General features: G+C 70.0%; 55 protein-coding genes and 2 tRNA genes (2 of these 57 only partly in view). 36 read left to right on the plus strand and 21 right to left on the minus strand.

The features are described from left to right. Positions 1-1057, minus strand: the 5' portion of a protein-coding gene (locus BBA86_RS02960) for a stealth conserved region 3 domain-containing protein (RefSeq protein ID WP_065570216.1). Its footprint begins 512 nt before the window's first position; 1057 of the gene's 1569 nt are visible here — the first part of the coding sequence; the start codon lies at positions 1055-1057; its stop codon lies off the left edge, out of view. Between the two features lie 93 nt (positions 1058-1150). Between BBA86_RS02960 and BBA86_RS02965 the strand changes: the two genes are divergently transcribed. From BBA86_RS02965 to BBA86_RS02985, 5 genes are read left to right on the plus strand one after another with little or no spacing between them, the layout of a single operon-like run. Further along, on the plus strand, positions 1151-2224 hold the full coding sequence (locus BBA86_RS02965) for an aldo/keto reductase (RefSeq protein WP_065570217.1): 1074 nt from the start codon (positions 1151-1153) through the stop codon (positions 2222-2224). Then, on the plus strand, positions 2221-3147 hold the full coding sequence (locus BBA86_RS02970; RefSeq protein WP_083199618.1) for a 4-(cytidine 5'-diphospho)-2-C-methyl-D-erythritol kinase: 927 nt from the start codon (positions 2221-2223) through the stop codon (positions 3145-3147). Before BBA86_RS02965 ends, BBA86_RS02970 begins: the two co-directional genes overlap by 4 nt. 38 nt (positions 3148-3185) lie before the next feature. Further along, complete coding sequence (locus BBA86_RS02975) at positions 3186-4496, plus strand: GNAT family N-acetyltransferase (protein ID WP_065570218.1); 1311 nt, start codon at positions 3186-3188, stop codon at positions 4494-4496. Positions 4497-4498: 2 nt separating this feature from the next. Further along, on the plus strand, positions 4499-4810 hold the full coding sequence (locus BBA86_RS02980; RefSeq protein WP_065570219.1) for a hypothetical protein: 312 nt from the start codon (positions 4499-4501) through the stop codon (positions 4808-4810). Between the two features lie 10 nt (positions 4811-4820). After that, complete coding sequence (locus BBA86_RS02985) at positions 4821-6629, plus strand: ABC-F family ATP-binding cassette domain-containing protein (RefSeq protein WP_065570220.1); 1809 nt, start codon at positions 4821-4823, stop codon at positions 6627-6629. Here BBA86_RS02985 and BBA86_RS02990 read toward each other — a convergent pair whose 3' ends face one another. Both BBA86_RS02990 and BBA86_RS02995 read right to left on the minus strand, forming a co-directional pair. After that, complete coding sequence (locus BBA86_RS02990) at positions 6630-7550, minus strand: pseudouridine synthase (RefSeq protein WP_189318410.1); 921 nt, start codon at positions 7548-7550, stop codon at positions 6630-6632. It lies immediately after the preceding gene. 7 nt (positions 7551-7557) lie between these two features. After that, the gene (locus BBA86_RS02995) at positions 7558-8055 is read right to left on the minus strand and encodes a MarR family winged helix-turn-helix transcriptional regulator (RefSeq protein ID WP_065570221.1); all 498 of its coding nucleotides are present in this window, start codon (positions 8053-8055) and stop codon (positions 7558-7560) included. An 81-nt stretch (positions 8056-8136) separates the two neighbouring features. Here BBA86_RS02995 and BBA86_RS03000 point away from each other — a divergent pair. The 6 genes from BBA86_RS03000 (at position 8137) to BBA86_RS03025 (ending at position 13720) form a co-directional block, all read left to right on the plus strand. Beyond that, positions 8137-8208 (plus strand) — tRNA-Gln (locus BBA86_RS03000). A gap of 1 nt (position 8209) precedes the next feature. Beyond that, positions 8210-9682, plus strand: coding sequence for a bifunctional UDP-N-acetylglucosamine diphosphorylase/glucosamine-1-phosphate N-acetyltransferase GlmU (glmU, locus tag BBA86_RS03005; protein ID WP_065570222.1), 1473 nt, complete (start codon positions 8210-8212; stop codon positions 9680-9682). After that, complete coding sequence (locus BBA86_RS03010; protein ID WP_065570223.1) at positions 9654-10691, plus strand: ribose-phosphate diphosphokinase; 1038 nt, start codon at positions 9654-9656, stop codon at positions 10689-10691. The genes glmU and BBA86_RS03010 overlap by 29 nt, the downstream gene beginning before the upstream one ends. Before the next feature lie 139 nt (positions 10692-10830). Next, positions 10831-11307, plus strand: coding sequence for an FMN-binding protein (locus BBA86_RS03015; protein WP_065570224.1), 477 nt, complete (start codon positions 10831-10833; stop codon positions 11305-11307). Beyond that, positions 11304-12170, plus strand: coding sequence for an FAD:protein FMN transferase (locus tag BBA86_RS03020; RefSeq protein WP_065570225.1), 867 nt, complete (start codon positions 11304-11306; stop codon positions 12168-12170). Before BBA86_RS03015 ends, BBA86_RS03020 begins: the two co-directional genes overlap by 4 nt. Beyond that, complete coding sequence (locus BBA86_RS03025; protein ID WP_065570226.1) at positions 12167-13720, plus strand: FAD-dependent oxidoreductase; 1554 nt, start codon at positions 12167-12169, stop codon at positions 13718-13720. The genes BBA86_RS03020 and BBA86_RS03025 overlap by 4 nt, the downstream gene beginning before the upstream one ends. 78 nt (positions 13721-13798) lie before the next feature. Here the strand turns inward: BBA86_RS03025 and BBA86_RS03030 are convergent, their stop codons facing one another. From BBA86_RS03030 to gndA, 4 genes are all read right to left on the minus strand, one after another. Next, complete coding sequence (locus BBA86_RS03030; RefSeq protein ID WP_065570227.1) at positions 13799-15292, minus strand: sensor histidine kinase; 1494 nt, start codon at positions 15290-15292, stop codon at positions 13799-13801. Continuing rightward, the gene (locus BBA86_RS03035; protein WP_065570228.1) at positions 15289-16014 is read right to left on the minus strand and encodes a response regulator transcription factor; all 726 of its coding nucleotides are present in this window, start codon (positions 16012-16014) and stop codon (positions 15289-15291) included. Before BBA86_RS03035 ends, BBA86_RS03030 begins: the two co-directional genes overlap by 4 nt. A gap of 50 nt (positions 16015-16064) precedes the next feature. After that, positions 16065-16463, minus strand: a complete 399-nt coding sequence (locus tag BBA86_RS03040) for a VanZ family protein (protein WP_083199620.1) — start codon at positions 16461-16463, stop codon at positions 16065-16067. Between the two features lie 80 nt (positions 16464-16543). Beyond that, positions 16544-18133, minus strand: a complete 1590-nt coding sequence (gene gndA, locus BBA86_RS03045) for an NADP-dependent phosphogluconate dehydrogenase (RefSeq protein ID WP_065570229.1) — start codon at positions 18131-18133, stop codon at positions 16544-16546. A gap of 487 nt (positions 18134-18620) precedes the next feature. Here gndA and BBA86_RS03050 point away from each other — a divergent pair, with 487 nt between their 5' ends. From BBA86_RS03050 to mfd, 3 genes are all read left to right on the plus strand, one after another. Then, a complete protein-coding gene (locus BBA86_RS03050) occupies positions 18621-19253 on the plus strand; it encodes a 50S ribosomal protein L25/general stress protein Ctc (protein ID WP_065570230.1) in 633 nt (210 codons plus the stop codon). Between the two features lie 66 nt (positions 19254-19319). Continuing rightward, complete coding sequence (gene pth, locus BBA86_RS03055) at positions 19320-19904, plus strand: aminoacyl-tRNA hydrolase (RefSeq protein ID WP_065570231.1); 585 nt, start codon at positions 19320-19322, stop codon at positions 19902-19904. 53 nt (positions 19905-19957) lie between these two features. Beyond that, a complete protein-coding gene (gene mfd / locus BBA86_RS03060) occupies positions 19958-23545 on the plus strand; it encodes a transcription-repair coupling factor (RefSeq protein ID WP_189318411.1) in 3588 nt (1195 codons plus the stop codon). 77 nt (positions 23546-23622) lie between these two features. Here mfd and BBA86_RS03065 read toward each other — a convergent pair whose 3' ends face one another. After that, positions 23623-26295 (minus strand): phosphoenolpyruvate carboxylase, encoded by a 2673-nt coding sequence (locus BBA86_RS03065; protein ID WP_065570233.1) that lies wholly within the window; start codon positions 26293-26295, stop codon positions 23623-23625. A 74-nt stretch (positions 26296-26369) separates the two neighbouring features. Further along, positions 26370-27797, minus strand: a complete 1428-nt coding sequence (locus BBA86_RS03070) for a basic amino acid/polyamine antiporter (RefSeq protein WP_065570234.1) — start codon at positions 27795-27797, stop codon at positions 26370-26372. Between the two features lie 65 nt (positions 27798-27862). Between BBA86_RS03070 and BBA86_RS03075 the strand changes: the two genes are divergently transcribed. The 4 genes from BBA86_RS03075 (at position 27863) to BBA86_RS03090 (ending at position 31291) form a co-directional block, all read left to right on the plus strand. After that, positions 27863-28510 (plus strand): MazG family protein, encoded by a 648-nt coding sequence (locus BBA86_RS03075; protein ID WP_065570235.1) that lies wholly within the window; start codon positions 27863-27865, stop codon positions 28508-28510. A 57-nt stretch (positions 28511-28567) separates the two neighbouring features. Beyond that, complete coding sequence (gene hisS / locus BBA86_RS03080) at positions 28568-29824, plus strand: histidine--tRNA ligase (RefSeq protein ID WP_065570236.1); 1257 nt, start codon at positions 28568-28570, stop codon at positions 29822-29824. 31 nt (positions 29825-29855) lie between these two features. Then, complete coding sequence (locus tag BBA86_RS03085; RefSeq protein ID WP_065570237.1) at positions 29856-30308, plus strand: YdeI/OmpD-associated family protein; 453 nt, start codon at positions 29856-29858, stop codon at positions 30306-30308. 104 nt (positions 30309-30412) lie between these two features. Continuing rightward, positions 30413-31291 carry an SGNH/GDSL hydrolase family protein gene (locus BBA86_RS03090; RefSeq protein ID WP_189318412.1) on the plus strand — a complete coding sequence of 293 codons (879 nt, stop codon included), beginning with the start codon at positions 30413-30415 and terminating at the stop codon, positions 31289-31291. On the opposite strand, the gene BBA86_RS03095 is transcribed toward BBA86_RS03090, so the two are convergent. Next, on the minus strand, positions 31197-32444 hold the full coding sequence (locus BBA86_RS03095; RefSeq protein WP_065570239.1) for an APC family permease: 1248 nt from the start codon (positions 32442-32444) through the stop codon (positions 31197-31199). The genes BBA86_RS03090 and BBA86_RS03095 overlap by 95 nt on opposite strands. 63 nt (positions 32445-32507) lie before the next feature. Here BBA86_RS03095 and BBA86_RS03100 point away from each other — a divergent pair, with 63 nt between their 5' ends. The 9 genes from BBA86_RS03100 (at position 32508) to BBA86_RS03140 (ending at position 39898) form a co-directional block, all read left to right on the plus strand. Beyond that, positions 32508-32864, plus strand: a complete 357-nt coding sequence (locus BBA86_RS03100; RefSeq protein WP_065570240.1) for a GntR family transcriptional regulator — start codon at positions 32508-32510, stop codon at positions 32862-32864. After that, positions 32854-33864 (plus strand): DUF1648 domain-containing protein, encoded by a 1011-nt coding sequence (locus BBA86_RS03105; RefSeq protein WP_065570241.1) that lies wholly within the window; start codon positions 32854-32856, stop codon positions 33862-33864. Before BBA86_RS03100 ends, BBA86_RS03105 begins: the two co-directional genes overlap by 11 nt. Before the next feature lie 8 nt (positions 33865-33872). Then, complete coding sequence (locus tag BBA86_RS03110) at positions 33873-34553, plus strand: O-methyltransferase (protein WP_065570242.1); 681 nt, start codon at positions 33873-33875, stop codon at positions 34551-34553. Positions 34554-34647: 94 nt separating this feature from the next. Further along, positions 34648-35928, plus strand: coding sequence for a phosphopyruvate hydratase (gene eno / locus BBA86_RS03115; RefSeq protein WP_065570243.1), 1281 nt, complete (start codon positions 34648-34650; stop codon positions 35926-35928). A 105-nt stretch (positions 35929-36033) separates the two neighbouring features. Continuing rightward, positions 36034-36474, plus strand: a complete 441-nt coding sequence (locus tag BBA86_RS03120; RefSeq protein WP_223247014.1) for a septum formation initiator family protein — start codon at positions 36034-36036, stop codon at positions 36472-36474. An 87-nt stretch (positions 36475-36561) separates the two neighbouring features. Next, positions 36562-37032: a DUF501 domain-containing protein gene (locus BBA86_RS03125; RefSeq protein WP_065570244.1), complete on the plus strand. Its 471-nt coding sequence runs from the start codon at positions 36562-36564 to the stop codon at positions 37030-37032. Next, positions 37029-38309, plus strand: coding sequence for a S8 family serine peptidase (locus BBA86_RS03130; RefSeq protein WP_065572158.1), 1281 nt, complete (start codon positions 37029-37031; stop codon positions 38307-38309). The genes BBA86_RS03125 and BBA86_RS03130 overlap by 4 nt, the downstream gene beginning before the upstream one ends. Before the next feature lie 32 nt (positions 38310-38341). Next, positions 38342-39736 carry an NAD(P)/FAD-dependent oxidoreductase gene (locus tag BBA86_RS03135; RefSeq protein ID WP_065570245.1) on the plus strand — a complete coding sequence of 465 codons (1395 nt, stop codon included), beginning with the start codon at positions 38342-38344 and terminating at the stop codon, positions 39734-39736. An 89-nt stretch (positions 39737-39825) separates the two neighbouring features. Then, a tRNA-Leu gene (locus tag BBA86_RS03140) sits at positions 39826-39898 on the plus strand. Between the two features lie 5 nt (positions 39899-39903). Here the strand turns inward: BBA86_RS03140 and BBA86_RS03145 are convergent. Beyond that, positions 39904-40716, minus strand: a complete 813-nt coding sequence (locus BBA86_RS03145; RefSeq protein ID WP_065570246.1) for a hypothetical protein — start codon at positions 40714-40716, stop codon at positions 39904-39906. Positions 40717-40827: 111 nt separating this feature from the next. On the opposite strand from BBA86_RS03145, the gene BBA86_RS03150 reads away from it, so the two are divergent. Genes BBA86_RS03150 through ilvA form a run of 3 tightly spaced genes read left to right on the plus strand, consistent with a single transcriptional unit; the run spans position 40828 to position 43878 of the window. Further along, positions 40828-41394: a LemA family protein gene (locus BBA86_RS03150; RefSeq protein WP_065570247.1), complete on the plus strand. Its 567-nt coding sequence runs from the start codon at positions 40828-40830 to the stop codon at positions 41392-41394. 55 nt (positions 41395-41449) lie between these two features. After that, positions 41450-42634, plus strand: coding sequence for an AI-2E family transporter (locus BBA86_RS03155; RefSeq protein ID WP_065570248.1), 1185 nt, complete (start codon positions 41450-41452; stop codon positions 42632-42634). Continuing rightward, positions 42631-43878 (plus strand): threonine ammonia-lyase, encoded by a 1248-nt coding sequence (ilvA, locus tag BBA86_RS03160; protein WP_065570249.1) that lies wholly within the window; start codon positions 42631-42633, stop codon positions 43876-43878. The genes BBA86_RS03155 and ilvA overlap by 4 nt, the downstream gene beginning before the upstream one ends. A 19-nt stretch (positions 43879-43897) precedes the next feature. Here ilvA and greA read toward each other — a convergent pair whose 3' ends face one another. Continuing rightward, a complete protein-coding gene (gene greA / locus BBA86_RS03165) occupies positions 43898-44377 on the minus strand; it encodes a transcription elongation factor GreA (RefSeq protein ID WP_065570250.1) in 480 nt (159 codons plus the stop codon). Positions 44378-44447: 70 nt separating this feature from the next. Further along, positions 44448-44852, minus strand: a complete 405-nt coding sequence (locus tag BBA86_RS03170) for a DUF4307 domain-containing protein (protein WP_065570251.1) — start codon at positions 44850-44852, stop codon at positions 44448-44450. Between the two features lie 60 nt (positions 44853-44912). Here BBA86_RS03170 and BBA86_RS03175 point away from each other — a divergent pair, with 60 nt between their 5' ends. Next, on the plus strand, positions 44913-45236 hold the full coding sequence (locus BBA86_RS03175; RefSeq protein WP_065570252.1) for a hypothetical protein: 324 nt from the start codon (positions 44913-44915) through the stop codon (positions 45234-45236). Here the strand turns inward: BBA86_RS03175 and trhA are convergent. Next, complete coding sequence (gene trhA / locus BBA86_RS03180; RefSeq protein WP_065570253.1) at positions 45208-45912, minus strand: PAQR family membrane homeostasis protein TrhA; 705 nt, start codon at positions 45910-45912, stop codon at positions 45208-45210. The genes BBA86_RS03175 and trhA overlap by 29 nt on opposite strands. A 119-nt stretch (positions 45913-46031) precedes the next feature. Here trhA and BBA86_RS03185 point away from each other — a divergent pair, with 119 nt between their 5' ends. Both BBA86_RS03185 and BBA86_RS03190 read left to right on the plus strand, forming a co-directional pair. Beyond that, positions 46032-46817, plus strand: coding sequence for an isoprenyl transferase (locus BBA86_RS03185; protein ID WP_065570254.1), 786 nt, complete (start codon positions 46032-46034; stop codon positions 46815-46817). 199 nt (positions 46818-47016) lie between these two features. Continuing rightward, the gene (locus tag BBA86_RS03190; protein ID WP_065570255.1) at positions 47017-48372 is read left to right on the plus strand and encodes a PhoH family protein; all 1356 of its coding nucleotides are present in this window, start codon (positions 47017-47019) and stop codon (positions 48370-48372) included. 60 nt (positions 48373-48432) lie between these two features. On the opposite strand, the gene BBA86_RS03195 is transcribed toward BBA86_RS03190, so the two are convergent. Genes BBA86_RS03195 through xseA form a run of 7 tightly spaced genes read right to left on the minus strand, consistent with a single transcriptional unit; the run spans position 48433 to position 54307 of the window. Further along, on the minus strand, positions 48433-49089 hold the full coding sequence (locus BBA86_RS03195; RefSeq protein ID WP_065570256.1) for a response regulator transcription factor: 657 nt from the start codon (positions 49087-49089) through the stop codon (positions 48433-48435). Continuing rightward, a complete protein-coding gene (locus tag BBA86_RS03200) occupies positions 49086-50066 on the minus strand; it encodes a sensor histidine kinase (RefSeq protein WP_065570257.1) in 981 nt (326 codons plus the stop codon). Before BBA86_RS03200 ends, BBA86_RS03195 begins: the two co-directional genes overlap by 4 nt. A 10-nt stretch (positions 50067-50076) precedes the next feature. Further along, positions 50077-51474, minus strand: a complete 1398-nt coding sequence (locus tag BBA86_RS03205; RefSeq protein WP_065570258.1) for a class II fumarate hydratase — start codon at positions 51472-51474, stop codon at positions 50077-50079. Positions 51475-51521: 47 nt separating this feature from the next. Further along, the gene (locus BBA86_RS03210; protein ID WP_065570259.1) at positions 51522-52160 is read right to left on the minus strand and encodes a carbonic anhydrase; all 639 of its coding nucleotides are present in this window, start codon (positions 52158-52160) and stop codon (positions 51522-51524) included. Next, positions 52157-52780 carry a DUF4245 family protein gene (locus tag BBA86_RS03215; protein ID WP_065570260.1) on the minus strand — a complete coding sequence of 208 codons (624 nt, stop codon included), beginning with the start codon at positions 52778-52780 and terminating at the stop codon, positions 52157-52159. Before BBA86_RS03215 ends, BBA86_RS03210 begins: the two co-directional genes overlap by 4 nt. Next, complete coding sequence (locus BBA86_RS03220; RefSeq protein ID WP_065572159.1) at positions 52780-53001, minus strand: exodeoxyribonuclease VII small subunit; 222 nt, start codon at positions 52999-53001, stop codon at positions 52780-52782. Before BBA86_RS03220 ends, BBA86_RS03215 begins: the two co-directional genes overlap by 1 nt. Positions 53002-53011: 10 nt before the next feature. After that, a complete protein-coding gene (gene xseA / locus BBA86_RS03225; RefSeq protein WP_411267688.1) occupies positions 53012-54307 on the minus strand; it encodes an exodeoxyribonuclease VII large subunit in 1296 nt (431 codons plus the stop codon). Between the two features lie 79 nt (positions 54308-54386). Here xseA and BBA86_RS03230 point away from each other — a divergent pair, with 79 nt between their 5' ends. The 3 genes from BBA86_RS03230 to BBA86_RS14750 all read left to right on the plus strand — a co-directional run. Then, on the plus strand, positions 54387-55421 hold the full coding sequence (locus BBA86_RS03230; protein WP_065570261.1) for a 4-hydroxy-3-methylbut-2-enyl diphosphate reductase: 1035 nt from the start codon (positions 54387-54389) through the stop codon (positions 55419-55421). Continuing rightward, positions 55418-55942, plus strand: coding sequence for a DUF6264 family protein (locus BBA86_RS03235; protein ID WP_065570262.1), 525 nt, complete (start codon positions 55418-55420; stop codon positions 55940-55942). Before BBA86_RS03230 ends, BBA86_RS03235 begins: the two co-directional genes overlap by 4 nt. Before the next feature lie 106 nt (positions 55943-56048). Continuing rightward, on the plus strand, positions 56049-56194 hold the 5' portion of the coding sequence (locus BBA86_RS14750; RefSeq protein WP_317614746.1) for a peptidoglycan DD-metalloendopeptidase family protein. The gene runs 2167 nt beyond the window's last position; 146 of the gene's 2313 nt are visible here — the first part of the coding sequence; it begins with the start codon at positions 56049-56051; its stop codon lies off the right edge, out of view.

The following is a 56194-nucleotide window of genomic DNA, read 5'->3' on the forward strand; positions in this document are numbered from 1 at the left end:
GCCCGGTGCCGATGCGCACGTCGCACTCGACGAACGACGAGACCCCGGCGGGCGAGAAGAACAGCTCCGGTGAGAGCGGCCGGCCGAAGAACATGTCGTCGTTCGAGTACAGGAAGTGCTCGGACAGCCCCTCGATGCGGTGCAACTGAGCCTCGACGGCATGCGAGTTGTGCGTCGGGAGAACCGAGGTGTCCTCGAAGAACTCCTCGCTGCGGACGATCGTCACCTTCGGGTGGTCGAGCAGCCACGCGGGGGCGGGGGAGTCGGTCGCGATGAAGATGCGACGCACCCACGGCGCGTACATGTGGACGCTGCGGAGGGCGTAGCGCAGCTCGTCGACGTGGCGGTAGCGCGCGGGACCGTCGTCGCCGTCGCCGACGACGTACTCCGACAGCTGCGCCGCACGCTGCCGCTGGAACTCCGAGGACGATCCGTCGACCCAGGAGAAGACCATGTCGATCTCGTGGGTGACGTCGCCCGGATGCGGGGCGAACATCCCCTGCAGCGTCTGCCACGTGCGTCCGTACCGTTCGACGGTCGCCGGCTCGACGTCCTCCGAGGCGAAGACGCGCCGGGTGAGGTCGTTGGCGTGAGGGGCTTCGACGAGTTCCTGGCCGAAACGCCAGAACTCGACCCGCACGCCGTGGCCGGCGCCGTAGCGGAGCTCCCCCGCGATGCGCGGGCGGAACACCCGCACCGAGGACGGGCCCGACGCGCGAAGGCGCAGTTCCCCGAACGGCACCGGCGTGCCGCCCTTGGGCTTCGCATACAGCGGCTCGGTGACGGCCCGGTCTGCGAGCGCGGCGATCGCGCGGTCGCGGTGAGCGAGGTCGACGACCAGGCCCGGGACGGCGTGCGAGTGACGGATAAGGAGGTGGGGGATGCCGGCATCCGAGAGGGAATCGGCGATCAGCAGCAGGTCGGCGATGCGAGCCTGCTCGGGGGTGGTGTCGTCATGGCGCAGATGCAGCATGCCTCCGATGAGGACGATGTCCTCGCGTTCGAGGAGTGCGGTCCAGGAACCGCCCTCGGACGGCAGTGCAGTCAATCGCGCCATATGTTCTCCTTGTTGTGCGTGTTCGGTCGGGCAAGAGTAGATGTCGGTCGTTTCGCCGACGTTTCGGGTGTCCGGCATCGCTAGCCTGGGGTGATGACCGACTACGCGGACCGTTTCCCCTCGTCGCGCAATGGCGACACCCACCGCCCCTATCAGGCGGCGTCCTCCCGCTACGATGCGGGGGCTTTCCGCCAGGTCGGCTCGAGCGGCCTGTATCTGCCGGCGATCTCACTGGGACTCTGGTGGAACTTCGGGGACAACATCCCCTTCGACAACCAGCGTACTCTGCTCCGGCACGCCTTCGACCGTGGTGTCACGCACTTCGACCTGGCCAACAACTACGGCCCGCCGTTCGGATCGGCCGAGACCAACTTCGGCCGAATGATGCGGGAGGATTTGGCGCCCTACCGCGACGAGATCATCCTGTCGTCGAAGGCGGGTTACGACATGTGGCCCGGCCCTTACGGCAACTACGGTTCGCGGAAGTACCTCATCGCGAGCGCCGAGCAGTCGCTCACACGTATGAGCGTCGACTACGTCGACATCTTCTACTCGCACCGCGCCGACCCCGTGACGCCGATCGAGGAGACCATCGGCGCCCTCGACACGCTCGTACGTCAGGGCAAGGCGCTGTACGTCGGCATCTCCTCGTACAGTGCGGAGCGCACCGAAGAGGCGGTCGCCGTGGCGAAGAGCCTCGGCACGCCGCTCATCATCCACCAGCCCTCCTATTCGATCTTGAACCGCTGGGTCGAGGACGGCCTGACGGATTCGCTCAAGACGGCAGGGATGGGCGCCATCGCGTTCACGCCGCTCGCGCAGGGCCTGCTCACCGACAAGTACCTCGGCGACGGCCGCGCCGAGCGCGCCCAGAGTCGTTTCTCGTTGCCCGACGGTCAGCTGAGCGAGAAGGCGCTCGACACTCTTCGTTCGCTCAACGACATCGCGAAGGAGCGCGGCCAGACCCTCGCGCAGATGGCCATCCAGTGGGTCCTGCGCGACGAGGTGGTCACCTCCGCTCTCATCGGCGCGTCGCGCCCCGAGCAGCTCGACCAGAATCTCGCCGCCGTCGACGGAGCTCCGTTCGACGACGACGAACTCGCGCGCATCGACGCGCTGTCCGGAGCGATCGACGTCGACCTGTGGGCCGATTCGGCGAACGCGTGAGCCTGCCTCTCGATACTCCCCGGCGCGTCCACGTGCGCGCGCCGGGCAAGATCAACCTCTTCTTCGAGGTCGGTCCCGCGGGGGAGGACGGCTATCACGACGTCGCGTCGGTCTACCAGGCGGTCTCGCTCTTCGAGGACGTGTGGGCGTCCCACGACGTCACCACCTCGCTGAGCGTCACGGGTGACGTCGACGTGTCGGGCGTCCCGCTCGATGAGTCCAACCTCGCGGTCCGGGCAGCACGTCTGGTCACGGACGCGGTGGGATGGGAGGGCGGCATCCGCTTGGAGATCCACAAGGGCGTTCCCGTCGCCGGCGGAATGGGCGGGGGATCGGCGGACGCCGCCGCCGCGCTCGTCGCCGTCAACGAGCTGATCGACGGTGGGCTGGGGTCGAGCGACCTGCATTCCTTGGGCGCCCAGCTCGGTGCCGACGTCCCGTTCGCCCTCCTGGGCGGGACCGCGGTGGGGACGGGGCGCGGAGACGAGCTCGCCCCGGCGCTCGGCCGCGGTTCTTTCGCGTGGGTGCTCGTCGCGGACGGCGGCGGGTTGTCCACCCCTGAGGTGTACGGCACCCTGGATCGCCTGCGCGCGGAGGCGGACATCGCCCCTGACCGCGCGACGCCGTCGGTCGATCCCGCCGTGCTGCGAGCGCTTCGATCGGGGGATTCCGCCGCCCTGGGCGAGGCCATCCGAAATGATCTCCAGCTCGCGGCCGTGCAGCTCCGCCCTGATCTCGCGGTGCTGATCGACGAGGGTCTCTCAGCCGGGGCGCTCGGCGGCATCGTGTCGGGGTCCGGCCCGACGACGGCTTTCCTCGCCGAGGGTGCGGAACACGCGCGGGAGCTCGCGGAACGCCTCGCGTCATCGGGTCGTCAGGCCCATGCGGTCTCGGGTCCCGTCGGCGGCGCTCGGCTTCTCTGACCTGGCATCGTGTCGCCGCCCCCGCATAGCCTGGGGGCATGAGCTCTCTCGTTGACCAGTTCCACTCGGCCGCGCTCGACGAACGTCTCGCCTCGACCTTGGCGGCTCGGGGCCTGCGGGCCGCTCGCGTCGGTGACGACGACCGCGAGGGCACGCACCGGTGGCAGGATGCCGTCGCGCGCGGCTTCCTGGGCGGGGAACCCACCGAGGCCCAGTACACCGAGTCCTTCGCCCGTAACGGCTACCGCCGCAAAGTGGGCGTGTACGACGAGGGCGGTGTGCAGGCCGACGTCCCCGTCGCGACCTTCGCCTCGTGGGGGACCGAGCTCACCCTGCCCGGCGGTTCCGCGATCCCGATGTGCGCCGTCAGCGCGGTCACCGTCGCGCCCACGCACCGTCGCCGAGGCATCCTCAGCGCCCTCATGCAGGGGGAGCTCCGGACCGCGGCGTCCCTCGGCTTCCCTCTCGCGGGGCTCACGGTGAGCGAGTCCGGCATCTATGGCCGATTCGGCTTCGCCCCCGCGGTGGCCGCCACGTCGTGGGAGATCGCCACGCGCCGCACCGGGTGGATCGGTCCGGTCGCGCCGGGGCGCATCGACTACATCACGCGGGAGCAGGGGCGGGATGCCGCGACCGACCTGTACGAGCGGATCCGACGGGACACCCCCGGCGAGATCACCATGCCGGGCGGTCATTGGGACCGCACCTTCGGGACGCGCTCCGATGTCGAGAAGGCCGACAAGCTGCGCGTCGTCCAATACCGCTCGCCGGAGGGCGCCGTCGAGGGCGTCGCGATCTACAGCATCAGTGAGGACGACGACGACTGGGCCGCGTCGACGGCGACGGTCTCGCGCGTGGTCGCGGGGACGGATGCCGCCTACGCAGGGCTCTGGCGCTTCCTGCTGTCCCTCGACCTCGTCGGCACGGTCCGGGCCAACGAGCTGTCCGTCGACGAGCCGCTCTGGTGGATGATCGACAACAAGCGCGCGGCGCGCATCACCAGCCGGGACCACCACTACCTGCGCGTGCTCGACGTCCCGGCGACGCTCGCCGCCCGCAGCTACGACGTCGAGGACGTCATCGCGCTCGAGGTGACCGACGCGCTGCGCCTCGCCGACGGGACCTTCGTTCTCTCGGCGGGCGAGGCACCCGGTGTCGAGATCGTCGACGAGGTTCCGCTCGGCGTGCCGCTCGTGCGTCTCGGAGTGGAGGAGCTCTCGGCGATGCTCCTCGGCGGCGTCTCGGCCGTCACCTTGGCCCGCGCGGGGCGCATCGAGGCCGATGACCCGCACCGCGTCGCGCGAGTCTTCTCCGCGACGACGACCCCGCAGCTGAGCTTCTGGTACTGACCGTGGACGCTCTCGCCTGGGCAGGTCTACTCGTCGGCGGCGTCCTGCTGCTCTGGTCACTGTGGTCGACGCTGCGCGCCAACGCGGGGCGCCGCATCCCGATGCTGCGGAATGCGGACGTCGTGCCGCCGGGGTCGATCGTGACGCGCGTCGTCGGCATCGCCGTCTTCGTGTTCTCGGCGCTGAGCCTCGCAGGCCGGTCGGGTGTCTGGCCGGCGGTCATGCTCTTGGTGGGCGCTCTCGGCGGTGCCGTCGCGATCGCGTGGCACAACAGGCTGGCCCGACGGGCCGATCGGTCAGGCGGCGCCGCGTAGCCTGGAGGCGATGGCACATCTTCTCGGGGCTGAGGCCCTGCACCTGGAATACCCGACCAAAGTGGTCTTCGATGGCGTCTCGCTCGGCGTCGACGAGGGCGACCGCATCGGCATCGTCGGTCGCAACGGCGACGGCAAGTCGAGCCTCATGGCGATGCTCGCCGGCCGCCGCGAACCCGACTCCGGTCGCGTCACCGTCCGCGGCGGCGTGACGATCGGCGTCCTCGAGCAGAGCGACGTCCTTCCCGACGACCTCACGGTGGGGCGCGCCGTCGTCGGCGACGGTCCCGAGCACGAGTGGGCGCGGGACGCGCGCGTGCGCGACGTCATCGCGGGTCTCCTGTCGGACCTCGACTGGGATGCCGCCATCGGCACCCTCTCGGGTGGCCAGCGCCGCCGTGTCGCGCTCGCGCAGCTGCTCACGGGGGACTGGGACGTCCTCGCCCTCGACGAGCCCACCAACCACCTCGACGTCGAGGGGATCGCCTGGCTGGCGGAGCACCTCAAGCGCCGCTGGTCGCCGTCCTCCGGCGCTCTCATGGTGGTGACCCACGACCGGTGGTTCCTCGACGAGGTGTGCACGAAGACGTGGGAGGTCCACGACCGCATCGTCGAGCCGTTCGACGGCGGCTACGCGGCGTACATCCTCCAGCGGGTCGAGCGCGACCGTCAGGCCGCCACGATCGAGGCGCGCCGGCAGAACCTCGCCCGCAAGGAGCTCGCGTGGCTCCGGCGCGGTGCCCCCGCGCGGTCGACCAAGCCGAAGTTCCGGATCGACGCGGCGAACGAGCTCATCGCCGACGTCCCCGAGATCCGCGACCGGGTCTCGCTGCAGTCCCTCGCCGTGGCGCGTCTCGGCAAGGACGTCGTGGACCTGCTGGACGCGGGCGTCGCGTACGACGGCCGCGAGATCCTGCGCGACGTCGAGTGGCGCATCGCGCCGGGGGAGCGCACCGGCATCCTCGGTGTCAACGGCGCCGGCAAGTCGACCCTCCTCGGCCTCGTATCGGGCACCGTCCTGCCGACGAGCGGACGGGTCAAGCACGGCAAGACCGTGAAGGTCGCGACCCTCACGCAGCGGATGGACGAGCTCGACCCGCACCTGAACGAGCCGGTGCGCGTCGTCGTCTCGCGCCTGCGGACGACCTACACCTTCGGCGCCGGCTCGAAGGCGCAGGAGCTCACCCCCGGGCAGCTCCTCGAACGGATGGGCTTCGCTTCGGCGCAGCTGTCCACCCCCGTGAAGGACCTCTCGGGCGGTCAGAAGCGGCGCCTGCAGCTGCTGCTCATCCTCCTCGACCAGCCGAACGTCCTCATCCTCGATGAGCCGACGAACGACCTCGACACCGACATGCTCGCCGCGATCGAGGACCTCCTCGACTCTTGGGCGGGCACCCTCATCGTCGTGTCCCACGACCGCTACTTCATGGAGCGGGTGACCGACCAGCAGTACGCGGTGCTGGGCGGCCGGCTCCGGCACCTCCCCGGCGGGATCGAGGAGTACCTGCGCCTGCGGGCCGCGCAGCCGCAGGCGACCGGAGCGGCGAGCCCCACCGCGGTCACGACGGATGCCGCGGCACCGTCGGCATCCGCCCTCTCGGGTGCTGAGCGCCGCACGGCCGAGAAGGAGGTCACGAGTCTCGAGCGCCGCATCACGAAGCTCACCGACCAGATCGCGAAGGCCCGGACAGCTCTCGCCGACCATGACCAGGGCGACTACGTCGGTCTCGGCGAGAAGATGCAGCAGATCACCGCGATGGAGACCGAGGTCGCCGAGGCCGAGGAGCGCTGGTTCGAGCTGAACGAGCAGCTGGACTGATCAGACCCGCGGCGCTTCTCGGAGCGTCAGTCCGGTCGTGAACTCCCGGGGCGTCCCGCTCAGCGGGTCGACGAAGCGCAGCTCCCGGGCCAGCAGCTGGAGGGGCCGGGCGGGATCGTCCGGTGCCTCGTCGAGGAGATCCGGGTAGAACCGGTCACCGAGGATTCCGAGGCCGATTCCCGCGAGGTGCGCACGCAGTTGGTGCATCCGACCCGTCCGCGGGTACAGGCGCACGTGCGCCGTCGTCGCTCCGACGCGGATCGCCTCGACGCGCGTCTCGGCGTTCGGCTCGCGGTCTTCGTGCGCGACGGCGCGGAGGCTCCCGCGGGTGCTCGTGAGGTGCGAACGCACGACGCGGGGGAGTTCCGGCATCCCCGTCTCGGGAATCGTCGTGACCGCTTCGTACACCTTCTCCACCGCGCGATCGGCGAACAGGCTCTGGTAGGCGCCTCGGGTCGCGGGCCGGATGGAGAACATGACCAGACCCGCCGTCGCCCGGTCGAGCCGGTGGATCGGAGTGAGGTCGGGGTTGTCGAACTCCCGCCGCAGCCGCACGAGGGCGGAGTTCTGCAGGAAGCCGCCGCCCGGGGTGGTCGGGAGGAAGTGCGGTTTGTCGACGACGAGGAGGTCGTCGTCGACGTGGCGCACCATGACCTCGTACGGAATGGCGGGCTCGTCTGGAGGCTCGCGGTAGTACCAGATGAAGTCCTCGGCACCGAGCGGCGTCCGGCGGGTGATGACGCTTCCGTCGACGGCGACGACCTCGCCGCGGTCGAAGCGGCTGAGGAGGATCTCGGGATCGATGTGGGAGAACCGTTCCGTCACGTAGTCGGCGACCGTCTCCCACGGACCTGTCCGAGGCACCCGCAGCCGGGTGGGGCCCACACCGTCGCGGACGGGGAGCGGAGCGCGCATCGCCATCGCGTGCTCAGGCGTCGAAGCCGAGGCTGAGTTTGCGGAGGAGCCCCGCAAGACGCTCGCGGTCCGCGCGGGAGAGCTGGCCGAGCAGTTCCGCTTCGGCGTCCACGAGCCGCGTGATCGCGGCATCCACACGGTTCCGCCCCTCCTCGATGAGGGTCACGAGGACGCCCCGGCCATCACCGGGATCGGCGGCGCGGACGACGAGACCGCGCTCGACCAGGCGGTCGATGCGGTTCGTCATCGTCCCGCTCGAGACCAGGGTCTGCTGCAGGAGCTGCTTCGGGCTCAGCGTGTACGGCTCGCCGGCGCGCCGGAGGGCGGAGAGCACGTCCCACTCCCACGGCTCGAGGTCGCTGCGGTGGAACGCTTCGCGGCGCGCGCGGTCGAGATGCCGCGACAGCCGGTCGACGCGGGAGAGCACCTCGAGGGGGGAGAAGTCGAGATCCGGCCGCTGCGCGATCCAGGCGCTCACGATCCGGTCGACCTCGTCGTGTTCGGGGGCCATGCCCTCATCATCGCAGAGCGAGGGGAGGGGCGCCCGCATGGCAGACTTGTCGGGCGGCCGCCGGACCCCGGACGGCTGCGGTCCGCCGTGGTGTAATGGCAGCACGACAGCCTTTGGAGCTGTGAGGTCTAGGTTCGAGTCCTGGCGGCGGAGCATGACCAACAACCTCGATTCGCGTCTGGCCGTCGTCATCCTCGCCGCAGGACAGGGCACGCGGATGAAGTCGTCCCTCCCGAAGGTGCTGCACCGCATCGGCGGACGCCCGCTCCTCGGCCACGTGCTGGACACGGCGCGCGATCTCGCTCCGTCGCACGTCGTCGTGGTCGTCCGCCATGAGCGCGACCAGGTGGCCGACGCCGTCCTCGGCGTCTCTCCCGAGGTCGTCGTGGTCGATCAGGACGAGATCCCCGGCACCGGCCGCGCCGTCGAGGTCGCCCTCGACGCGCTCCCCGGCTTCGACGGCGACATCCTGGTGCTGAGCGGCGACTGTCCGTTGGCCGACGTCGAGACCCTCGGCGCTTTCGTCGCCGGACACCGTGCCGAGCGGGCCGAGGCGACGCTCATGACCGCTGTGCTGGACGACCCGACGGGCTACGGTCGCATCATCCGCGAGAGCGACGGCAGCGTCGCCCGTATCGTCGAGCAGAAGGATGCCTCACCCGAGGAGGCCGCCGTCTCCGAGGTGAATGCGGGCATGTACGTCTTCGCAGCCTCCGCCCTGCGTGAGCACCTGCCGCGCGTAGGCACCGACAACGCGCAGCGCGAGAAGTACCTCACCGACATCGTCGCGCTGCTGCGGCAGTCCGAGGGGCGGGTCGCGGCATCCATCGCCAAGGACGTCACCGTCACGTACGGCGTGAACGACCGCGTGCAACTATCCGAGGTCGGACGGCTCCTGAACGCGCGCACGGTCCGCCGCTGGCAGCTCGAGGGCGTCACCGTCGTCGACCCGGCCACCACCTGGATCGACGTGACGGCGACCCTCGCGCCGGATGTCACCGTGCTGCCGGGCACTCACATCCTGCGGTCGACGACGATCTCCGCCGGTGCGACGGTCGGACCCGACACGAGCCTCGTGGACTGCGAAGTCGGCGAAGGCGCCACGGTCACTCGCACCGATGCGACGCTCGCCGTCATCGGCGCGGGCGCGACCGTCGGCCCGTTCGCCTATCTGCGCGCAGGCGCCGAGGTGGGCGACAGAGGCAAGGTGGGCACGTTCGTCGAGATCAAGAACTCCACGATCGGGGAGGGGAGCAAGGTCCCGCACCTGTCGTACATCGGCGACACCACGATCGGCCGCAACGTCAACCTGGGTGCCGGTGCGATCACGGCGAACTACGACGATCTCACCAAGCACCGGACCGAGATCGCCGACGAAGTGCACACCGGCTCGCACAACGTCTTCGTCGCGCCCGTTAGGATCGGTGAAGGCGCGAAGACGGGTGCAGGAGCCGTCGTCCGCAAGGATGTTCCGGCCGGCGCCCTCGCCCTCAGCATCGCCCCCCAGCGGAACACCGTCGGGTGGGTCGAGAAAAATCGACCGGGAACGGGAGCGGCAGAAGCCGCCGCTCGCGCCCGGTCCGCACAGGAAGCTGGCGATGGGTCGCAAGAAGCAGCACACGGTTGACCTGGACACTGAGCGCGGGATCGCGCCGGGCCTCGTAGCCAAGACCAAGAAGCGTCTCGTCGTCGCGTCGGGCCGTTCGCACGAGGAGCTGTCGACCGAGGTCGCCGCAGCGCTCGGTACGCAGCTGGTGCCTACCGAGCACCGCACCTTCGCCTCGGGGGAGATCCTCACCCGTTTCGAGGTCTCGATCCGGGGATGCGATTTCTTCCTCATCCAGAGCTTCGGCCCGCCGGTCAACGAGTGGCTCATGGAGACCCTCATCATGCTGGATGCCGCCAAGCGCGCATCCGCGAAGCGGATCACCGTCGTCGCGCCCTACTTCCCCTACTCGCGGCAGGACAAGAAGGGCAGGGGGCGCGAGCCGATCAGCGCCCGGCTCGTTGCGGACCTCTTCAAGACCGCCGGCGCCGACCGGGTCATGAGCGTCGACCTCCACGCGGCCCAGATCCAGGGCTTCTTCGACGGCCCCGTCGACCATTTGTTCGCCAAGCCCGTGCTCCTCGAGTACTTCGAGAACACGTTGTCCGCCGAGGACCGTGCGAAGCTGACGGTCGTCTCGCCTGACACCGGCCGCGTGCGGGTGGCCGACACGTGGTCCGACAGCCTGGGCGCCCCTCTCGCGATCATCCACAAGCGCCGAGACCCGAACGTCGCGAACCAGGTCACGGTCAACGAGATCGTCGGTCAGGTCGACGGACGCGTCTGCCTCCTCGTCGACGACATGATCGACACCGGCGGCACGATCGTGAAGGCGGCGCAGGCGCTCAAGGCCAATGGTGCCGAGCGGGTCATCGTCGCCGCGACGCACGCGATCTTCAGCGATCCGGCCGTCGAGCGACTGCAGGATGCCTCGATCGACGAGGTCGTCGTCACGGACACGGTGCCGCTGCCTCCCGAGAAGCGTTTCGAGAGCCTCACGATCCTGCCGATCGCGCCGTTGCTCGCCCGAGCCATCCGCGAGGTCTTCGAGGACGGGTCCGTCACGAGCATGTTCGACGGGGCGGCCTGACCCGACGGGATCGCGCTGGTCAGGCCGTCTTCAGCCGATGCATAGGCTTCTGCAAGCATCGACATGTGCGGACTGGCTTTTCTTGGAGTCAACGCCCCGCGCTCCAGACCGGGCGGGCACGACACAAGGAGGACCTCTCATGATCCGCACCACCGCCGTACCCCGGCCGATCCGCGTCGGCGCTGCCGCTGCGTCCGTCGCAGGGCTCGCTCTGCTCGCCGGCTGCGCCGGCCAGACGACGTCGGGCTCGACCGACGCGGGAACGTCGTCGCAGAATCCGCCGGCATCGGCCGATGCCGGAAGCGGCTCGTCGACGGGCAGCTACAAGGACGGCACCTACACGGCCGACGGCAGCTACCAAACCCCCGAGACGGTCGAGAAGATCACCGTCACCCTGACGCTGAAGGACAGCGCGGTGACAGACGTCGAGGTGACCGGGGACCCCCAGGCGCGGGAGACCCGGCAGTACCAGGCCGACTTCATCGGCGGGATCAAGGACGAGGTCGTCGGGAAGAAGCTCGACGACCTGTCGGTCGACAAGGTCGGCGGTTCCTCCCTCACCAGCGGTGGGTTCAACGCCGCTGTCAAGGAGATCCGGACCGAAGCCTCCTCATGACCTCGGTCGCCCCCCTCGTCCACTCGTGGACGTTCGAGGCGATCGGAACGGTGTGGCGGATCGAAGCCGCCTCCCCCCTCGACGATGGCGTCCGTGAGCAGATCACGGGCGCCATCGCGCGGTTCGACTCGGAGTGGTCCCGCTTCCGCGCGGATTCGCTCGTGAGCCGGCTGGGCGGGGAGGGAGGCGCGGTCCCGGCCCCCGCCGACGCCGTCGCCATGCTCGATGCCTATGACGCCCTCGACACCGCCACCGCCGGTGCGGTGAACCCTCTCGTCGGCGAGGCCCTCGCCCGCCGCGGGTACGACGCCGACTACTCCCTGGTCGACCGCGGCCCCGTGTCGGCGCCTCGGAACTGGCGGGAATTGATCACCTGGTCTCCGGACGCCCTCTCGCTGTCCGAGCCCGCGCTCCTCGACGTCGGCGCGCTCGGCAAGGGGCGTCTCGCAGACCTCGTGCTCGATCTCGTCCCCGACGGCCCTGCGGTCGTCGACGCGGGCGGCGACATCGCGGTTCGCGGGGCGACCCAACGCGTCGCGCTCGAGCACCCGTACGACGCCTCGCGCGCGATCGGGGTCTGGTCGGTGACGGATGCCGCGCTCTGCGCCTCGGCGATCAACCGCCGGGCCTGGGGTGACGGGCTCCATCACGTGCTCGATGCTCGCACCGGTCAGCCGGTGCGCCGATACGCGGCCACGTGGGCCGCAGCCCCCGACGCGATGACGGCCGACGCCGTCGCAACCGCGTTGTTCTTCGACGGCGGTCCTCGACTGGCCGCCGAGTGGGGAGCCGAATGGGTGCGGATGGGCACCGACGGCTCCGTCGAATGGTCCCCCCGATGCGAAGCGGAGTTGTTCTCGTGATCTCGTCCCTCAGTGCCGCCTGGACGCGCCTCATCGGCGCGCTCGGTCGGCTGTCCATGTACCGTCTGGTCCTGCTGGCGCTGTCGGCTCTCGCCGTCATCGCGGTGGTGCTCTCCTTCACCGGGGCCGTATCGGTCTCGGCGCTCGAACTCGCGGTCTCGTTCGCTGTCCTCGCCGCGTCCATCCTGGTGGTGGATGCCGTCGCCCAGCGCATCGTCCGCAGGCCCTGGCGCATCGAATCGGCGCTCATCACGGCGCTCATCCTGGTGTTCGTCCTCCGACCGGGAATCGAACCGATGGCGCTTCTCGGCCTCGCTCTCGCGGGGGCTATCGCATCTGCGTCGAAGTACCTCCTCGCCTGGCAGGGGCGTCACATCTTCAACCCCGCGGCGGTGGGCGCGAGCGCCCTCACGATCATCAGCATCTGGGCGCCGGACCTCGGGTTCTCGGCGTGGTGGATCGGCTCTCCTGCGATGGCCGTACCCGTGGTGCTCCTGGGGCTCGCCGTCCTCATCCGCACCGAGAAGGTGCGCGTCGTGGGGCTCTTCCTCGTCGTCGCGGTCGCCGTGGGTCTGGTGCGCACGGTGGTGCAGGCGCAGGCGGCGGGCTTCGCACTCGACCCCGGCATGACGCTCTCGAGCCTTCTCCTGTCGTCGCCCTTCCTCTTCCTCGGTGCGTTCATGCTCTCGGAGCCACTGACGCTTCCGCCGCGGCGGTGGCAGCAGTTCACGGTCGCGGCCGTGGTCGGCGTCCTGGCAGGCTGGCCGCTCGCGGTCGGCGACATCACCCTCGGGCAGGAACGCGCTCTTCTCATCGGCAACCTCATCGCGTTCGTCTTCGCGCTACGGAGCGCCGTCCGTCTCACGATCGTCGAGCGGACCGCGGTGACGCCGAGCGTGCGGGAGTACAGCTTCCGCGCGGAGCGGCCGGTGCGGTTCACCCCGGGCCAGTACCTCGAACTCGAGGTACCGCACGCGCGACCCGACTCACGAGGCACCCGACGCGAGTTCAGCATCCTCTCCTCGCCGGCGGAGCTGCCGCTCGTCCGGATCGCGATGCGAGAGGGCTCGCAGTCCAGCTACAAGAAGGCGATCGCGACGGTGAAGCCGGGCGACGAACTGGCGATCACCGGGATCTGGGGTGATTTCGTGCTCCCGCGGAAGACGGATGCGCCCGTCCTCATGGTCGCCGCCGGTATCGGCGTCACGCCTTTCGTCTCGCATCTTCGTCACCTGCGGATGACGCAGGAGCGGCGCGACGTCGTCTTCGTCTACGTGGCATCGGCGAGCGAGGAACTCGCCTTCCGCGACGACCTCGAAGCCGCCGGCATCCCGGTCATCGTCGTCACCCGTGACGAGCCGACGGACCTGCCCGAGGGCTGGACGTGGGGCGGTGGGAATCGGCTCGATGCCGAAAGCCTCCTGCGCCATGTTCCCGACATCCACCGGCGACACGCCTTCGTGTCCGGTCCGCCGGCGCTCATCGCCACGTTGACGCCCGCGCTGAACCGAGCGAAGTCCATCACGACGGACGCGTTCAGCGGTTACTGATCGTCATTCGCGCATCTAGGTCCCGATCGGGCCGGGGACGCATCGGCGTATCCCTGCCGGATCGGGACCTCGGTCGCGTTACGGGGTGGTGACGCCGGCGGGGGAGTCGGGGCGGGCGGGCAGGCGCACCTCGAAGGTGGTCGAGCCGGGCTCCGAATCCACGACGATCCGGCCGCCGTGGCCGGTGACGATCGCCTTCGCGATCGACAGTCCCAGTCCGGTGCCGCCGGTCTGACGGGCACGGGACGAGTCGGCACGGCTGAACCGTTCGAACAGGTCGCCGGCGATCGCGGGGTCGATGCCCGGGCCGTCGTCGTGGATGCGGAGGACCGCTTCGCTTCCCTGGATCTCGACCGTCGTGGTCACCCGAGTGCCGGCGGGCGTATGGACGCGCGCGTTGGCGAGGAGGTTCGCCGCCACTTGGTGGATGCGGCCCGAATCGCCCGCGACGATGACCGGGTCGCCGGAGACCTCCAGCACCCAATCGTGGTCTGTTCCCGCGACGCGTGCGTCGGAGACGGCCTCGACCGCCAGGCGCGTCAGGTCGACGGCGCTGTAGACGAGCTCCGTGCCCTCGTCCAGACGCGCGAGCAGCAGCAAGTCCTCTACGAGGGCCGTCATCCGCAGCGATTGCGCCTGAATGCGCTCGAGGGACTCGCGGGTGGTGTCGGCGATCACACCGGGCGCGGCCGTGCCCGTGGCTTCCGCCTGACGGATGCCGCGCAGCGACAGCTCCGAATAGCCGCGGATGGACGCCAGCGGGGTCCGGAGCTCGTGGCTCGCATCGGCGACGAAGGACCGCATCCGGTCTTCGTTGCGCTGCCTGGCGGCGAGGGAGGTCTCGACGTGATCGAGCAGCGTGTTGAGCGCGTGACCGACCTGGCCGACCTCCGTGTTCGGATCCGTGTCCTCCTCGGGCACGCGCTCGGTGATGGTCACGGCTTCCGCCAGTGGCATCGCCGCCACGCGCGACGCCGTGGCCGCCACCGAACGCAGCGGCGCCAGCGCGCGCCGGATGAGGAGTGCGAGGATCGCCGCGAGCAGGAGGAGTCCACCCGTGGTCAGGAGCGCCACGGTCGTCACGATCCGCGCGCTGACACTCGTGACCTCCGACGTGGGGAGGCCTGTGACCGTCGAGCCGGTGACGCTCGAGTACGGTCCGGGCATCGCGTGGACGCGGTAGTCGCCGAGCCGTGCGATGGTGGCGTCGGCCCAGCCGTCCGGATCGGACGGTCCGGCCTCGATCCGGCCGATATCGAGCGACCGGACATCGCCGTCGTCGTCCACGTACGCCGCGGTGAGGCCCGCGAGGTTGTTGACCAGGAGGAGCGTGCCACGTTCCTGGCGTCCGCGGCTGAGGAGCTCATCCGCCCGACTGTTGAGATCGACGACGATCGAGTCCTGCGCCCGGGTGACCTTGGCGTCCAGGTTCTCTCGGAGGATCGACTCCAGCACCGTTCCCGTTCCGAGACCGACGGTGATGAGGATGACGGACACGAAGGAGACGGCGGCGGTGATCAGCCGCGCTTGCAGACTCCAGCGGTGCCGCCGGCGGCGGGGGCTCGAGATCACTGGCTCGCTTTGATCATGTAGCCGACGCCGCGGACGGTGTGGATGAGAGGGTCCTTACCCGCGTCGATCTTCTTGCGGAGGTAGGAGATGTACAGCTCGACGACGCTGGAACGGCCGCCGAAGTCGTAGTTCCACACGCGGTCCAGGATCTGCGCCTTCGACAGGACACGACGCTGGTTGCGCATGAGGTAGCGGAGCAGCTCGAACTCCGTCGCGGTCAGCTCGATCTCGTCGTCGCCGCGGAAGACCTCGTGCGAGTCCTCGTTCAGCGTGAGGTCTCCGACGCGGAGGATCGGGTCGGCCGTGTCCGTCGATGCCCCGGCTCGGCGCATGAGCCCGCGCAGGCGCGCGACGACTTCCTCCAGACTGAACGGCTTCGTGACGTAGTCGTCGCCGCCGGCGGTGAGACCCGCGACCCGGTCGCTGACGGAGTCCTTCGCGGTGAGGAAGAGAACCGGTACGTCGTCCCCGGCCTGGCGCAGCCGCTGCAGGACCGCCATACCGTCGAGGTCGGGCATCATGATGTCGAGCACCATGGCGTCGGGCGCGAACTCACGCGCCACGTTCAGAGCATCGAAGCCCGACCCCGCTGTGCGGACCTCCCAGCCCTCCATGCGGAGCGCCATGGAGAGCAGATCGGTCAGCATCTGCTCGTCGTCGACGACGAGGACGCGCAGGGGGGAGCCGTCGGGGCGCTGGAGGAGGGGGGCAGGCATCGTCATGATTCCTATTCTCATGACCTTCCTATGAGCGTGCTATGCCCAACCTTCGCTCACGCTTGGGATCGCACCTGACGCGGCGGATCCGGCGGGGAGAGCAGGAAGGCGAGAAGGAGCATGAGACACATGCCGACGAGCGAACCGAGTGTGTTCGCGACGACGTCGCGCACGTCGGCAACGCGGGTGTCGATGAAGATCGCCTGGAGAACCTCGATCGCCGCGCTCGCGAGAGCGCCCAGGATCGGCGCCGTCCACCAGCCACGCACGCCGAACCACAGGACCGCGATGACCCCGAGGGGCACGAACATCGCGACGTTCGCGCCGAACTCGACGCGGTCGAACGTGATCCACGCCGTAGATGGCCGTTCGGCGAACCAAGCCAGCAGCCGGTTCAGGGCCGAGCCGATGTCCGAGCCGTACGGCGCCGCGCGCAGCGTCATCCACCCCACCATCCACGCGTAGAGCGCGGTGAGGATCGCAAGGACGATACGCGCGGCGACGCGGTGGACGCGCAGGCCCGTGTCGGTGCGACTCAGTGGGTGTCCTCGGCCTCGATCTCGCTGCGGTCGCCGGACCACAGCGTGTGGAACGTGCCGTCCTTGTCGATGCGCTTGTAGGTGTGGGCGCCGAAGAAGTCTCGTTGCCCCTGGATGAGGGCCGCCGGGAGGCGGTCGGCGCGGAGTCCGTCGTAGTAGGCCAGCGAGGAGCTGAAGGCGGGGGCCGGGATGCCGGCGGCCGCCGACACGCGGACGATCTCACGCCAGGCATCCTGCGTGCGGCCGAGGGCCTCGACGAAGTAGGGCGCCGTCAGCAGAACGGGGAGGTCGGACTGCTCGTCGTAGGCGTCGGCGATGCGGTTGAGGAACTGGGCCCGGATGATGCACCCGCCGCGCCAGATCTTGCTGACCGCGCCGAGGTCGATGTTCCAGTCGTACTGAGCGGCGCCGGCGCGGATCTCGTCGAAGCCCTGGCTGTAGGCGACGATCTTCGACGCGTAGAGCGCGAGGCGGACCTGCTCGATGAACGCCTCGGCGTCGGGAACGGTGAAGTCCTCGGAGGACGGGCCCGGCAGCGAGCCGGAGACGTCGCGCTGCTCACGGTGGCTGGAGAGGGAGCGGGCGAAGGTGGCCTCGGCGATGCCGGAGACGGGAACGCCGAGGTCGAGCGCTGTCTGCACCGTCCATGCGCCGGTGCCCTTGGCTCCCGCCTGGTCGACGATGACGTCCACGAGGGGCTTGCCCGTGGTGGCATCCGTCTGGCGGAGGACCTCGGCGGTGATCTCGATCAGGTAGGACTCGAGCTCGCCGCGGTTCCATTCCTCGAAGACGTCCGCGATCTCAGCGGGGGTCTTGCCGGTGCCGCGGCGGATGAGGTCGTAGGCCTCGGCGATGAGCTGCATGTCGGCGTACTCGATGCCGTTGTGCACCATCTTCACGAAGTGTCCGGCGCCGTCGTGGCCGATGTGCGTGACGCAGGGCTCGCCCTCGGCGACCGCGGCGATGGACTTCAGGATCGGGCCGAGCGTGACCCATGCCTCGTCGGGGCCGCCGGGCATGAGGGACGGGCCGTTCAGCGCGCCCTCCTCGCCGCCCGAGACGCCCATGCCGACGAAGTTGTACCCGGCTTCGGAGACCGCCTTCTCGCGGCGGATCGTGTCGGTGAACAGGCTGTTGCCGCCGTCGATGATGATGTCGCCGGGCTCGAACACGCGCATGAGCTCGTCGATGACGGCATCGGTCGGCTTGCCGGCCTTGACCATGATGATCGCGGTGCGCGGCTTCTGCAGCGACGCCGCGAACTCCTCGTAAGTGAAGGCGGGCACGAACTCCGCCTCGGGGTGCGCCTCGATCAGCTCGTCGGTCTTCGAGCGCGACCGGTTGAAGACGGCGACCGTGTTGCCCTTACGCGAGGCGAGGTTGCGGGCGAGGTTCGACCCCATGACCGCCAGGCCCACGACGCCGATGTTGGCGGACCCGGATTCGGCGCCGGTGGACGCGGATTCGGGGTGGGTGGGACGGTCCACCTCTTCGGGCTGCGGGGCTCCCTCGTGCTGCTGCGTGGCTTCGTGCGGAGCCTGGTCCTGGTCGTTGGAATGTCCGGTGGAAGAGGGGGACGACGACATGCGTAGCTCCAGGTCTGCGTGAGGTGTGAGCGAGGGGGTGGGATGCCGGAACCGGCGGTGCCCTCCCCGGTCACTGTATCGGCTGGCCCGGAGAGGACGGTCTGATGTGACGGTGTCAGTCCTTGTAGCTGCGCCCGAGCGAGAGGAAGGCACCGACGACGCAGACGGCGGTCGCGGCGCTCAGAGCTCCGACGAACCAGAGCAGTGCGTGCGACATCCATCCGTAGTCCATGGGGTTCCTCCGTCTTTCGGGCGTGGCGGGACTGACGTTCCATCGTATCCATCGCGCTGATAGACTCGGTCCGAACTTCGGCGAGGGATGCACCGCATCCGTGATCGACGCGGTGAGCAGGCTTCGCGGCTTTCCTCACGCGCATGCGTTCGAGTCGAACCACAGACCACGTCGAGGCCGTATCGGCCCCGATGACAGACGAGGCCGTACCGGCCCCGATTGACTGGGCCGCGAAGGCCCGCAAGGAGAACACTCATGTCGACTGAGACCGACACCAAGGTCATCGCCGAGCTGCGCGAGCAGTTCGGCAAGGGCTTCGCCCGCCGTCTGCGCGCGGCCGGCAAGATCCCCGCCGTCATCTACGGCCACGGCACGGACCCTGTGCACGTCGCTCTGCCCGGCCACCAGGTCTCGCTGCTCATCCGCCGCGCCAACGCGCTGCTCGAGCTCGAGATCGACGGCACGCAGCAGCTCACCCTGGTGAAGGACGTCCAGAAGGATCCCGTGCACCAGATCATCGAGCACATCGACCTCCTCGTCGTGAAGAAGGGCGAGAAGATCCAGGTCGACGTCCCCGTCTCCGTCACCGGTGAGCCGTTCCCCGGCACCATGGCGACCCTCGAGAACACCACGGTCACCCTCGAGGTCGAAGCCACCCACATCCCGCAGAACGTCGAGGTCTCGGTCGAGGGCCTCGAAGACGGCACGCACATCACCGCCGCCGAGCTCACGCTGCCCCGCGGCGCCGCGCTCGTCACCGACCCCGAGACGCTCATCGTCGGTGTCGCGCTTCCGCCGGCTCCCGTCGAGGACGATGCCGAGGAGTCCGAGGAGGGCGCCGAGGCCGCCGAGTCCGACGACGCGCCTGCCGAGGAATCCGCCGAGTAAGACCGCTCCGATCGAAGCCCGTCGCCGCTGCCGCCGCGACGGGCTTCGTCGTCGAAAGGACCGTTCATGGCCGACACCTGGCTGATCGTGGGACTCGGGAACCCGGGGCCCCGCTACGAGGCGACCCGCCACAACGTGGGGCAGATGGTGATCGACGAGCTCGCCCGCAGGCGGTCCGAGACGCTGCGGTCGCACAAGGCGAACGCGCGGGTCGCCGAGACGTGGCTGCGACCGGGAGGCCCCAAGCTGGTGCTCGCCACGCCGAATTCGTTCATGAACGTGTCGGGGGGGCCCGTGTCGGCGCTCGCGGCGTTCTACTCCGTGCCGCCCGGGCGGGTGGTGATCGTGCACGACGAGCTCGACATCCCGTTCGACTCGCTGAAGCTCAAGGTGGGCGGCGGTCACGGCGGCCACAACGGCGTCCGCGACGTTGCGAAGGCGCTCGGCACGCCCGACTTCCCGCGCGTCCGGGTCGGTATCGGTCGCCCGTCGGGACGACAGGATCCCGCCGATTGGGTGCTCGACCCGTTCGGCTCTGCGGAGCGGCAGACGCTCCCGATCATGATCGGCGATGCGGCGGATGCCGTGGAGCAGCTCGTCGAGGAGGGGCTCCTCGCGGCGCAGCAGCGTCACCACGCCCCGCGCGCCTGACCTTCAGCGGCTCGGGCGGATCCGATGTCGGATGCGCCGCGTAGACTTCCCCGGTGACAATTCCCGGGATCGTGCGCGCCCTCGAACAGGCTGACAGCTTCCGGGAGGCCCTCGACGGCGCCGCCTCGGACGTCGACTTCTCGGCGGTGACGGGCCTCGACGCCCCGCTCCTCGCCGCCCTCCTCGACCGTCGCGTGGCGTCGGGCCGGCCTCCCGTGCTGCTCCTCGTCGCACCCACGGGGCGCCGCGCTGAGAGCATCGGTGCCGCGCTGCAGTGCCTTCTGCCACAGGCCGCCGTGCGGCACCTGCCCGCGTGGGAGACTCTCCCGCACGAGCGGCTCAGCCCCAGCGCCGAAACCGTCGGACGCCGCCTGAGCGTCCTCCGCGAAGCGGCGGACTGGGACGGCCGCACGCCCCTCGTGGTCACGGCATCCGTCCGCGGCGCGCTGCAGCCGATCGCGGCGGGACTGACGGATGCCGGCGTCGTCCGGCTCGAGCTCGGTTCGCGCGGGCAGGAGCTCGACGACATCGTCCACCGCCTCGTCGACCTCGCCTACCACCGGGTCGACATGGTCTCGCGCCGCGGCGAGTTCGCGGTGCGCGGCGGCATCCTCGACGTCTTCCCGCCGGTCGCCGACCACCCGTACCGCGTCGACTTCTTCGGCGACGAGATCGACCAGATCCGTGCGTTCTCGGTCGCCGACCAGCGCTCGCTGCCCGGTGACGTGCGCGACGTGAGCCTGCTCCCGAGTCGCGAACTCCTCCTCACCGACGCCGTGCGCGAGCGTGCCGCGGGCCTTCGGGATCGGATGCCGGGGCTCGGCACCATGCTCGAGAAGATGAGCGAGGGCATCCCGGTCGAGGGCATGGAGTCGCTCCTCCCGGCCGTCGCCGACGCCGTCCTGCCGCTCGTCGACTACCTCCCCGAGGGCGCCGCCGTCGCGGTCGTCGACCCCGAACGCGCCGTCACTCGCGCGATGACCCTCTCCGAGACGAACCGCGAGTTCCTCGAGGCGGCGTGGAGCGCCGCGACGGCGGGCGCCGACAGCCCCGTCGACCTCGGCGCGGGGGACTTCCTGACCCTGCCCGAGTTGCGCGAGGCGGCATCCGCCCGCGGCGGCGTGTGGTGGAGCCTCAGCACGTTCGACTCGGGCGCGGCGGACGCGGCCGAAGAAGGGCTCGTCGACCGGGCGGATGCCGCGGTCCGCATCCCGGCGACCGCGGTGCCCTCCTTCCAGGGCAACGTCGAGGGAGCGAGCGAGCACATCGGCAACCTCCTCGGCGCGGGCTGGCGGGTCGTCGTCGCGGCCTCGGGCTCGGGGCTCGTCGATCGCTCGCGCGACGTCCTGTCCGAGCGGGGGCTCGCCGCCCGTACCGCCGACACGCTGACCGACGTGCCCGAGCCCGGTGTCGCCGTCTCGACCGTCGCGACCCTCGAGGCGGGGTTCCTCTTCGCCGATGCGAAGCTCGCCGTGTTCACCGAGAGCGACTTCTACGGCCGTACGATCGGCGGTGACAACCGCGTCGTGAAGAAGCTCGCCTCGCGCCGGCGGAACGTCGTCGACCCGCTGCAGCTGACGCCCGGCGACCACGTCGTCCACTCCACTCACGGCATCGGCAGGTTCGTCGAACTCGTCCAGCGCGAGGTGTCGTCGGGCGGGCGGAACGCCGTCAAGAGCAAGCGCGAGTACCTCGTCCTCGAGTACGCACCGTCCAAGCGCGGCCACCCCGGCGACAAGCTCTACGTCCCCACCGACCAGCTCGATCTCCTCTCGCGGTACGTCGGCGGCGAGGCGCCGCAGCTCTCGAAGATGGGCGGGTCGGACTGGGCCGCCGCCAAGGGGAAGGCCCGCAAGGCCGTCCGAGACATCGCGGTGGAGCTCGTCAAGCTGTACTCGGCGCGCATGTCGTCGAAGGGGTACGCCTTCGGTCCCGACACGCCCTGGCAGCGCGAACTCGAAGAGGCGTTCCCGTTCGCCGAGACGCCCGATCAGCTTCAGACGATCGACGAGATCAAGGCCGACATGGAGAAGCCGATCCCGATGGACCGTCTGCTCTCCGGCGACGTCGGCTTCGGCAAGACCGAGGTCGCCGTCCGTGCTGCCTTCAAAGCGATCCAGGAGGGCAAGCAGGTCGCGATGCTCGTCCCGACCACGCTGCTCGCCAAACAGCACCTCGAGACGTTCTCCGAGCGGTTCGCCGGCTTCCCCGTCAAGGTCCGTCCGCTGTCGCGGTTCCAGACCGCCAAGGAGGCCAACGACACCCTCGCCGGGCTCGCCGACGGCACGATCGACATGGTCATCGGCACGCACCGCATCCTCACCGAGAAGGTCGTGTTCAAGGACCTCGGCCTCATGATCATCGACGAGGAGCAGCGCTTCGGCGTCGAGCACAAGGATGCGCTGAAGAAGCTGAAGACCAACGTCGACATCCTCGCGATGAGCGCGACGCCGATCCCGCGCACGCTCGAGATGGCGGTCACCGGCATCCGTGAGATGTCGACGCTCGCGACGCCGCCCGAGGAACGGCATCCGATCCTCACCTACGTGGGGCCTCGCAGCGACAAGCAGATCGCCGCGGCGATCCGCCGCGAACTGCTGCGCGAAGGACAGGTGTTCTTCGTGCACAACCGCGTGTCCTCGATCCAGCGGGTCGCCGCCCACCTCGCGGAGCTCGTCCCCGAGGCGCGCATCGCCGTCGCTCACGGGCAGATGGGCGAGCACGCCCTCGAACAGGTCGTCGACGACTTCTGGGAGCGCCGGGCGGACGTCCTCGTCTCGACGACGATCATCGAGACCGGCCTCGACATCGCCAACGCGAACACGATGATCATCGACCGCGCCGACAAGTACGGTCTCTCGCAGCTGCACCAGCTGCGCGGCCGCGTCGGACGTGCCCGCGAACGCGCGTACGCCTACTTCCTGTACGACGAGAACAAGCCGCTGAGCGAGACCGCCGCCGACCGTCTCGAGACGATCGCCGTCAACAACGACCTCGGGTCCGGCATGCAGGTCGCCCTGAAGGACCTCGAGATCCGCGGCGCGGGGAACCTGCTCGGGGCCGAACAGGCCGGCCACATCGCCGGTGTCGGCTTCGATCTGTACCTCCGCATGATCGGCGAGGCGGTTGCGACCTTCCGCGGCGAGGACACCGAAGGTCCCACCGAGCTGCGGCTCGAGCTGCCGGTCCAAGCGCGGATCCCCGAGTCGTACATCGACAGCGAGCGGCTGCGGCTCGAGGCGTACCAGAAGCTTTCGGCGGCGGCATCCGTCACCGCCGCAGCCGACGCGATCGACCTCGTGCTCGAGGAGCTCCGCGACCGCTACGGCACGCCGCCGCCGGAGGTCGACGGACTGATCGCGATCGCTCGACTGCGCCGTCGCGCGGCTCGGTCGGGGCTGTCCGACGTCGTCGCGATGGGACCGAACCTCCGGATCGCGCCCGCTCACCTCGCGGACTCGATCCGCGTGCGCCTGCAGCGCCTGCACCCGAAGTCCAAGGTCGTCTCGGGCGGCGAGGCCATGGTCGTTCCGCTGCCGACGGCCGGGGGAGCGGCGCTGGCGGATGCGGACCTCATCGCCTGGACGAGCACGCTGCTCGACCAGATCTTCCCGCTGCCGGTCGACGAGGGCGCGGCCTGAAAGACGCGGCGGCCTGACACGCGAGAACGCCCCGCCCGACGTCGTGTCGTAGCGGGGCGTTCGTCGTCGAGGCGGTCTCAGCCGGTGTTCTGCAGGCCGGCGGCGACGCCCGACACCGACAGCAGCAGCAGGCGCTGCAGATCGGGGTCCACGTCGCCTGCGGACGAGTCGCGCAGGCCGCGGAGCGCGCGGAGCTGGAGGAGCGACAGCGCGTCGACGTACGGGCTCCGCATCTTCACCGCGCGGCCGAGCACCGGGCGGTTCGACAGGAGCTCGGTGCCGCCGGTGAGCTTCACGACCCACGATCGCGTCAGTGCCATCTCGTCGCGGACGAGCGCCGCGAGATCGTCGCGGTCGCCGAGTTCGAGGTAGTGGCGCGCGATGCGGTCGTCGGTCTTGGCGAGGCTCATGGCGACGTTGTCGATGAGGGTGCGGAACAGCGGCCACCGCTCGTAGGCCTCGCGGAGCGCATCCTCGTCGCCCACGGCGTCGAGCGCCGTGCCCAGGCCGAACCAACCGGCTAGGTTGATACGCGCCTGCGTCCACGCGAACACCCACGGGATGGCGCGGAGGTCCTCGAGGGACTCCACCGACAGGCCGCGGCGCGCGGGACGCGATCCGAGGGCGAGGAGTCCAATCTCCTCCATCGGCGTGACCTGGGCGAACCACGGCGCGAAGCCGGGCGCTTTCACGAGTGAGAAGAACCGTTCACGGGATGCCGCGTCCATCACCCGGGCCACGTCTGCGTACCGTTCGGCGGCCGACCGGTTGCGCTCCTCGATCGACGGCGCCGACGCCATGAGCATCGCTCCGGCGACCTGGTCGATGTGCCGCATCGCGATCGAGCGGTCGCCGTAGCGGGCGAAGATGACCTCGCCCTGCTCGGTGAGCTTGAACCGGCCGTCGACGGAGTGGGGCGGCTGCGCGAGGATCGCGGAGTTGGCGGGACCGCCCCCACGACCGAGGGCGCCACCGCGGCCGTGGAACAGCGTCAGCTCGATGCCCTGCGCGACGGCCCACCCCGAGATCTCGGCCTGAGCCTCGTACAGCGCGAGGTTCGCGGCGACGGGCCCCACGTCCTTCGACGAGTCGGAGTACCCGAGCATGACCTCGAGGCGCCGGCCGGTCGATGCGAGGCGCGACGCGAACTGCGGGTGCTCCACGATCTCCGCCAGGATGCCGGGGGCCGCCTGCAGGTCCGCGAACGTCTCGAACAGCGGGATCACGTCGAGCACCGGGGGAGTGCCGTCGGGGCCGACGGCGTGTCGGGCGAGCGTGTGCACGGTGGCGAGGTCGTCGGCCGAGCGGGTGAAGGAGACGATGTAGCGTCCCGCGGCGCGGGGGCCGTAGCGCTCCTGCAGGAACGCGATGGTGCGGAAGACTTCGAGCACCTCTTCGGCCAGCTCCGACCGCTCGGATGCGCCCTGCTCGAGCTCGGCGAGGACCTTCGCATGCACGGCGGAGTGCTGACGCACCTCGAGCTCGGCCAGGTGGAAGCCGAACGTCTCGACCTGCCAGATCAGCTGCTGCAGGTGGCCGTAGGCCTGGCGGGGCGCGCCGGCCTGGACGAGCGCGTCCTGCACCGTGCGCAGGTCCGCAAGGAGGTGCTCCGGGTCGGCGTAGGCGAGGTCGGCGTTCCGGGTGCGGGTCGCCGCGATCTTGCGGGCGAGGAGCAGCATGATGCGGCGGTACGGCTCGTTGGGGGAGCGCTTGGCGATCTCGGCCGCGGCGTCTTCATCGGCGTCCTTGAGCTTCTGCCACAGCGCCCGGACGGCGGGCGTCGGCGGGGTCGACGTCGCGTCCAGGGTCAGGGTGCGTCCGACGCGGCCCGCCGTCCGCTCGAGCCCCAGCAGCACGTGCTCGCTGGCGATGGCGGCGGCCTTGCGGGTCGTCTTGGCCGTCACGAACGGGTTGCCGTCGCGGTCGCCACCGACCCACGAGCCGATGCGCACGAACGGGCGGACGAGCGGCGGACGGGCCCCGGCATCCTCGCCCTGCAGCGCGTCGTCGACGCGGCGGTACACGTGCGGGATGGCGGTGTAGAGGGTCTCGTCGAAGACGCCCATGACCGAGCGGACCTCATCCGTCGGCGACGGCTTCTCGGCGCGCAGCGGCGCGGTCCGCCACAGGGTGTCGACCTCTTCGAGCATGCGTCGCTCCGCGCGGCGACGGTCGGCGCTGTCGGCGTCGGTGGCGTCGCGGTCGGCGAGGAGCTCGGCGAGGCGTCGGATGCTGGAGGACACCGCGCGGCGTCGTGCCTCGGTCGGGTGCGCCGTGAAGACGGGGTGGAACCGGAGACCCTGGAGTCGCTCACGGGCTGCGTCCTCGCCGATCTCCGCGGCGAGGCTCCGGTAGGCGGCGGTGATCGAGTCGCTCGCGTCCTTCTCCTCGACGCGGCCGCCGCGCTCGCGGAGGATGCGGACGCGCTGGTGCTCTTCGGCCAGGTTCACGAGATGGAAGTAGCAGGTGAAGGCCCGTGCCACTTCTTCCGCCCGCTCGAGCGTGTACGAGTCGGCGATGGCGGCCGCCCGCGCGAACGCCTCGGGGGTGTCGTCCGTGTAGGCCTGGATCGTGGCGATGCGCAGGCGTTCGACATCCTCGAACAGGCCCGGCGAACCGCTTTCGCGGAGCACGCGGCCCAGGAGCGAGCCGAGGACGCGCACATCGGCGCGCATCTGTTCGGGGATCTTCTGCTCGGCCTCGTACCGTCCGACGAGGTCGATCGCTTCGGTGTTCGTGAGTTCGTGCACCGTCTCACGCTAGCGGGGGTTCGGAGGGGTTCCCGACACGATGACGCGGCGCGACCGGGCCTGCGCGGGGTGGGTCAGATCGCGATGGCGCCGGTGGCGATGAGTACGACGGCCACCACCGCACCGGCCGCCGCGAGCACGAACAGGCCGGTCTCGACCGGTGTGAACACACGAGCCTTTCGTTCGCGCCGTCCGATCACATAGAGGGCCGTGCCCGGCACGATGATGACCAGGCACAGGAGCAGGTAGGTGAGCCCGGCGGCCCAGAGCAGGTAGGCGGTGTACGCGGTCGCGAGCGCGGCGACCCCCAGTTCGCCGTAGCGTCGGGACGCGCCGTCCTGGATCGCGAGTTTCAGGCCGTAGGCCGCGGAGAGGAAGAACGGGATGAGCACCAGCGCGCTCGTCAGTTCGAGAGCGGCGTCGAACGCGTTCTGCGCGAACAGGACGACGACGAGCATCACCTGGGCCAGCACGGTCGAGAGGGTCAGTGCGCCGATGGGCGTGTCGTTCTTGTTGGTGCGGCGCAGGAACGCGGGCAGGTCGCCGGCCTGCGCCGCGGACAAGAGGACCTCGGCTGCCATGAGCGTCCAGGCGAGGTAGGCGCCGAGGACGGCGACGATGAGCGCGACGGCGACGAACACCGCTCCCCAGCCGCCGACCGCCTGTTCGAGCACGCCGCCCATCGAGGGTTGCCGCAGCTCGGCGAGATCGCTGCGAGGCAGGATGCCGTACGACACGATCGTCACGGAGGCGAAGACGGCGAGGACGCTCAGGAACCCGAGGACGGTGGCCCGGCCGACGTCGCTGCGACGGCGGGCGTGGCGGGAGTTGACGCTCGCGCCCTCGATGCCGATGAACACGAACACCGTGACGAGCATCGTCGCGCGGATCTGCTCGCCGAGACCGGTCATGTCTCCGCCGCCCCAGTTCGCCGCGAACACGGCGGGGTCGAACACCGTCAGGCACAGCACGACGAAGACGACGATCGGCAGGACCTTCGCGACCGTCACGATGCGGTTGAGCGAGGCCGCCTGCCTCACGCCGCGGCGGATGAGCAGGAAGAACAGCCAGATGCCCACCGACGACACCGCCACCGCGAGGAGGGTGTTCCCCTCGCCCAGGGCGGGGAAGACGCCCCCGAGCGTGGAGGTGATGAACACCCAGTAGAAGACGTTGCCGACGCACGCGCTCGCCCAGTAACCGAACGCGGCGAAGAAGCCGAGGTAGTTGCCGAACCCGGCCTTCGCGTAGCTGAAGATGCCGGCGTCGAGGTCGGGACGACGGAGCGCGAGCCGATGGAAGACGAGGGCGAGCATCAGCATCCCGCCACCCGCGATCGCCCACGAGATGAGCGCGCCGGCGACACCGGTCGACGCGGCGAAGGTCGACGGGAGCGAGAAGACCCCGGCCCCGATCATCGATCCGACGACGAACGTCGAGAGCGTGAACATCGAGACGCGGGTCCCGCCGGCCGCGGACACGGTGGAGACGGGGGAAGTCATCGGACCAGGGTACGTCGGGCGGTGCACGGATGCCGCGGCCCGGCATCCCTCGTATCGTTGCGGTCATGTCAGACTCCCTGCGCGCATCGAACGGTCTGCGCCGCGCCGCCGAGACGATGCACGCCGTCCGCGACCGCTGCGTCTGGACGCAGCGGATCGGTCACGACGACCTCGTCCCGTACCTGCAGGAGGAAGCCGCCGAGCTCGTCGACGCCATCGAGATGGGGACGCGTGACGACCTGAAGGAGGAGCTCGGCGACCTGCTCTGGCAGGTGCTGTTCCACGCCGAGATCGCGTCGCGCGACGAGCGCGACCCGTTCGACATCGACGACGTCGCGGACGCGCTGTCCGACAAGATGATCCGTCGGCATCCGCACGTGTTCGCGGACGCTGTCGCCACCACGCCCGAGGAGGTCCTCGTCCACTGGAACGCGGCGAAGGCGGCGGAGAAGCGGACGCGCACGAGCGTGCTCGACGGGGTGTCGACCCATATGCCTTCGCTCGCGCTCGCTCAGAAGGTGCTGGGGAAGGCGGCGCAGGTGGAGGTCTCGGCGGCGCCCGCGTCGCCCGATCCGACGAGCGAGGCAGAGCTCGGCGATGCGCTCCTCGCCCTCGTCGCCCTCGCCCGTTCGGAGGGGTGGGACGCCGAGCGAGCCCTGCGGCAGCGACTGCGCGCGCTCGCCGATGAGGTTCGCGCGGCCGAGTCCTCCTGAGCGCGCGTCGCGGTCTGGAAGAATGGGGCCGTGCCCTCCGTGAACCCGCCGCGCGGTATGCGCGACTTTCTCCCCGCCGACAAGGCCTGCCGCGAGCGCGTGCTCGCCGTCATCCGTGACCGCTACCGCGCCCACGGCTTCGACGAGATCGAGACGCCCGTCGTCGAGGACTACGAGCGGCTGCACGCGGGGATCGGCGGCGACAACGAGAAGCTCGCGTTCAACGTCCTGCGACGAGGTCTCGACGCCGATGCGATCCGGGATGCCGCAGACGACCCGGCGGCACTGTCCGATCTCGGGCTGCGCTACGACCTGACGGTGCCGCTCGCGCGGTTCTACGCGACCAACCGGGCTCAGCTCCCGTCGGTGTTCCGCGCGATCCAGATCGCGCCGGTGTGGCGTGCCGAGCGTCCGCAGAAGGGTCGCTACCGCCAGTTCGTGCAGTGCGACATCGACATCATCGGTGATGCCACCCCGCGCGCCGAGGTGGAGCTGCTCACCGCGAGTCTCGACGTCCTCGATGCGCTCGGACTCGACGGCGGCACGATCCGGATCAACGACCGCCGCGCGCTCGATGCCATGCTCGCGGTCTTCGGATTCGCCGATGCCGACCGGGCGGGCGTCCTCATCACGATCGACAAGCTCGACAAGGTGGGCCCCGAAGGCGTCGTCGCCGAGCTCCGCGACCGGGGGGCCGACGAGTCCGCCGTCGCCGACCTGGAGGCGTTCCTGACCCGGCCGCAGACCCGGGAGTACCTGCCGTTCGGCGAGGCGCAGATTCGCAAGGCGCTGCCCGCCGGGGTCCCTGATGACGTGGTCGCGCACCTGGTCGGGATCGGCGAGGCGGTCGCCGCCGCACGCGGCGAGATCGACGTGCCGCTGCGCTTCGACCCGTTCCTCGTGCGCGGCATGGGCTACTACACCGGCACGATCTACGAGCTCGCGCACCCGTCGGTCTCGTACTCGCTCGGCGGTGGTGGTCGCTACGACGGCATGATCGGACGCTTCCTCGGGCAGGACGTCCCCGCCGTCGGGTTCTCGATCGGCTTCGAGCGGATCGTCGATCTCGTGGGAGCGGCCGAGGATGCGGCATCCGTCGCCGTCGTCCTCATCGCCGACCGCGACGTCCCCCTCGCGGAACTGGCGGCACACAAGGCGTTCTTCGTCTCGCAGGGCGCCCGCGTCCGCCTCGAACAACGCACGAAGAACCTCAAGGGCCTGCTGGAGCGCTCGGCGGCGGACGGGTACACGTCGTTCGCGACCGTGTCGGCGGGCGCGGCATCGTCGTCGCTCGAGACGCGCCCCCTCGGGTGACACGGCGGAGACCCGCTGCTAGCGTGCGGCCATGACTCTCCACGTCCGCACGGTGCTGCCGAAGAACGGGCCCGCCACCGCGATCGATTTGACCGATGAGCAGGTCGAGGACCTCGGCGGCGGCAAGCGCGCCGCGGTCGTCGTCACGATCGGCGGGCGGAGCGCACGTCTGCGGCTGAGCGTCATGGGCGGTCGCAACCTCATCGGGATGTCGAAGGCCGCGCGTGCGGAGCTCGGCGTCGAGATCGGCGACGAGATCGACGCGCAGATCGACCTCGACGGCGACGAGCGCGCCGTCGAGGTTCCGGAGGACCTGGGACGCGCGCTGGATGCCGAGCCGCAGGTCCGCGCCGCCTTCGACGCCCTTGCGCCGTCGCGCCGGAAGGAGATGGTGCGCTCGGTCGTCGAGGTCGAGAAGGCCGAAACCCGTGAGAAGCGGATCGCCGGCGCCGTCGATTCGCTGCGTTCCTCCGGGAGCGTCTGAGTCCTCGCCCGCAGCGGGTCTTGCGTCCTGCACCGGCGCGTCGCGTCTCCTCCGCGATACCGACGCGTCGGGCGCCGTTCACCCGTCCGGTGTGTGCTGTCCGGGTGGCACGGACGACGCGGACTCCTCTCGGATTGACCCTCCTCGCCTCGAGCGGTGCGGTGGTCGGCGCGTTGGCCGTCGGCATCCGCGTCGGACTCTCACGGCAGGCGGCGCTCGCGCGGAGACGGATCGGCACGCCCCTCGGCGAGGCCCCGCCCATGGCGGACCGCATCTGGCGGCCCGGGCTGGGCGGCGAGCCGGTGGACCTTCTGATGCTGGGGGACTCGATCGCCGCGGGGCTCGGCGCCCAGCACCGCAAGGAGACCCTCGGGGGGCGGCTCGCGAAGGCGCTCGCGGGGGAGCTCGACCGGCCGGTGCGGCTGCAGACGGGCGCCGTCGTGGGAGCGGAATCGTCCGACCTGGCGGGCCAGCTCGCCGCTCTGCCGAAGGACTACCGCGCCGACGTCGCGGTGATCATCGTCGGGGGAAACGACGTCACACACCGCGTCCCGATCCCGGTGGCGACCGGGCATCTCGCCGACGCGGTCCGGCGGTTGCGGCGCGTGGGTACAGCGGTCGTCGTGGGGACGTGCCCCGACCTCGGAGCGCTTCGTGCCGTCCCGCAGCCGCTGCGCAGCATCGGATCGCGCGCCTCGCAGCAGCTCGCCGCCGCGCAGGCGGAGCGGGCCCGGTCCGAAGGTGCGGAGATCGTGTCGCTGCGGCGCGCCGTCGGGCCGTTCTTCCGCATCGACCCCGACGGCATGTTCAGCCTCGATCGCTTCCACCCGAGCGCGCTCGGGTACCGGCGGACGGCCGAAGCGCTCCTTCCCGTGGTGCGCGATGCGTTCAGGCGCGCCGAGGCCGAAGCCGCAGCATCCGATAACCCAGCCCTACCAGCAGGACCCCGATCCCGACGGGGACCGACGGCCACGGCAGCGTGACCACGAGCGCGACGCACCCGGTCGCCCCGACGACCTGGAGAATGCGCGGATAGCGGCGGGCGTCGCCCGTCTGACGGAAGGCGGCGATGTTGGCGACGAGGTAGTAGAGCAGGACGCCGAAGGACGAGAACCCGATCGCCCCGCGGATGTCGCCGAGGGCGACGATCGCCACGACCACGGCGACGACCGCGATCTCGGCGTTGCGCGGCACATGCCAGCGGGCGTCCACGTTCGCCAGGATCCGCGGCAGGTCGCCCTCCCGGGCCATCGCGAACGAGGTCCGACCGATGCCCGTGATGAGGGCGAGGAGGGCGCCGAGGGATGCCGCCGCGGCGCCGATCCGGACGAGGGGGGCAGCGGCATCCCAGCCCGCTGCTCGGACGACGTCGACCAGAGGTGCGCTCGAGGCGGCGAGCGCGCCGGGCCCCAGGACGTGGAGGGCGGCGACGGCGATGACGGCGTACACGAGGAGCGCGGCGGCGAAGGCGAGGACGATCGCCCGGGGGATGGTGCGCGCCGGATCGCGTACCTCCTCGCCGAGGGTCGCGATCCGTGCGTATCCCGCGAAGGCGAAGAACAGGATGCCGGCTGCCTGGAGGATGCCGAGCGGACCCGTGGCGACGAGGTCGAGGTTCCCACCGGTCGCGGTCGCGGCGGGGGAGAGTCCCGCAACCGCGACCAGGGTGAGCGCAGCGAGGACGATCGCGACGAGGACGCGGGCCAGCTGGGCGGTGCGGGTGATGCCGAACAGGTTCACGGCTCCGAGCGCGACGGCGGCGAGCGCCGCGATCGGACGCCCCCATCCCGGTGGCGCGACGTACGCCGCGAAGGTGAGCGCCATCGCAGCGCAGCTCGCGGTCTTGCCGATGACGAAGCCCCAGCCCGCGAAGAATCCCCACCAGGGGCCGAGCTCGGCGCGCCCGTAGGCGTAGACACCGCCCGAGGTGGGGTGGACGGCGGCGAGCTGGGCGGTGGACGTCGCGTTCCCGAAGGCGACGACGGCCGCGAGTGCGAGGCCGAGGAGGAGCCCGGCGCCGGCCGCCTGGGCGGCGGGGGCGAAGGCGGCGAACACGCCGGCGCCGATCATCGCTCCGAGGCCGATGACGACGGCGTCGCCGAGACCGAGGCGCCGAGACAGGCCGGGGGAGGACACGGGCGCGAGCGTACCCGACAGCGGAGAACACTTTGTTAGTTATAGTTGCGCTATAATTAGTGCATGCTCATCCGCGTCGATCCACAAAGCACGGTGCCGCTGTTCGCGCAGATCGCCGACGCACTCCGCGCCGACATCACCGGAGGTCGACTGTCCGCCGGCGAGCGGCTGCCCTCCGCTCGCGAGGTCGCGGAGGCGCTGCAGGTGAACCTGCACACCGTGCTCCACGCCTATCAGGACCTCCGCGACGAGGGCCTCGTCGACCTCCGTCGCGGTCGCGGGGCCGTCGTCACGCCGGCCGGTGCCGCGCTCGCCGGTCTTCAGGCCGAGATCGTGGCGCTGGTCGACAAGGCACGGTCCCTGAACGTCTCGCCCGATACTCTGTCCGCCCTCGTCAAGGAGGCCGCTCGTGACCGCTGACACCCTGACCATCGTCCGCCGCCGATTCACCCTCGTCGCCCTCGCCATGCCCGTCGTCGCGACCGTCGCGGCGATCGCGGCGCAACTCCTGCTCGCAACACGGACCCCCGCCACGGTCGCGACGCACTGGGGGTGGAGCGGAGCCCCCGACGGCTTCGCTCCCGCGTGGGCCGTTCCCCTCGCAACGGCGCTCATCGGGATCGGCCTGCCCCTCGTGCTGTTCGCCGCGAGCATCGGCGGACTCCGCCGCGGTGACCACGGCACGGCCTACCGCCTGCTGGGTGCTGTCGCCGCGGGTGTCGCCGTGCTTGTCGGGGCGCTCGGCGTCGCGACCCTCGGCATCCAGGTCGATCGGACGGATGCCGCCGTGACGCTCCCGGCCCTCCTCATCCCGGCGGTCCTCCTCGCCGCGGTGGCGGCGGGCCTCCTGGGGTGGGCGGTCCAGCCACACGTGCCGTGGCGACCGTCCCCGGGAGGCACTGCGGCCGATGTCCCGGTGCGGGCGGGGGAGCGGGTCGTCTGGTTGCAGGGCGTCACCCTCGCACGAGCGGGCGCGGTTGTTCTCTGGATCGCCTTCGGGATCGGATGCCTCGCGGTGGTGCCCGTTCTCTTCCTCGGCGACCTCGTCTCGGCGATCATCGCGGGGCTCGTGGTCATCGTTCTGTTCGTGGTCGTCGCCACCACCCTCCGCTTCCACGTGCGCGTCGACCCGGAAGGATTGACCGCCGTCTCTGCGGCGGGGTGGCCCCGTGTGCACGTCCCGAGCGCCGACATCGTCTCCGCCGAGGTCGTCGAGGTCTCGCCCATGAGCGAGTTCGGCGGCTGGGGCATCCGCTGGGCCTCCGGCGGGCGTCAGGGAGTCGTCCTCCGCAGCGGCGAGGGCGTCCTCGTCCGCCGGCGCGACGGACGCACGCTCACCGTCACCGTCGACGACGCGGCCACCGCCGCCGGGCTCCTCACCGCCTACGCGGCGTTGACGCCCGACCGCGGGCGCGATTGAGTGGCGGCATGGTCCATCCCGCGCCCCACGATCCCGTGTCCGATCGCTGGAACGGCGTCGACGCCTACCTGACCGACACTCTCGTCGCCCAGGATGAGGCGCTCCTCGCCTCGATCGCGTCGCTCGCCGAAGCGGGGATGCCGGAGATCGAGGTGGCACCGTTGGCGGGCAAGCTCCTGCACCTGCTGGCACGGCTCGCGGGGGCTCGGCGAGTGCTCGAGATCGGCACGCTCGGCGCGTACTCGACGATCTGGCTCGCCCGTGCCCTGCCCGCCGACGGGCGGGTCGTGACGATCGAGGCGGAGCCGCACAACGCGGCCGTCGCACGTCGGAACCTCGAGCGCGCGGGCGTCGCCGACCGGGTCGAGGTCCGCGAGGGGCGGGCGGCGGAGGTGCTCCCCTCCCTAGCGGGCTCCGATACGTTCGACCTCGTCTTCATCGACGCCGACAAGGAGTCGAACCCGGTGTACCTCGAGTGGGCGGCGCGGCTCGGCCGCCCGGGCACCGTCGTCGTCGTCGACAACGTCGTGCGCTCCGGTCACGTCGTGGAGACGGATGCCGGGCCCCAGGTGGACGGGGTTCGCGCCGGGCTCGAGATGCTTCGCGACGACCCCCGATTCGACGCGACGGCGCTGCAGACGCTCGATCGCAAGGGGTGGGACGGTCTCGCGATCGCGCTCCTCGTGTAACGCGCGGTCCTGTGCGGCACCCCTCGCCTCACTAGACTCGATGGCGGACCGACGACGCTCCCGTTCCATCCTCCACAAGCAAGGAGAAACCCCCGTGGCATTGATCGAGGCAGTAGGCGCACGCGAGATCCTGGACTCGCGCGGCAACCCGACCGTCGAGGTGGAGGTTCTGCTCGACGACGGCATCGTCCAGCGCGCAGCCGTCCCCTCCGGCGCGTCCACCGGCGCCTTCGAGGCGTACGAACTCCGCGACGGCGACAAGGGCCGTTACGGCGGCAAGGGCGTCCTCAAGGCCGTGAACGCCGTCATCGACGAGCTGGGACCCGCCATCGAGGGCATCGACGCCAGCGAGCAGCGCATCATCGACGAGATCCTCATCGCGACCGACGGCACCGAGAACAAGTCGCGCACCGGCGCGAACGCCATCCTCGGCGTCTCGCTCGCCGTCGCGAAGGCCGCCGCCGACAGCGCCGACCTGCCGCTGTACCGCTACCTCGGCGGACCCAACGCGCGGGTCCTGCCCGTGCCGCTGTTCAACGTCATCAACGGCGGCGAGCACGCGGACAACGGCATCGACATGCAGGAGTTCTTCCTCGCGCCCATCGGCGCCGAGACCTTCTCCGAGTCGCTGCGCTGGGGCGCCGAGGTCTACCAGGTCCTGAAGAAGGAGCTGCAGGCCGCCGGTTACGCCACGGGCCTGGGTGACGAGGGCGGCTTCGCCCCCGACCTCCCCAGCAACCGCGAGGGCCTCGACTTCCTCGTCAAGGCGATCGAGAAGGCCGGCTTCACCCCCGGTCGCGAGATCGCCCTCGGCCTCGACGTCGCCGCCACCGAGTTCTTCTCCGACGGCGTCTACCGCCTCGAGAACAAGGACTGGTCCGCCGAGCAGCTCGTCGACTACTACGCCGATCTCGTCGACTCGTTCCCGATCGTCACGATCGAGGACGCGCTGGCCGAGGACGACTGGGAGAACTGGACCGCTCTGACCGAGCGCCTCGGCAGCAAGGTGCAGCTGGTCGGCGACGACCTGTTCGTCACCAACCCGCAGCGTCTCGCCGACGGCATCAAGCGGGGGGCCGCGAACTCGCTCCTCGTCAAGGTGAACCAGATCGGCACGCTCAGCGAGACGCTCGACGCCATCGACGTCGCGCACCGCGCGGGGTACACCACCATGCTCTCGCACCGCTCCGGTGAGACCGAGGACACCACCATCGCCGACCTCGCCGTCGCGGTGAACTCGGGTCAGATCAAGTCGGGCGCGCCCGCTCGGAGCGAGCGCGTCGCGAAGTACAATCAGCTTCTGCGCATCGAGGAAGACCTGGGCGAGGCAGCGGAGTTCATCGGCGCCGCCGCGTTCCCGCGCTTCACCGCCTGAGCCGCGAGCGCACCGCACCGACATCGACGAGAAGGGGGAGCCATGGACAGACCATCGGCTCCCCCTTCTCGCATTCCCCGGCACCGACGCGCGAACGGTTACGGGGTGACGAAGCGCCGCGTGGACGTGCGCGACTGGGTCGGCGGCATCCGTATGTCGGGCTTCATGGGCATCATGCTCGGCCTCGTCGTCCTGGCATCCCTGGTCCTCGTCCCCACGATCGGGACCTACGTCGATCAGCGACAGCAGATCGCAGCACTGCAGCACGACGTGAAAGCCACGCAGGACGAGATCACGGAGCTGACTGCCGAGCGCGAGCGCTGGCGGGACGAGTCCTACATCGTCGCCCAGGCGCGGGAGCGTCTGTACTACCGTCGCCCGGGCGAGGTCGTCTACCTCGTCGCCGACGATCTGCCGGCCGACGTCATCGAACCGGAGCAGCGCCCGGTCAGCGGAAGCGTCCAGGAGACCCGGCACGACTGGATGACGCAGTTCCTCCGCTCGGTCACCGAGGCCGGTCTCGCCAAGACCGTCGCGCCGGGCTGACGCCCAGCCCCCGCGTGCGCCGCCGGGTACCCTTGAGCGGTGCCCCATCCGACACTCTCGCCCGCATCCGCAGCTGACCACGACATCATGCGTGAGCAGCTGGGACGCCCCATGCGCGGCGTCCTCGGGATCGCGGCCCGGTGCGCGTGCGGCAATCCGACGGTCGTGGCCACCGAACCGCGTCTGCCCGACGGCACACCCTTCCCGACGTTCTACTACCTGACCCATCCCGGGGCGACCGCCGCGATGTCGGCACTCGAAGCCACACAGGTCATGCGTGAGCTGAACGACGAGCTCGCCGAGGATGAGGCGCTCGCTGCGGCCTACTCCGCCGCGCACACCGCCTACCTCGCCGATCGCGAGGTCCACGGCACGGTTCCCGAGATCGCCGGCGTGTCCGCCGGGGGGATGCCGACCCGCGTGAAGTGTCTGCACGCCCTCGCCGCTCACGCGTTGGCGGCCGGCCCGGGGGTGAACCCCATCGGCGACATCGCTCTCGCCCGGGGAGCATGGTCTCCGGCGCGCTGCACCTGCGCGACGCCGAGGACGACCGGATGAGGGCAGTCCGCGTCGCTCTCGCCGCCGCACTCGTGGCTGTGACGGCCGCCCTCACGGCGGGTGCGCCTTCACCCTCGCCGACTCCGCCGGTCGATCCGGTCCGCAACATGGAGTACTGGCTGAAGGAGTACGGGATCTCCGACGCTTGGAAGACGACGAAGGGTGCAGGGACGACGATCGCCGTCATCGACACCGGGATCGCCCGCGGCCCGAAGGAGCTGGACGGCGCTGTCGTCGGCGGCGCGGACTTCTCGGGGATCGGGAAGGCGGATGGTCGCACGCCCGTGGGCGAACAGGATCGCAACCACGGCAGTTGGGTCGCGTCGCTCGCCGCCGGCCGGGGCACGGCGGCGGACAAGGGCATGATCGGGGTCGCGCCCGAAGCCGACCTCCTCTCCCTGTCGATCGGATTCGGCGACAACGCGAGCGTTCCCTTCGCCGATCAGGTCGCCGAGGCGATCCGCTGGGCTGTCGACCACGGCGCCGACGTCATCAACCTCTCCTTCACGACCAACACGCTCGATTGGGATCGGTCCTGGGACGACGCGTTCCTGTACGCGTTCGACCACGACGTCGTCGTCGTCGTCGCGGCCGGCAATCGTGAGAGCGGCACGGAGGAGGTGGGTGCTCCCGCGACGATCCCGGGCGTGCTCACCGTGGGCGGTGTCGACAAGGCGGGTCGCGCCAGCAGCACCGCATCGACGCAGGGCATCACGATCGGCGTGTCCGCGCCCAGCGAGGAACTCCTGGGCGTCTCTCCCAACGGCGACCTCGTGATCTGGGACGGCACGAGCGGCGCCGCGCCCATCGTCGCCGGTGTCGCCGCTCTCGTCCGGTCGGCTCACCCCGACCTCGACGCGGCGAACGTGATCAACCGAATCATCCGTACCGCGACGCCGTCGGATCGCGAGAAGAAGGTTCCGAACGCGATCTACGGGTACGGACTGATCAACGCGGCGAAAGCGGTCTCAGCGCCCGTCACGGCGGTGTCCGCGAACCCCATGGGCGACCTCCGCGAGTGGATCCGCCTGTACCGCCGCGCCGAGTCGACGCCGGCGCCCAGTCCCACTCCGGCGCCGTTCACCGTGGCGCCGCTCCCCGATGCCGAGCCTCCCAGCCGGGCGGTCTCCCCGCTTCTGCCCAGCAGCGATTCACTGCGCTACGGTACGGTTCCGCTCGTCGCGCTCAGCCTGGGGACTATACTGGTCGTGCTCGGGGTCACCGCTGCTGCCCGGCGCATCCGATCGGCGCGCACCCCGCGACCGCCGAGCCGTTGAATCAAGGAGTTCTTCCGACTGTGACTACCACTGTGCCCAAGATCCTGGTCGTCGGAGGCGGCTACGCCGGTTTCTACACGGCGTGGAAGCTCGAGAAGCACCTCCGCAAGGGCGAGGCCGAGGTCACCATCGTCGACCCGCTTCCCTACATGACGTACCAGCCTTTCCTCCCCGAGGTCGCGGCCGGCGAGATCGAGCCCCGCCATGTCGTGGTCGGGCTCCGCCGTCACTTGAAGCGCACCCGAGTCGTGATCGCCAAGGTCACCGGGATCGACCACGCCAACAAGACCGCGACGATCACTCCGGAACTGGGTGAGCCCTGGCAGGAGCAGTACGACCAGATCGTCGTCACCGCCGGTGCCGTGTCGCGAACCTTCCCGATCCCGGGCATCGCCGAGAATGCGATCGGCCTCAAGACGATCGAAGAGGCCGTCGCCATCCGCGACCGCATCCTCACCAACTTCGACCGTGCGGCGACCCTGCCCCCTGGACCCGAGCGCGAGCGCCTCCTGACGGTCGTCGTCGTCGGCGGCGGCTTCGCGGGCATCGAGGTGCTCGCCGAGACACGCGCCTTCGCGAGCGCGCTGCTGAAGGACTACCCCAACATCTCGTTCGACGAGACGCACTTCCACTTGATCGAGGCCATGGGCCGGATCATGCCGGAGGTGTCGCTGAAGACGAGCGAGTGGGTCCTCAAGGACCTCGCCAAGCGAGGCGCGAACGTCCACCTCGACACGCAGGTCAAGGGTGCCGTCGACGGCAAGGTCGAGCTGTCCACGGGCCAGGTCATCCCGACCGACCTGATCATCTGGACCGCCGGCGTCATGGCGAACCCGACTGTCGTGCGCGGCGGCGACCTCCCCGTCGAGGAGCGCGGTCGTCTGCGCGCCCGCGCCGACCTCCGCGTCGGATCCCCGGAGGAGTTCGTCGAGGGTGCCTGGACCGCCGGTGATGTGGCCGCCGTCCCCGACCTCTCCGGCGGCGGCGTCGGTGGGTTCTGCGTCCCGAACGCCCAGCACGCCGTCCGCCAGGGCAAGCTGCTCGCGAAGAACGTCGTGGCTGTGCTTCGCGGTGAGGAGCCCAAGGAGTACTTCCACAAGAACCTCGGCGCCGTGGCCGGTCTCGGCCTGTACAACGGCGTGTTCCAGTCAGGGAAGATCGCCCTCAAGGGCTTCGTCGCCTGGGTCGCGCACCGTGGGTACCACGGTCTCGCGATGCCGACCTTCGAGCGCAAGTTCCGGGTCGTGGGGGACTGGTGGCAGAACTTCTGGCTCGGCCGCGACAACGTGTCGACCGAGACGCTGCAGAACCCGCGCCAGGTCTTCGAGGAGTTCGCGGCGCGCCCGCGTCCGGCCGCTCCGGAGACCCCCCCGATCGACCCGAAGTCGGTCGCCGCGGAGAAGACCGGCAAGGTCGCCGCGAGCTGATCTCATCGCATCGAGCGACCCCCGCGACGGCATCCGCCGGACCGGGGGTCGCTCTGCGTGACCGGCCTGTCGGGATACCCTGGCCGCGGGCCCCCATAGCCCAATGGCAGAGGCAGGCGACTTAAAATCGCTTCAGTCTGGGTTCGAGTCCCAGTGGGGGTACGGACTCACGCCGCGATGATGCTGGGCGGATCGGCATCCCGCCACCGCTCGATCGTCTGCGTCGTCCAGAACACGGCGAACGTCACGAGCGCGACGGTCTCGCCGATGAGCACGCCGTCTCCCTCGGGGTGGATGATCGCCGCGACGACCGTCAGGACGAGGGCGACCACGATGACGATCGAGACGGCGAGATAGATGCGGCGGTAGACGGCCTCCGCGCGCTCGGTCCGGCCGAACACGGTCACCAGGGGAATGGCCGCGAACATCGCGAAGAAGCAGACGGTCGCCACGAGGTGGAGGTTCACGCGGCCGGCGAAGGGGAACGACTCCGACACCCCCGGGGCGAAGGCGAGCACCCCGAGTGCGGCGGACGCGAGGCCCGCGGTGCTCCCGACGATCACGACCCGGCGCCACGCCACCTCGCCACGGATTGCGAGGATGACGGCGAGCAGGACGAGGGCCGCGACCATCACGAGGTAGACGGCCACCCCGTTTCGGACCGTCGGGAGGACGTCGTCCGGCACGAACGGTCTGCCCCGGTAGCCGGTCGGGATGATCGCGATGAGGGGCGCGAACACGGCGGCGACGTCGAGCAGGATGGACTCCGCGTCGCGCCCGGAGAGCGCGAACAGTGACACCGAGGCCGCCGTCAGCCCGCCGACGAAGACGCCGCGGGCGGGGGAGTAGAAGTAGTCGCTGATGGACGGGAGCGGAACCCAGCCGTCGTGGGCGAGCTGGATGAGGACGGATGCCGCGATCGCCACCACGATCCCGACCAGGGCGAGCCGGAGAGAACGATGCGTGCGCAGACCCGTCACACAGCGACCCTACAAGTCGCGCCGCGTGTGCAACGTCTGGGAAGAGGCGTCCTCGGGCCGCACACGCGGCATCCGCGTCGTTAGGATGAGGAGGTTATCGATCGGAGATCCATGGAATACCTCATCCCGGTCCTGGTGGTCCTCGCCCTCATCGTCATCGTCGGCGTCTACCTCTGGGCCACGTACAACTCCCTCGTCGCCCTGGCGGTGCGCGTGGATGAGGCGTGGAGCGACATCACCGTGCAGCTCAAGCGTCGCGCCGACCTCCTGCCGAACCTCATCGAGACGGTCAAGGGCTACGCCGCCCATGAGAAGGCGGTCTTCGAGAACGTCACGCACGCCCGCGCCGAGACGCTCACCGCGTCGACGCCCGCTGATGCGGGCGTCGCAGAAGGCCACATGCAGCAAGCGCTGAAGTCGCTGTTCGCCGTCGCCGAGGCGTATCCGCAGCTGCAGGCGAGCCAGAACTTCCTCCAGTTGCAGCAGGCTGTGGTCGACACCGAGGACAAGATCCAGGCTTCACGACGGTTCTACAACGGCGGGGTGCGGGAGCTGAACACGAAGATCAAGGTGTTCCCCAACAACCTCTTCGCGCGGCGACTCGGATTCGGGGAGCGGGAGTTCTTCGAGGTCGTGGACGGTGCAGCGATCGCCGAACCCCCGCGGATCCAGTTCTGACCCGCGACCAGCCGGGCGGACGCCCCCTCCGGGAGCCGAGTTCTAGGATGGGCCAGTGAGCGGTACCGACGACAAGCCCCGGAGCGGGTTCTTCGATTCTCTCCGCGCCCGGACAGTCTCCACCGACGTCTCGGGCACGGTTCCGCGCGGCCTGAAGATCGCGACCGCCTACGCCTGGCGTTTCCTCGTCCTGGCGGCGGCGGTCGCCGTTCTCGTGTGGATCGTGATCCAGCTGCGGCTCCTGATCATCCCGCTGCTCGCGGCGATCCTGGTGACGGCTCTCGTCTGGCCGCTCTTCTCCCTCCTTCTGCGGCGCCTGCCGCGGTGGCTGTCGCTCATCATCACCCTGCTCCTGACCATCTCGGTCATCGCGGGACTGCTCTGGGTGGCGATCTGGCAGATCACGCGCGACGCGGCATCCGTTCGGGATCGTACCGTCGCCGGCATCGGCGAGTTCCGCGACTTCCTCATCGAGGGTCCGCTGCACCTGACGGGCGGCCAGATCGACGACGCCGTCCGCCAGGGGTTCGGCATGATCCAGGAACAAGCGCAGCTGCTGTGGTCCGGCGCGCTCGCGATCGGGTCGACCCTCGGACACGTGGGCACCGGCATCCTGCTGACCCTGTTCATCCTCATCTGCGTCCTCGCCGACGGCGCGGGCATCTGGCGCTGGGTGGTGCGGCTGTTCCCGACCCGTGCCCGGGCCGCGGTCGACGGCGCGGGGCGGGCGGGATGGCGCACGGTCATCACCTACGCCCGGACGCAGCTGCTCGTCGCCACGATCGATGCGATCGGCATCGGGGTCGGGGCGGCGCTCCTGGGCGTCCCCCTCGCCGCGCCCATCGGCGTCCTCGTCTTCCTCGGCGCCTTCGTCCCCTTCGTTGGGGCCGTGCTGACGGGCGCTCTCGCCGTCTTCCTCGCCCTCGTGTACAACGGACCGTGGATCGCGCTCTGGATGCTGGTGATCGTTCTGGGCGTTCAGCAGGTCGAGGGCCACATCCTCCAGCCGCTCCTCATGGGTGCGGCGGTGAAGGTGCATCCGCTCGCCGTCGTCCTCGCCGTCGCGGGTGGTGCGATGGTGGCGGGTATCGCGGGCGCTGTGTTCGCCGTCCCGCTGGCGGCGTTCGTCAATGTCGTGTGGCTCTACCTCTCGAGGAGAGGATGGGAGCGCCCCGTGGATCCCGGACCCGACGACCTCATCTGGAGCACCGTGCCGCGAAGCAGGAGGACGACCGCGTGAGCGAACAGACGGGCATCGCCGCCCCGACCCTGGCGGAGTTCGAGACCGCGGCCACGGAGCTCGCCGGCGTCGTATCGCGAACACCCGTGGAGGACTCGGAGTTCCTCTCGGGTGTCCTCGGTGCGCCGGTCCACCTGAAACTGGAGAACCTCCAGCGCACGGGCTCGTTCAAGATCCGAGGCGCGACGTACCGCCTGTCCCGCTTGACGGAGGAGGAGCGCTCACGCGGCGTCGTAGCCGCGTCGGCCGGCAACCACGCGCAGGGCGTCGCGCTCGGCGCACAGACCCTCGGCATCCCCGCGACGATCTTCATGCCGCTCGGTGTGCCGGTTCCCAAGCTCCTCGCGACGCGAGGATACGGCGCCGATGTGATCCTCGAGGGCGCGACCGTCGAGACCCCGCTCCGGCTCGCACAGGAGTTCGCCGAGCGCACGGGGGCGGTCTTCATCCCGCCCTACGACAACCACGACATCATCATCGGCCAGGGCACACTCGGGCTGGAGCTGATGGACGAGATCCCCGGCCTCGAGACCGTCGTCGTCGGGATCGGCGGGGGAGGCCTCGCTGCCGGCGTGGCCGCGGCCGTCAAGGCCCGCGCCGCCGCGGAGGGACGCACGATCCGCGTGATCGGCGTGCAGGCCGCGAACTCCGCCGGGTATCCGGGCTCCCTCGTCGCGGGTCGCCCCATCGATGCCGAGCACGTGTCGCCGACGATCGCCGACGGGATCGCCGTCAAACGTCCGGGCACGATCCCGTTCGACATCATCCGGGACCTCGTCGACGAGGTCGTCACGGTGACCGACGATGACATCGCACGCGCCATCCTCGTCCTCATCGAACGGGCGAAGCAGGTCGTCGAACCCGCCGGTGCCGTCGGCGTCGCCGCGATCCTCACCGGCAAGATCGTCGCGTCGGGTCCCACCGCAGCGATCCTCTCGGGCGGCAACATCGACCCGCTGCTGCTGCAGCGCGTCGTCGCGCACGGGCTCGCGGCATCCGGTCGCTACATGACCATCCAGGTGCCGTTGCCCGACCGTCCGGGACAGCTCGCCCGTGTGTCCGAGCTCCTGTCGGTGGTGGGAGCGAACGTCATCGAGGTCCTGCACACGAGGCACGGTCAGGGGCTGCAGATCAGCGAGGTGATCCTGCAACTGAGCGTCGAGACACGCGGCGAGGAGCACCGTGCTCAGGTTCTCGCGATTCTGCAGGACGCCGGCTACGCTCCGACGGTCGTCCCCAACTGAGCGAGCCGGCGCCGGCTCGTCATTGACCCGAGTAGGTCTCCACCTTGACGATCTCGACGGAGATCTCCTTGCCGTTGGGCGCGGTGTAGCTCGTCTTCTCACCCTCGCGCAGGCCCATGATGGCCTCGCCGAGGGGGGACGCTTCGCTGTAGACGTCGAGTTCGCTGTTGGCACCGATCTCGCGGTTGCCGAGCAGGAAGACCTCTTCGCCGCCGGCGACGACGGCGGTGACGACTGTGCCCGACTGGACCGTGCCGTCGGACTCGGGCGCGATGCCGACCTTGGCGTCCTTCAGGAGCTGCTGAAGAGTGCGAATGCGTGCTTCCTGCTTGCCCTGCTCGTCCTTCGCCGCGTGGTAGCCGCCGTTCTCCTTGAGGTCGCCCTCCTCGCGCGCGGCTTCGATGCGCTTGGCGATCTCCTCGCGGCCCGTCGTCGAGAGCTCTTCGAGCTCGGCGGCGAGGCGGTCGTAGGCCTCCTGGGTCAGGAACGTCTCGGACACGTGATCTCCCGGTGCGGTCGAGGGTAAGCCAAACGCCCCGGCAAGTCACCGGGGCGCGAGAACCCTCAGCTTAGAGGATCCAGCAGGAGCGGACAAAACCGGTCGTCGCCTCGGCGGTCGTCGGGATCCGCTCCGTGAGGCTGCGGGTGTGGTCGTCCGAGGACGCCAACTCGACGACCTTGAAGCCGACGATCCCGTGATCCGGATCCTGAGCCTCGAGCGCGCACGCGACCTTCGTATCGGGCCGCATGGATACCTGGAAGCGGACCTCGACGGTGTGCTGGTCCACGACGGAGAAGCCGGTCGAGTCGGCGTCGACCGAGTCGATCGCATTCGACACGGTCGACCACCCCAGCAGCCCGGTGGCAGCCACGGCGATGAGCCCCACGATCACCCAGGTCATGCGTCGCGACGCCGTCGACCGCGTGCGTCCGTACCGCTCCGCGAGCTTTCGATCGACGTCGGTCAGGGTCATGCGGCATCCGTTCTAGGCTGGGATCCCAGGCTATTCGCTCTGGCTGAGGAATGAGGTCACATGCCGGATCTGCGATGGCTCGCCGCCATCCCGTCACCCACCCCGACGGGACCGTCCCCCACACCCACGGGACCGCCGGCTGAGTCGGTGACGCCCGGCGTCGCCGGCTTCATCGCGATCGCCGTCGTGGCGATCGTGATCGTCCTCCTCGCGATCGACATGTTGCGCCGCATCCGTCGCGCGCAGTACCGGACGGACGTCAACGAGATGCTCGATGCCGAGGAGGCGGCCGCCCGGGGCGATCGATCCGCGGACGACGACGGTGGGGACGACGGCACGAGCCGTCAGAGCGACGTCAACCCGGAAGGCCCAACGAGGGGCTGAGCGGAGAGAGCGAGATCAGCAGACACGCGGCCCAGTGGCACAGGAACGCCAGGACCGTGCAGACGTGGAAGATCTCGTGGAAGCCGAAATGCCCCGGCCACGGGTTCGGGCGCTTGAGGGCGTAGACGATCGCGCCGCCCGTGTACAGCAGACCACCGGCGATCACGAGCACCATCATGGCCATGCTCGCCCGCAGCAGATCGCCGAGGTACATCACGGCGGCCCAGCCGAGGAGCAGGTACAGGGCGACGTAGAGCCAGCGCGGCGCGTTGATCCAGAAGACGCGGAAGAGGATGCCGAGCAGGGCGCCCGACCACACCAGGACCAGCAGCAAGGTCCCCTGAGGGGGAGTGAGCGCCAGCGTGGCGATCGGCGTGTAGGTCCCGGCGATGAGCAGCAGGATGTTGGCGTGGTCGATGCGCTTGAGGACGATCTTGGTCCGCGGGCCCCAATCGAAGCGGTGATACAGCGCGGAGTTGCCGAACAGCAGCAGTGACGTCGCCATGAACACGGCAGCGGCCCACTTGGCGGGAGCGCCCTGCGCCAGAGTGATCAGCACGATCCCTGCGGCGACGGCCACGGGGAACGTTCCGGCATGGATCCACCCGCGCCACGTCGGACGCAGCTCGACCTGATCGTCGACTGCTGCCGCTTCGAGGAGGGGCAGTTGGGGCATCTCGGCCCCGTCGTCGGAAAGGTGTCGGGTCACGTTCCCGAGCCTACGCGCGCCGCCATACCGAGCGCTGAATACGGCCTCATCCCGCTCCCCGCGCGCGGTCGGAGTAGCGTATCCCTGTGACCCGCGCATCCTCGACTCAAGGCCGCGGGCTGCTCTACCGCCTGTACAGCTCGAGGCTCCGACGGGAGATCGAGGCGGGGACGGTACCGCATCACGTGGCGATGATGATCGACGGCAATCGCCGGTGGGCGAGGCAGCTCGGGTTCACGACGGTCTCCCACGGCCACCGCGCGGGCGCCGCGAAGATGCACGAGTTCCTGCGGTGGTGCGACGAGCTCGGCATTCAGGTCGTGTCGCTCTACCTGCTGTCCACCGACAACCTCGTCAAGCGCGATTCGCAGGAACTCACCGACCTCATCGAGATCATCGCCGATCTCGCCGAGACCCTCTCGCAGGAACCCGGCTGGCGGGTTCAGCACGTCGGCCGCGCCGAGATCCTGCCGCCCGACCTCGCTGCGGGGCTTCGGACCGCAGAGGAGCGGACGCGCGAGAACACGGGTCTCCACGTCAACCTCGCGGTCGGCTACGGCGGCCGAGGTGAGATCGTCGACGCGGTTCGCAGCATCATCGCGAAGCACAACGAGAAGGGCGGGTCGCTGACCGAGCTCGCGGAGAGTCTCACTCCCGAGCAGATCGGCGAGCACCTCTACACGGGCGGGCAGCCGGATCCCGACCTCGTAATCCGGACCTCGGGGGAGCAGCGCTTGAGCGACTTCCTGTTGTGGCAGTCGGCGCACAGCGAGTTCTACTTCGTCGAAGCCCTCGGGCCCGACCTCCGCGAGGTGGATTTCCTCCGCGCGATCCGAGACTTCGGCGACCGGGACCGACGTTTCGGCGGATGAGGGGTCTGCTCCCGTGCTGACGCGGAGAGTTCACGCGTCGGACACATCCGGCGGCGTGTCGCGACCGTGCAGTGTCGCCGGGCGACCCTAGGTTCATCCCAACGGGCAAAGCGCCTGTTCGAGTCGGCCTCTCACGACTCGTGACCCCTGGTCGACTCGTGACTGCCGGGTGGGTTCCCACCCGGGGCGGGAGTGGGTTGTGGCCACACGAGCACCTGAGAAGCAGCGTCACCAGCACGAGTCCGGGGAGGCGGCTCAGGACCAGGAACTCCGCACGTACGTGCTGGACACCTCCGTCCTTCTGAGCGATCCGCGCGCGCTGTTCCGGTTCGCCGAGCATTCCGTCGTGCTGCCGGTCGTCGTCATCACGGAACTGGAGCGCAAGCGTCACGACCCCGAGATCGGTTACTTCGCCCGTCAGGCCCTGCGCCACCTCGATGAACTGCGCGTCGAGCACGGCCGGCTGGACTTCCCGGTCCCCGTCGGCGCCGACGGCACCCTGCGTGTCGAGCTGACGAACACCGACCCGACCGTGCTGCCGGCGGGGATGCGACTCGGTGACAACGACACCCGCATCCTGTCCGTCGCGATGCACCTGAGCCAGGACGGTCAGGCCGTCACGGTCGTCTCGAAGGACCTGCCGATGCGCGTGAAGGCCGCCTCCCTCGGCCTGCACGCCGAGGAGTACCTCGCCGAGCAGGCCGTCGACTCGGGATGGACGGGGATCGCATCGATCGACCTGTCCGGCGACGAGGTCAGCGACCTCTACGACAGCGAGGTCGGCGTCAGCGAGGACGTGCGCGGCCTCCCGATCAACACGGGTCTCGTCATCCATTCGGAGCGCGGGTCGGCGCTCGGCCGTGTCACCGGCGACGGGTCGTACAAGCTCGTCCGCGGCGACCGCGACGTCTTCGGTCTCCACGGCCGGTCGGCCGAGCAGCGCATCGCCATCGATCTGCTGCTCGACCCCGAGGTCGGGATCGTGTCCCTCGGTGGGCGCGCGGGCACGGGAAAATCGGCCCTCGCACTCTGCGCGGGGCTCCAGTCGGTACTCGAGCACCAGCAGCAGAAGAAGATCATCGTCTTCCGCCCCTTGTTCGCCGTCGGTGGTCAGGAGCTCGGCTACCTCCCGGGGGATCAGCAGGAGAAGATGAACCCGTGGGGTCAGGCGGTTTTCGACACCCTCGGTTCGGTGGTGACGGGCAACGTCCTGGAGGAGGTCGTGGCGCGCGGCATGCTCGAGGTCATGCCGCTCACCCACATCCGCGGGCGTTCCCTCCACGATGCGTTCGTCATCGTGGACGAGGCCCAGTCGCTCGAGCGGAATGTCCTCCTCACGGTCCTGAGCCGCATCGGGCAGAACTCCCGTGTCGTCCTGACCCACGACGTCGGTCAGCGCGACAACCTACGGGTCGGGCGCCATGACGGCATCGCGTCCGTCATCGAAACCCTCAAGGGACACGATCTGTTCGGCCATGTGACGCTCGTGCGGTCCGAGCGTTCGGCGATCGCGGCGCTCGTGACAGACCTGCTGGAGGCCGGTGAACTCAGCTGAAACGGTCTCCGATGCGGGACACCCCCGGCCGCACGGCCGAGGGTGTCCCGCATCACCGGGTCATTCCCAGAGGTAGCCTTCGCCGCGCACGGTCACGATGTGGTCCGCGCCGAGCTTGGCCCTCAGATACCGGACGTAGACGTCCACGACGTTGGATCCCGGGTCGAAGTCCAATCCCCACACGCGGCTCAGGAGCACCTCGCGGGTGAGCACGTCGCCCGCATTCCGGACGAATTGCTCAGCCAATGCGAACTCGCGGCTCGAGAGCTCCACCTCTCGACCGGCCACAGTCGCTCGACGCGCCAGGATGTCGAGGGTCACATCGCCCCGAGTGAGAGACGTGGGAGCGTTCGCGGCACTGTCGCGCAAGCGTGATCGCACGCGCGCCATGAGCTCCGCCACTGCGAACGGCTTCGGCACGTAGTCGCTCGCCCCGGCATCCAGTCCTTCGATCGTGTCGTGGGTTCCGCTGCGCGCCGTGAGCATGATGACGGGCGTCGTCTGACCTGCCCCGCGGAGCTGACGAAGGACATCGAAGCCGTCCATCGTCGGCAGACCGACGTCGAGCACGATCAGGTCGATGTCGCCGGCGAGGGCGACCTCGAGCGCGTCCGGGCCGTCGTCGACACCCACTGCTTCGTAGCCCTCGGCGTGGACCGCGCGCGAGACGAGCGAGACGATGTGCGGTTCGTCGTCGACGATCAGGATGCGTGTCATTCGGTGGCCTCTCGCTGCAGCAGCACGTCGCCGGCGCGGATCGGGGACGGCAGCGCCCCCCGCGTGCCGATAGGTATCTCCAGGGTGAACGTAGCACCGCCGCCCGGCGTGTCCGCCACGGTGCAGTGACCGCCATGCGCTTTGGCGATGGCATCGACGATCGCGAGTCCGAGACCGGAGCCGCCGATGTGGCGCTTGCCGGCGCCACGGTCGAAGCGGCGGAAGATCCGGTGGCGGACGGCGGGAGGGATGCCGGGGCCGTGATCGCGGACCCAGAGTTGGGCACCGGCCGCATTGACCGCGCTTCCGATCTCGATCGCCGTCCCCGCCGGCGAATACTTCGCGGCGTTGTCCGCAAGCGCCACCCACGCCTGGAGGAGGCGATCCCCGTCCGCACGGACCACGGCGTCGGCCGACTGCTCGACCTGCCAGGCGTGATCTCCGATCACGCCCACCATCTCGAAGACCCGTTGCGTGAGCGCCGCGAGGTCCACGTCTCCACGGGAGAGCCGTCCGCCTTCGACCGCTGCGAGGACGTCGATGTCGCCGATCAACCGCGTCATCCGATCGAGCTCCGCGATCCCGAGGGCGCGGATCGCCTCGACGTCGGCGGAGTCGGCGGCATCCATCATCTCCAGGTGACCTCGGACGATGGTGATCGGCGTCTTCAGTTCATGCCGGACGTCGTCGAGCAGCCGCTGCTGGGTCTCGAAGGCACCCTCGACGGAGTCGGTCGTCGTCGCCGCAGCGAGACTCCGTCGCTCCAACACGGCCCAGCCCACGACGCCGATCCCCGCGAGCGCCGGCACAGCCGCGACGATCCACGCCAGCGCTGTCCAGCCCGCCGCCGCCGGTGCGACGAGCAGAACCACGACGAACGCCGCCGCACCCACGCCGACGAGGCCCGCTGCGGCGACGGCGAGAAATATCCCGAGCCCCGGCGTGCCCCGTCGCGGTGGTGCGGCGGCGCTGTTCACGCTCCGATTATCAACCCGGGTGCGTCATCGAGAGGAGATCGAGCTTCTCATCGAGCTGCTGCTCGGTGAGCTCGCCCCGCTCGACGTACCCGAGGTCGATGACGGCGTCGCGGACGGTGATGCCCTTGGCGACCGAATGCTTCGCGATCTTCGCGGCGGCTTCGTACCCGATGAGCTTGTTGAGCGGCGTCACGATCGACGGCGACATACCGGCGTACGCGGCTGCGCGCTCCACGTTCGCCTCGAGACCGGACACGGTCTTGTCCGCGAGGACGCGCATCGCGTTGGAGAGCAGACGGATCGACTCGAGCAGCGCCGTGCCCATGACGGGGATCGCGACGTTCAGCTCGAAGGAACCGGATGCCCCGGCCCAGGCGACCGTCGCATCGTTGCCGATGACGCGGGCCGCGACCATGAGGGTGGCCTCGGGGACGACCGGGTTCACCTTGCCCGGCATGATCGAGGAGCCGGGCTGAAGGTCGGGGATGTGCAGCTCGCCGAGACCCGTGTTGGGGCCCGAGCCCATCCAGCGGATGTCGTTGTTGATCTTGGTGAGCGACACGGCGATGGTGCGGAGGGCTCCGGAAGCCTCGACGAGGCCGTCGCGGTTCGCCTGAGCCTCGAAGTGGTCTTTCGCCTCGGTGATGGGCAGTTCCGTCTCCGCCGCGAGCAGCTCGATGACCTTCTGCGGGAAGCCGAGCGGCGTGTTGATGCCCGTGCCGACGGCGGTGCCGCCGAGGGGGACCTCCCCGACGCGGGGGAGGACGGACTGGACGCGCTCGATGCCGAGGCGCATCTGCCGGGCGTAGCCGCCGAACTCCTGACCGAGGGTCACCGGGGTGGCGTCCATCAGGTGGGTGCGTCCGCTCTTGACGACGCTCTTCCACTCCTCGGCCTTCTCCTCGAGCGCCACAGCGAGGTGGTCCAGGGCGGGGATGAGGTCGTCGATGAGGGCCTGCGTCACCGCGATGTGCACCGACGTCGGGAAGACGTCATTCGACGACTGCGAGGCGTTGACGTGGTCGTTGGGGTGCACGGGGCCGCCGAGCTTGCGCGTCGCGAGCGTCGCGAGGACCTCGTTCATGTTCATGTTCGACGACGTGCCCGAGCCGGTCTGGTAGGTGTCGACGGGGAAGTGCTCGTCGTACGCCCCGCTGACGACCTCGTCAGCAGCCCAGGCGATGGCGTCGGCGATCGCGCCGTCGAGGGTGCCGAGCTCCTTGTTGGCGAGTGCGGCAGCCTTCTTGATGCGCGCCAGCGCCGCGATCTGCGTCGATTCGAGGCCCGACCCGGAGATGGGGAAGTTCTCCACCGCTCGCTGGGTCTGCGCGGCGTAGAGCGCGTCCTTCGGAACGCGCACCTCGCCCATCGTGTCGTGCTCGATGCGGTACTCGGTCTCATCGGTCATGGTCGTTCACGTCCTCGTTTCGCGTGGGTGCGGTGGAAAGGGAGGGGTCAGCCGGCTTCGCCGACGACCACGTCGGGTACGGCGGTTCCGTCGGCCAGGCGGTAGTTCGCCCCGACGACGGCGAGGCGGCCTTCCGCGACGGCCTCGCTGATGAGTTCGGAGGAGTGGAGGATGCCGGCGATCGTGTCGCGCAGATGCTCGCGTCCGACCTCCTCCGCGTCGACGGTGGCGGCGGTCGTTCCCGGGGCGGCCTTCAGCACGCGCCGGACGGCGGGCACGATCGGCGCCACCTGGCGCCAGATGCCCGCCGGGAGAGCCGGCGCATCCGGGGAGGTGGATTCGATCGCGGCACGCACCGCGCCGCACTCGTCGTGCCCCAGGACCACGATGAGGGGCACGCCCAGAACGGCGACGGCGTACTCCAGGCTGCCGACCACGGAGTCCGAGATGACCTGTCCGGCATTGCGGATGACGAACAGGTCGCCCAAGCCTTCATCGAAGATGATCTCCGCGGCCAAGCGCGAGTCCGAACACCCGAACAGCGCTGCGGTCGGTCGCTGGACGTGCGCGAGTTCGTGCCGGCGCTCGGCATCCTGACGCGGGTGCTGGGGTTCTCCGGCGACGAATCGACGGTTGCCGGCCAGCATCGAGGACCACACGTCGGACGGGGTCGGGTTCGCGCTCATCGCGCCTCCTCTCGCAGGGTGCGGATCTGGTCGCCGAGGCTCTCGGCGACCGTCGTGGCGGCTGCGCGATCGGTGGACTCGGACACGCCGATGATGACCGAGTCGGAGCCGATGGTGGTGGACAGGGCGTAGTCGATCTTCTGGGCCGGGCTCGGGAGCTCGTAGACGTCCCACTCGATCGCGTCGATCGTCGTCGTGCCGGTCGGCGCGAATCCGCCCAGCTCGCGGGACACCCAGCCCTCGGGGGCATTGAAGGACTGCGTGACCTCGACGTAGCCGCGCGCGGGGGCATAGACGATCCGCCACTCACCGCCCTCGACGAGTGCCGAGTTCGAGCGCCAGCTCTCCGGGACCTCGGGGATCACGACGCCGTGTCCTGCGGCTTTCTCGGCCTGCACGGCTGCTGCGGCGACGTCGACTTCCGGGATGTCCGCGGGCGTCCCGCGGGGGACGCCGAGGTAGACGACCGCGACGATCCCGAGGCACACGATGAGGGCTGCGATGAGGTTCCGGAACGTCTTGCTCGACCGGTAGCGCTCCGACGACGCCGCTTTGCGAGCCGCGGTCTCCGCGGCCGTCTCGGGTCGTCCCAGTTCGGCGACGATGCGCTGCCGCGCCATCAGGACACGGCCTCGCCGTCGGGTCGCGCGTCATCGAGCCGGCGCTTGGCTCCGAGGAGCCACTCCTCGCAGCGGGCGGCCAGCGCTTCGCCGCGGGTCCAGAGGGAAAGCGACTCCTCGAGGGTGGGCGACCCCTGTTCCAGCTTCGCGACGACCTGCACGAGCTCATCGCGGGCCTGTTCGAAGGAGAGGGCCGACACGTCCCCGGCGTCGCTCGTCATGTTCTCCATCCTAGGTCGCGGAGCCCGACGCATCCGTCTCCGCCACCTCACCGGCGGACCGTGCGGCGAACGATCCCCGGCCGACCGTCACCACGACGTCCGTGCCGGCAGGTACCTGCTGCGCATCGCGGACGATGCCTCCGCCGGGGAGGTGCGCGATGGCGTACCCGCGGTCGAGGGTCGCGCCGGGGGAGAGGGCGCGCAGGGAAGCACGCAGCTCCGCCGTCGTGCGGGCCGCGGCATCCCATCGTCTGGACATCACGTCGCGACCGCGCGACGAGAGCGCGACGACCTCCTGCGCACGGCTCGTGAGCATCGATTCCGGGTCTCGCAGCACGGGACGCGACCGCAGTTGCGCGAGTGCGGCGATGTCGTGCGCGACGCGCTGTGTGAGGCGTGTCCGCGCCCGGCTGCGCAGCTGCTGCACCAGAGCCCGCTGCTCCGACACGTCCGGGACGACGCGCTTGGCGGCGTCGGTGGGCGTCGACGCCCGCAGGTCGGCGACGTCATCGAGGAGGGGGTGGTCGTTCTCGTGCCCGATTGCCGAGACGACGGGAGTGGATGCCGCGGCCACCGCGCGGAGCAGTCTCTCGTCGCTGAACCCCAGGAGGGTCTGGGGGTCGCCGCCGCCCCGCGCCACGATGATGACGTCGACCTCGGGGTCCGCATCGAGGGCTCGAAGCGCCGCGAGGGTCTCGGGGACGCAGCGGTCGCCCTGGACCGCGGCGTGGATCGTGCGGAAGCGCACGTGCGGCCAGCGCAGCTCGGCGTTGCGGTGGACGTCCTTCTCGGCGTCGCTGCGTTCACCCGTGATGAGGCCGATCACGTGGGGGAGGAAGGGCAGCGGCTTCTTGCGTTCCGGCGCGAACAGGCCCTCGGCCCGTAGGGTCGCTCGAAGGCGCTCGAGCCGTTCGAGCTGATCGCCGAGGCCGACGTGGCGCATGGCGGACACCGTGAAGCTGAAATCGCCGGTCTTCGTGAAGTAGTCCGCCTTGACGCACGCGATCACCCGGTCGCCGACCTTCAAGTCGCCGGGCGTGCGCTGCAGCGTCGAGGACCACATGCGGAAGGAGAGCATGCCGTCGCCCCCGGCATCCTTCAGCCGCCCGAAGACGTGACCGCCGCGGAGGTTCCACGCGGTGATCTCGCCCTCGACCCACACCGAACCCCACTTCTGCACGAAGTCGCGAATGGTCTCATTGAGTCGCGAGACCGACGTGGGCGTTTCGGGGGAGGACTCCCGCGGGTGCACCGCATCCGGTGGGGGGACGGCCCCCGCCTCGGTCTGGAAAGTGGTCACGGACATCCATCTTGGTCTACACGTCCCCCACCCAGCCGGGGGTTCGTACAATCGAGGGGTGACCTCACCAGCCGTTTCGCTGCCGATGCCCCGTATCCCGGGAGCCCGCGGGCGGCTCGTCGACCTTCCCGTCCAGGGCGACAAGCGCGTCCTCCTCGCCGCCCCCCGGGGGTACTGCGCCGGCGTCGACCGCGCCGTCATCGCCGTCGAGAAGGCGCTGGAGCGCTACGGCGCGCCGGTCTACGTGCGCAAGCAGATCGTCCACAACATCCACGTCGTGACCGAGCTCGAGTCCCTCGGGGCGATCTTCGTCGACGAGGTCGACGAAGTCCCCGAAGGCGCGCACGTCGTCTTCAGCGCGCACGGCGTCTCGCCTGCCGTCGTGAACGCTGCGGCGGATCGCGGTCTGCAGGCCATCGACGCGACCTGCCCCCTCGTGACCAAGGTCCACCGCGAGGCCGTCCGGTTCGCCCGCGATGATTTCGAGATCCTCCTCATCGGACACGACGGCCACGAGGAGGTCGAGGGGACCGCCGGCGAGGCGCCCGAGCACGTGACCATCGTGAACTCTCCTGAGGACGCCGACACCGTCGTGGTGAAGGACCCCGACAAAGTCGTCTGGCTGTCGCAGACGACGCTGTCGGTCGACGAGACGATGGACACCGTCCGGCGCCTCCGCGAGCGCTTCCCGAATCTCCAGGACCCGCCCTCCGACGACATCTGCTACGCGACGCAGAACCGTCAGGTCGCGATCAAGAAGGTCGCGCAGGATGCCGATCTCGTCATCGTCGTGGGCTCTGCCAACTCGTCGAACAGCGTCCGTCTCGTCGAAGTCGCGCTCGAGTACGGCGCGAAGGCTGCCTACCGCGTCGACTACTCCCACGAGATCAAGCAGGAATGGCTCGACGGCGTGGAGACCGTGGGTGTCACCTCCGGCGCGTCGGTCCCCGAGGTCCTCGTGACCGAGGTGCTCGAAGACCTGGCCGGCGCGGGGTACCGCGACGTCGCCGAGGTCAAGACCGCAGAAGAGGACCTCATGTTCTCCCTGCCGAAGGAACTGCGGCAGGACCTCGAGGGCCGCCGCGACGAGCGCGCTCTCGGGGGGCGGAACCGCTCGTGAGTGACGAGCCCCGACCGCGACCGCAGTACGGGGAGTACGCGACGCCCGAGGAACAGCGGGCAGCGATCAAGCAACCCGCGCCCGAATCGGTGGCACCCGTTGAGCCGCCGCATCCGCCGACCGCCGCAGCGACCACCGTTGCGGCGCGCCCGACGCGGACGGCGGACCGCGTGATCACTCTCGCACTGCTCATGTACGGGCTGATCACGGTGATCAGCGCGATCCCGCAGTTGGTCGACTTCACCGAGTTCGCGAAGACGTGGATGACGGTGGCCGGCGTGGAGGGCGAGTTCACCAACACCGCGCAGGGCGCTGTGTGGGGCGGTATCGCGGCGACGGTGTTCGCTGTCGGATGGCTTGCGACCGCAGGGTTCGCCTGGTGGTCGCTCGCCCGCCGCAGGCTCAGCTGGTGGATTCCGCTCGTCGGGGCGATCGTGACGTTCGTGGTCGTCAGCGTGTGCCTCGTCGTGCCGCTGTTCGGCGATGAGGCGCTCATGCGGGGGTTCGCGGTCGCCGGCTGACAGCAGCCCGACCGTCTCCGCGCAAGCGGTTGAGTCACAATCCTCTGACCTGGTATTTTCAACCTATTGCGGGTGCTTCCTCGCGTGTTCGATTCGGGAGGAAACCGTGCGCCGCACATCGCCCCGGAGGCTCGCCTCCTTCGCCGTCGTCGCAGCGGCGACTCTCGCGTTGCTCGTGTCCGGGCCGAACGCCGCGTCCGCCGCATCCGTGCGCGCCCCGGCCGCGTCCCCGCCGCCGACGCCGGCCGCGAC

This window comes from Microbacterium oleivorans (assembly GCF_001691565.1).
In the GTDB taxonomy this organism is placed as follows: Bacteria; Actinomycetota; Actinomycetes; order Actinomycetales; family Microbacteriaceae; genus Microbacterium; species Microbacterium oleivorans_B.

What these genes read in the sequence shown, in the direction of transcription:
- BBA86_RS02965 (WP_065570217.1), top strand. Translation starts at nt 1,151, where the DNA reads ATGACCGACTACGCGGACCGTTTCCCCTCGTCGCGCAATGGCGACACC.
- BBA86_RS02975 (WP_065570218.1), top strand. Translation starts at nt 3,186, where the DNA reads ATGAGCTCTCTCGTTGACCAGTTCCACTCGGCCGCGCTCGACGAACGT.
- BBA86_RS02985 (WP_065570220.1), top strand. Translation starts at nt 4,821, where the DNA reads ATGGCACATCTTCTCGGGGCTGAGGCCCTGCACCTGGAATACCCGACC.
- BBA86_RS02990 (WP_189318410.1), bottom strand. Translation starts at nt 7,550, where the DNA reads ATGGCGATGCGCGCTCCGCTCCCCGTCCGCGACGGTGTGGGCCCCACC.
- BBA86_RS02995 (WP_065570221.1), bottom strand. Translation starts at nt 8,055, where the DNA reads ATGGCCCCCGAACACGACGAGGTCGACCGGATCGTGAGCGCCTGGATC.
- glmU (WP_065570222.1), top strand. Translation starts at nt 8,210, where the DNA reads ATGACCAACAACCTCGATTCGCGTCTGGCCGTCGTCATCCTCGCCGCA.
- BBA86_RS03010 (WP_065570223.1), top strand. Translation starts at nt 9,654, where the DNA reads ATGGGTCGCAAGAAGCAGCACACGGTTGACCTGGACACTGAGCGCGGG.
- BBA86_RS03015 (WP_065570224.1), top strand. Translation starts at nt 10,831, where the DNA reads ATGATCCGCACCACCGCCGTACCCCGGCCGATCCGCGTCGGCGCTGCC.
- BBA86_RS03020 (WP_065570225.1), top strand. Translation starts at nt 11,304, where the DNA reads ATGACCTCGGTCGCCCCCCTCGTCCACTCGTGGACGTTCGAGGCGATC.
- BBA86_RS03035 (WP_065570228.1), bottom strand. Translation starts at nt 16,014, where the DNA reads ATGACGATGCCTGCCCCCCTCCTCCAGCGCCCCGACGGCTCCCCCCTG.
- BBA86_RS03040 (WP_083199620.1), bottom strand. Translation starts at nt 16,463, where the DNA reads ATGGTGGGGTGGATGACGCTGCGCGCGGCGCCGTACGGCTCGGACATC.
- gndA (WP_065570229.1), bottom strand. Translation starts at nt 18,133, where the DNA reads ATGTCGTCGTCCCCCTCTTCCACCGGACATTCCAACGACCAGGACCAG.
- BBA86_RS03050 (WP_065570230.1), top strand. Translation starts at nt 18,621, where the DNA reads ATGTCGACTGAGACCGACACCAAGGTCATCGCCGAGCTGCGCGAGCAG.
- pth (WP_065570231.1), top strand. Translation starts at nt 19,320, where the DNA reads ATGGCCGACACCTGGCTGATCGTGGGACTCGGGAACCCGGGGCCCCGC.
- BBA86_RS03070 (WP_065570234.1), bottom strand. Translation starts at nt 27,797, where the DNA reads ATGACTTCCCCCGTCTCCACCGTGTCCGCGGCCGGCGGGACCCGCGTC.
- BBA86_RS03075 (WP_065570235.1), top strand. Translation starts at nt 27,863, where the DNA reads ATGTCAGACTCCCTGCGCGCATCGAACGGTCTGCGCCGCGCCGCCGAG.
- hisS (WP_065570236.1), top strand. Translation starts at nt 28,568, where the DNA reads ATGCGCGACTTTCTCCCCGCCGACAAGGCCTGCCGCGAGCGCGTGCTC.
- BBA86_RS03085 (WP_065570237.1), top strand. Translation starts at nt 29,856, where the DNA reads ATGACTCTCCACGTCCGCACGGTGCTGCCGAAGAACGGGCCCGCCACC.
- BBA86_RS03100 (WP_065570240.1), top strand. Translation starts at nt 32,508, where the DNA reads ATGCTCATCCGCGTCGATCCACAAAGCACGGTGCCGCTGTTCGCGCAG.
- BBA86_RS03110 (WP_065570242.1), top strand. Translation starts at nt 33,873, where the DNA reads ATGGTCCATCCCGCGCCCCACGATCCCGTGTCCGATCGCTGGAACGGC.
- BBA86_RS03125 (WP_065570244.1), top strand. Translation starts at nt 36,562, where the DNA reads ATGCGTGAGCAGCTGGGACGCCCCATGCGCGGCGTCCTCGGGATCGCG.
- BBA86_RS03130 (WP_065572158.1), top strand. Translation starts at nt 37,029, where the DNA reads ATGAGGGCAGTCCGCGTCGCTCTCGCCGCCGCACTCGTGGCTGTGACG.
- BBA86_RS03150 (WP_065570247.1), top strand. Translation starts at nt 40,828, where the DNA reads ATGGAATACCTCATCCCGGTCCTGGTGGTCCTCGCCCTCATCGTCATC.
- BBA86_RS03170 (WP_065570251.1), bottom strand. Translation starts at nt 44,852, where the DNA reads ATGACCCTGACCGACGTCGATCGAAAGCTCGCGGAGCGGTACGGACGC.
- BBA86_RS03175 (WP_065570252.1), top strand. Translation starts at nt 44,913, where the DNA reads ATGCCGGATCTGCGATGGCTCGCCGCCATCCCGTCACCCACCCCGACG.
- trhA (WP_065570253.1), bottom strand. Translation starts at nt 45,912, where the DNA reads ATGCCCCAACTGCCCCTCCTCGAAGCGGCAGCAGTCGACGATCAGGTC.
- BBA86_RS03195 (WP_065570256.1), bottom strand. Translation starts at nt 49,089, where the DNA reads ATGACACGCATCCTGATCGTCGACGACGAACCGCACATCGTCTCGCTC.
- BBA86_RS03205 (WP_065570258.1), bottom strand. Translation starts at nt 51,474, where the DNA reads ATGACCGATGAGACCGAGTACCGCATCGAGCACGACACGATGGGCGAG.
- BBA86_RS03210 (WP_065570259.1), bottom strand. Translation starts at nt 52,160, where the DNA reads ATGAGCGCGAACCCGACCCCGTCCGACGTGTGGTCCTCGATGCTGGCC.
- BBA86_RS03215 (WP_065570260.1), bottom strand. Translation starts at nt 52,780, where the DNA reads ATGGCGCGGCAGCGCATCGTCGCCGAACTGGGACGACCCGAGACGGCC.
- BBA86_RS03220 (WP_065572159.1), bottom strand. Translation starts at nt 53,001, where the DNA reads ATGACGAGCGACGCCGGGGACGTGTCGGCCCTCTCCTTCGAACAGGCC.
- xseA (WP_411267688.1), bottom strand. Translation starts at nt 54,307, where the DNA reads ATGTCCGTGACCACTTTCCAGACCGAGGCGGGGGCCGTCCCCCCACCG.
- BBA86_RS03230 (WP_065570261.1), top strand. Translation starts at nt 54,387, where the DNA reads ATGCCCCGTATCCCGGGAGCCCGCGGGCGGCTCGTCGACCTTCCCGTC.